This is a genomic window from Amycolatopsis sp. NPDC051758, from assembly GCF_044453095.1.
In the GTDB taxonomy this organism is placed as follows: Bacteria; Actinomycetota; Actinomycetes; order Mycobacteriales; family Pseudonocardiaceae; genus Amycolatopsis.
Genome location: NZ_JBITCJ010000005.1, coordinates 393310 through 446456 on the forward strand (window position 1 = coordinate 393310; position 53147 = coordinate 446456).

General features: G+C 70.2%; 63 protein-coding genes and 1 pseudogene (2 of these 64 only partly in view). 35 read left to right on the forward strand and 29 right to left on the reverse strand.

Going from position 1 to position 53147, the window contains the following annotated elements:
* Together ACIA5G_RS25280 and ACIA5G_RS25285 are read left to right on the forward strand one after the other, a co-directional pair.
* Window positions 1-250 carry the end of an Acg family FMN-binding oxidoreductase gene (locus ACIA5G_RS25280; protein WP_395927265.1) on the forward strand. The gene continues 974 nt to the left of window position 1, outside the view, so 250 of the gene's 1224 nt are visible here — the last part of the coding sequence; its start codon lies beyond the left edge, outside the window; its stop codon occupies window positions 248-250.
* Window positions 247-972, forward strand: coding sequence for a hypothetical protein (locus ACIA5G_RS25285; RefSeq protein ID WP_395927267.1), 726 nt, complete (start codon window positions 247-249; stop codon window positions 970-972). The genes ACIA5G_RS25280 and ACIA5G_RS25285 overlap by 4 nt, the downstream gene beginning before the upstream one ends.
* Here the strand turns inward: ACIA5G_RS25285 and ACIA5G_RS25290 are convergent.
* Both ACIA5G_RS25290 and ACIA5G_RS25295 read right to left on the reverse strand, forming a co-directional pair.
* A complete protein-coding gene (locus tag ACIA5G_RS25290) occupies window positions 969-1598 on the reverse strand; it encodes a response regulator (RefSeq protein WP_395927269.1) in 630 nt (209 codons plus the stop codon). The two genes, ACIA5G_RS25285 and ACIA5G_RS25290, sit on opposite strands and share 4 nt — an antisense overlap.
* Window positions 1595-2776, reverse strand: a complete 1182-nt coding sequence (locus ACIA5G_RS25295) for a sensor histidine kinase (RefSeq protein WP_395927271.1) — start codon at window positions 2774-2776, stop codon at window positions 1595-1597. Before ACIA5G_RS25295 ends, ACIA5G_RS25290 begins: the two co-directional genes overlap by 4 nt.
* A gap of 210 nt (window positions 2777-2986) precedes the next feature.
* On the opposite strand from ACIA5G_RS25295, the gene ACIA5G_RS25300 reads away from it, so the two are divergent.
* Together ACIA5G_RS25300 and ACIA5G_RS25305 are read left to right on the forward strand one after the other, a co-directional pair.
* Window positions 2987-5923 carry a hypothetical protein gene (locus ACIA5G_RS25300; RefSeq protein WP_395927273.1) on the forward strand — a complete coding sequence of 979 codons (2937 nt, stop codon included), beginning with the start codon at window positions 2987-2989 and terminating at the stop codon, window positions 5921-5923.
* Complete coding sequence (locus ACIA5G_RS25305) at window positions 5862-6515, forward strand: hypothetical protein (RefSeq protein WP_395927275.1); 654 nt, start codon at window positions 5862-5864, stop codon at window positions 6513-6515. The genes ACIA5G_RS25300 and ACIA5G_RS25305 overlap by 62 nt, the downstream gene beginning before the upstream one ends.
* A 141-nt stretch (window positions 6516-6656) precedes the next feature.
* On the opposite strand, the gene ACIA5G_RS25310 is transcribed toward ACIA5G_RS25305, so the two are convergent.
* The 3 genes from ACIA5G_RS25310 to ACIA5G_RS25320 are packed head-to-tail and all read right to left on the reverse strand — an operon-like array spanning window position 6657 to window position 10266.
* Window positions 6657-7835 carry a cytochrome P450 gene (locus tag ACIA5G_RS25310; RefSeq protein WP_395928000.1) on the reverse strand — a complete coding sequence of 393 codons (1179 nt, stop codon included), beginning with the start codon at window positions 7833-7835 and terminating at the stop codon, window positions 6657-6659.
* Window positions 7835-8542, reverse strand: coding sequence for a thioesterase II family protein (locus tag ACIA5G_RS25315; protein WP_395927277.1), 708 nt, complete (start codon window positions 8540-8542; stop codon window positions 7835-7837). The genes ACIA5G_RS25310 and ACIA5G_RS25315 overlap by 1 nt, the downstream gene beginning before the upstream one ends.
* The gene (locus ACIA5G_RS25320) at window positions 8539-10266 is read right to left on the reverse strand and encodes a non-ribosomal peptide synthetase (RefSeq protein WP_395927279.1); all 1728 of its coding nucleotides are present in this window, start codon (window positions 10264-10266) and stop codon (window positions 8539-8541) included. The genes ACIA5G_RS25315 and ACIA5G_RS25320 overlap by 4 nt, the downstream gene beginning before the upstream one ends.
* A gap of 504 nt (window positions 10267-10770) precedes the next feature.
* On the opposite strand from ACIA5G_RS25320, the gene ACIA5G_RS25325 reads away from it, so the two are divergent.
* Window positions 10771-10893, forward strand: a complete 123-nt coding sequence (locus tag ACIA5G_RS25325; RefSeq protein ID WP_395927281.1) for a hypothetical protein — start codon at window positions 10771-10773, stop codon at window positions 10891-10893.
* Window positions 10894-10904: 11 nt separating this feature from the next.
* Window positions 10905-11684, forward strand: a complete 780-nt coding sequence (locus tag ACIA5G_RS25330; protein WP_395927282.1) for a class I SAM-dependent methyltransferase — start codon at window positions 10905-10907, stop codon at window positions 11682-11684.
* A 252-nt stretch (window positions 11685-11936) separates the two neighbouring features.
* Here ACIA5G_RS25330 and ACIA5G_RS25335 read toward each other — a convergent pair whose 3' ends face one another.
* Together ACIA5G_RS25335 and ACIA5G_RS25340 are read right to left on the reverse strand one after the other, a co-directional pair.
* On the reverse strand, window positions 11937-12131 hold the full coding sequence (locus tag ACIA5G_RS25335) for a hypothetical protein (RefSeq protein WP_395927284.1): 195 nt from the start codon (window positions 12129-12131) through the stop codon (window positions 11937-11939).
* 21 nt (window positions 12132-12152) lie between these two features.
* Window positions 12153-13085, reverse strand: coding sequence for an alpha/beta fold hydrolase (locus ACIA5G_RS25340; RefSeq protein WP_395927286.1), 933 nt, complete (start codon window positions 13083-13085; stop codon window positions 12153-12155).
* Window positions 13086-13589: 504 nt separating this feature from the next.
* Here ACIA5G_RS25340 and ACIA5G_RS25345 point away from each other — a divergent pair.
* From ACIA5G_RS25345 to ACIA5G_RS25380, 8 genes are all read left to right on the forward strand, one after another.
* Window positions 13590-13844, forward strand: a complete 255-nt coding sequence (locus ACIA5G_RS25345; protein WP_395927288.1) for a gas vesicle protein — start codon at window positions 13590-13592, stop codon at window positions 13842-13844.
* Window positions 13845-13866: 22 nt separating this feature from the next.
* Window positions 13867-14217 (forward strand): gas vesicle protein, encoded by a 351-nt coding sequence (locus ACIA5G_RS25350; RefSeq protein WP_395927290.1) that lies wholly within the window; start codon window positions 13867-13869, stop codon window positions 14215-14217.
* Complete coding sequence (locus ACIA5G_RS25355) at window positions 14214-15158, forward strand: GvpL/GvpF family gas vesicle protein (RefSeq protein ID WP_395927292.1); 945 nt, start codon at window positions 14214-14216, stop codon at window positions 15156-15158. Before ACIA5G_RS25350 ends, ACIA5G_RS25355 begins: the two co-directional genes overlap by 4 nt.
* On the forward strand, window positions 15155-15340 hold the full coding sequence (gvpJ, locus tag ACIA5G_RS25360) for a gas vesicle protein GvpJ (protein WP_395927294.1): 186 nt from the start codon (window positions 15155-15157) through the stop codon (window positions 15338-15340). The genes ACIA5G_RS25355 and gvpJ (ACIA5G_RS25360) overlap by 4 nt, the downstream gene beginning before the upstream one ends.
* 13 nt (window positions 15341-15353) lie before the next feature.
* Window positions 15354-15623, forward strand: a complete 270-nt coding sequence (gene gvpK / locus ACIA5G_RS25365) for a gas vesicle protein GvpK (RefSeq protein ID WP_395927296.1) — start codon at window positions 15354-15356, stop codon at window positions 15621-15623.
* Window positions 15620-16000 (forward strand): gas vesicle protein GvpJ, encoded by a 381-nt coding sequence (gene gvpJ, locus ACIA5G_RS25370; RefSeq protein WP_395927298.1) that lies wholly within the window; start codon window positions 15620-15622, stop codon window positions 15998-16000. Before gvpK ends, gvpJ (ACIA5G_RS25370) begins: the two co-directional genes overlap by 4 nt.
* Window positions 15997-16722: a GvpL/GvpF family gas vesicle protein gene (locus ACIA5G_RS25375; RefSeq protein ID WP_395927300.1), complete on the forward strand. Its 726-nt coding sequence runs from the start codon at window positions 15997-15999 to the stop codon at window positions 16720-16722. Before gvpJ (ACIA5G_RS25370) ends, ACIA5G_RS25375 begins: the two co-directional genes overlap by 4 nt.
* A 567-nt stretch (window positions 16723-17289) precedes the next feature.
* Window positions 17290-17451, forward strand: coding sequence for an FAD-dependent monooxygenase (locus ACIA5G_RS25380; protein WP_395927302.1), 162 nt, complete (start codon window positions 17290-17292; stop codon window positions 17449-17451).
* A gap of 302 nt (window positions 17452-17753) precedes the next feature.
* Here the strand turns inward: ACIA5G_RS25380 and ACIA5G_RS25385 are convergent, their stop codons facing one another.
* Complete coding sequence (locus ACIA5G_RS25385) at window positions 17754-18359, reverse strand: TetR/AcrR family transcriptional regulator (protein ID WP_395927304.1); 606 nt, start codon at window positions 18357-18359, stop codon at window positions 17754-17756.
* Between the two features lie 106 nt (window positions 18360-18465).
* On the opposite strand from ACIA5G_RS25385, the gene ACIA5G_RS25390 reads away from it, so the two are divergent.
* From ACIA5G_RS25390 to ACIA5G_RS25400, 3 genes are read left to right on the forward strand one after another with little or no spacing between them, the layout of a single operon-like run.
* The gene (locus ACIA5G_RS25390) at window positions 18466-19416 is read left to right on the forward strand and encodes an alpha/beta hydrolase (protein WP_395927306.1); all 951 of its coding nucleotides are present in this window, start codon (window positions 18466-18468) and stop codon (window positions 19414-19416) included.
* Window positions 19417-19442: 26 nt separating this feature from the next.
* On the forward strand, window positions 19443-19586 hold the full coding sequence (locus ACIA5G_RS25395) for a hypothetical protein (protein WP_395927308.1): 144 nt from the start codon (window positions 19443-19445) through the stop codon (window positions 19584-19586).
* Complete coding sequence (locus tag ACIA5G_RS25400) at window positions 19580-19864, forward strand: cupin domain-containing protein (protein WP_395927310.1); 285 nt, start codon at window positions 19580-19582, stop codon at window positions 19862-19864. Before ACIA5G_RS25395 ends, ACIA5G_RS25400 begins: the two co-directional genes overlap by 7 nt.
* Window positions 19865-19999: 135 nt before the next feature.
* Here the strand turns inward: ACIA5G_RS25400 and ACIA5G_RS25405 are convergent.
* Both ACIA5G_RS25405 and ACIA5G_RS25410 read right to left on the reverse strand, forming a co-directional pair.
* Window positions 20000-20182: pseudogene (locus tag ACIA5G_RS25405) on the reverse strand (transposase); the annotation flags it as partial.
* A gap of 152 nt (window positions 20183-20334) precedes the next feature.
* Window positions 20335-20910, reverse strand: coding sequence for a TetR/AcrR family transcriptional regulator (locus ACIA5G_RS25410; protein WP_395927312.1), 576 nt, complete (start codon window positions 20908-20910; stop codon window positions 20335-20337).
* A 70-nt stretch (window positions 20911-20980) separates the two neighbouring features.
* Between ACIA5G_RS25410 and ACIA5G_RS25415 the strand changes: the two genes are divergently transcribed.
* Together ACIA5G_RS25415 and ACIA5G_RS25420 are read left to right on the forward strand one after the other, a co-directional pair.
* The gene (locus ACIA5G_RS25415) at window positions 20981-22525 is read left to right on the forward strand and encodes an FAD-dependent monooxygenase (protein WP_395927314.1); all 1545 of its coding nucleotides are present in this window, start codon (window positions 20981-20983) and stop codon (window positions 22523-22525) included.
* Window positions 22526-22802: 277 nt separating this feature from the next.
* Window positions 22803-23024: a hypothetical protein gene (locus ACIA5G_RS25420; protein ID WP_395927316.1), complete on the forward strand. Its 222-nt coding sequence runs from the start codon at window positions 22803-22805 to the stop codon at window positions 23022-23024.
* Between the two features lie 64 nt (window positions 23025-23088).
* Here ACIA5G_RS25420 and ACIA5G_RS25425 read toward each other — a convergent pair whose 3' ends face one another.
* The gene (locus ACIA5G_RS25425; RefSeq protein WP_395928004.1) at window positions 23089-23778 is read right to left on the reverse strand and encodes a TetR family transcriptional regulator C-terminal domain-containing protein; all 690 of its coding nucleotides are present in this window, start codon (window positions 23776-23778) and stop codon (window positions 23089-23091) included.
* A gap of 140 nt (window positions 23779-23918) precedes the next feature.
* Between ACIA5G_RS25425 and ACIA5G_RS25430 the strand changes: the two genes are divergently transcribed.
* From ACIA5G_RS25430 to ACIA5G_RS25450, 5 genes are all read left to right on the forward strand, one after another.
* Complete coding sequence (locus tag ACIA5G_RS25430; protein WP_395927318.1) at window positions 23919-24077, forward strand: hypothetical protein; 159 nt, start codon at window positions 23919-23921, stop codon at window positions 24075-24077.
* 144 nt (window positions 24078-24221) lie between these two features.
* Window positions 24222-25166 (forward strand): sigma factor-like helix-turn-helix DNA-binding protein, encoded by a 945-nt coding sequence (locus ACIA5G_RS25435; protein WP_395927320.1) that lies wholly within the window; start codon window positions 24222-24224, stop codon window positions 25164-25166.
* A 394-nt stretch (window positions 25167-25560) separates the two neighbouring features.
* Window positions 25561-25731: a hypothetical protein gene (locus tag ACIA5G_RS25440; RefSeq protein ID WP_395927322.1), complete on the forward strand. Its 171-nt coding sequence runs from the start codon at window positions 25561-25563 to the stop codon at window positions 25729-25731.
* Complete coding sequence (locus ACIA5G_RS25445) at window positions 25728-26357, forward strand: hypothetical protein (RefSeq protein ID WP_395927324.1); 630 nt, start codon at window positions 25728-25730, stop codon at window positions 26355-26357. Before ACIA5G_RS25440 ends, ACIA5G_RS25445 begins: the two co-directional genes overlap by 4 nt.
* Window positions 26358-26687: 330 nt before the next feature.
* Complete coding sequence (locus tag ACIA5G_RS25450; protein ID WP_395927326.1) at window positions 26688-27719, forward strand: hypothetical protein; 1032 nt, start codon at window positions 26688-26690, stop codon at window positions 27717-27719.
* Between the two features lie 130 nt (window positions 27720-27849).
* Here ACIA5G_RS25450 and ACIA5G_RS25455 read toward each other — a convergent pair whose 3' ends face one another.
* Both ACIA5G_RS25455 and ACIA5G_RS25460 read right to left on the reverse strand, forming a co-directional pair.
* Window positions 27850-29163, reverse strand: coding sequence for a replication-associated recombination protein A (locus ACIA5G_RS25455; protein WP_395927328.1), 1314 nt, complete (start codon window positions 29161-29163; stop codon window positions 27850-27852).
* A gap of 163 nt (window positions 29164-29326) precedes the next feature.
* Window positions 29327-29719 carry an MmcQ/YjbR family DNA-binding protein gene (locus ACIA5G_RS25460; RefSeq protein WP_395927330.1) on the reverse strand — a complete coding sequence of 131 codons (393 nt, stop codon included), beginning with the start codon at window positions 29717-29719 and terminating at the stop codon, window positions 29327-29329.
* Between the two features lie 92 nt (window positions 29720-29811).
* Between ACIA5G_RS25460 and ACIA5G_RS25465 the strand changes: the two genes are divergently transcribed.
* Window positions 29812-30735 (forward strand): helix-turn-helix domain-containing protein, encoded by a 924-nt coding sequence (locus ACIA5G_RS25465; protein WP_395927332.1) that lies wholly within the window; start codon window positions 29812-29814, stop codon window positions 30733-30735.
* 6 nt (window positions 30736-30741) lie between these two features.
* Here the strand turns inward: ACIA5G_RS25465 and ACIA5G_RS25470 are convergent, their stop codons facing one another.
* A complete protein-coding gene (locus tag ACIA5G_RS25470; protein ID WP_395927334.1) occupies window positions 30742-31764 on the reverse strand; it encodes an alcohol dehydrogenase catalytic domain-containing protein in 1023 nt (340 codons plus the stop codon).
* A gap of 21 nt (window positions 31765-31785) precedes the next feature.
* A complete protein-coding gene (locus ACIA5G_RS25475) occupies window positions 31786-33222 on the reverse strand; it encodes a carboxylesterase family protein (RefSeq protein WP_395927336.1) in 1437 nt (478 codons plus the stop codon).
* On the opposite strand from ACIA5G_RS25475, the gene ACIA5G_RS25480 reads away from it, so the two are divergent.
* Complete coding sequence (locus tag ACIA5G_RS25480; RefSeq protein ID WP_395927338.1) at window positions 33203-33562, forward strand: hypothetical protein; 360 nt, start codon at window positions 33203-33205, stop codon at window positions 33560-33562. The genes ACIA5G_RS25475 and ACIA5G_RS25480 overlap by 20 nt on opposite strands.
* 58 nt (window positions 33563-33620) lie before the next feature.
* Here ACIA5G_RS25480 and ACIA5G_RS25485 read toward each other — a convergent pair whose 3' ends face one another.
* From ACIA5G_RS25485 to ACIA5G_RS25510, 6 genes are all read right to left on the reverse strand, one after another.
* Window positions 33621-35012 carry a M1 family metallopeptidase gene (locus ACIA5G_RS25485; RefSeq protein WP_395927340.1) on the reverse strand — a complete coding sequence of 464 codons (1392 nt, stop codon included), beginning with the start codon at window positions 35010-35012 and terminating at the stop codon, window positions 33621-33623.
* Window positions 35006-35290, reverse strand: a complete 285-nt coding sequence (locus ACIA5G_RS25490) for a hypothetical protein (RefSeq protein ID WP_395927342.1) — start codon at window positions 35288-35290, stop codon at window positions 35006-35008. The genes ACIA5G_RS25485 and ACIA5G_RS25490 overlap by 7 nt, the downstream gene beginning before the upstream one ends.
* 76 nt (window positions 35291-35366) lie before the next feature.
* A complete protein-coding gene (locus ACIA5G_RS25495) occupies window positions 35367-36578 on the reverse strand; it encodes a hypothetical protein (protein WP_395927344.1) in 1212 nt (403 codons plus the stop codon).
* A gap of 8 nt (window positions 36579-36586) precedes the next feature.
* Complete coding sequence (locus ACIA5G_RS25500) at window positions 36587-37606, reverse strand: hypothetical protein (RefSeq protein WP_395927346.1); 1020 nt, start codon at window positions 37604-37606, stop codon at window positions 36587-36589.
* A gap of 206 nt (window positions 37607-37812) precedes the next feature.
* The gene (locus ACIA5G_RS25505; RefSeq protein WP_395927348.1) at window positions 37813-38265 is read right to left on the reverse strand and encodes a hypothetical protein; all 453 of its coding nucleotides are present in this window, start codon (window positions 38263-38265) and stop codon (window positions 37813-37815) included.
* An 85-nt stretch (window positions 38266-38350) separates the two neighbouring features.
* Window positions 38351-38923, reverse strand: a complete 573-nt coding sequence (locus tag ACIA5G_RS25510) for a TetR/AcrR family transcriptional regulator (protein ID WP_395927350.1) — start codon at window positions 38921-38923, stop codon at window positions 38351-38353.
* 57 nt (window positions 38924-38980) lie between these two features.
* Here ACIA5G_RS25510 and ACIA5G_RS25515 point away from each other — a divergent pair, with 57 nt between their 5' ends.
* The 3 genes from ACIA5G_RS25515 to ACIA5G_RS25525 all read left to right on the forward strand — a co-directional run bounded on the left by ACIA5G_RS25515 (window position 38981) and on the right by ACIA5G_RS25525 (window position 41182).
* On the forward strand, window positions 38981-39622 hold the full coding sequence (locus ACIA5G_RS25515) for an NAD(P)-dependent oxidoreductase (protein WP_395927352.1): 642 nt from the start codon (window positions 38981-38983) through the stop codon (window positions 39620-39622).
* Window positions 39619-40545, forward strand: a complete 927-nt coding sequence (locus tag ACIA5G_RS25520) for an SDR family NAD(P)-dependent oxidoreductase (protein ID WP_395927354.1) — start codon at window positions 39619-39621, stop codon at window positions 40543-40545. The genes ACIA5G_RS25515 and ACIA5G_RS25520 overlap by 4 nt, the downstream gene beginning before the upstream one ends.
* A 73-nt stretch (window positions 40546-40618) precedes the next feature.
* Window positions 40619-41182 (forward strand): dihydrofolate reductase family protein, encoded by a 564-nt coding sequence (locus ACIA5G_RS25525; RefSeq protein WP_395927356.1) that lies wholly within the window; start codon window positions 40619-40621, stop codon window positions 41180-41182.
* Between the two features lie 14 nt (window positions 41183-41196).
* On the opposite strand, the gene ACIA5G_RS25530 is transcribed toward ACIA5G_RS25525, so the two are convergent.
* On the reverse strand, window positions 41197-42198 hold the full coding sequence (locus ACIA5G_RS25530; protein ID WP_395927358.1) for an RNA polymerase subunit sigma-70: 1002 nt from the start codon (window positions 42196-42198) through the stop codon (window positions 41197-41199).
* A 166-nt stretch (window positions 42199-42364) separates the two neighbouring features.
* Between ACIA5G_RS25530 and ACIA5G_RS25535 the strand changes: the two genes are divergently transcribed.
* The gene (locus ACIA5G_RS25535; RefSeq protein ID WP_395927360.1) at window positions 42365-43912 is read left to right on the forward strand and encodes an alkaline phosphatase D family protein; all 1548 of its coding nucleotides are present in this window, start codon (window positions 42365-42367) and stop codon (window positions 43910-43912) included.
* 62 nt (window positions 43913-43974) lie between these two features.
* On the opposite strand, the gene ACIA5G_RS25540 is transcribed toward ACIA5G_RS25535, so the two are convergent.
* Together ACIA5G_RS25540 and ACIA5G_RS25545 are read right to left on the reverse strand one after the other, a co-directional pair.
* Entirely contained in the window at window positions 43975-45192 is a 1218-nt protein-coding gene (locus tag ACIA5G_RS25540; protein WP_395927362.1) for an RNA polymerase sigma factor, read from the reverse strand.
* Between the two features lie 31 nt (window positions 45193-45223).
* Window positions 45224-45595, reverse strand: a complete 372-nt coding sequence (locus tag ACIA5G_RS25545) for a YciI family protein (protein WP_395927364.1) — start codon at window positions 45593-45595, stop codon at window positions 45224-45226.
* A 267-nt stretch (window positions 45596-45862) separates the two neighbouring features.
* Between ACIA5G_RS25545 and ACIA5G_RS25550 the strand changes: the two genes are divergently transcribed.
* Window positions 45863-46045: a zinc-binding dehydrogenase gene (locus tag ACIA5G_RS25550; protein ID WP_395927366.1), complete on the forward strand. Its 183-nt coding sequence runs from the start codon at window positions 45863-45865 to the stop codon at window positions 46043-46045.
* Here the strand turns inward: ACIA5G_RS25550 and ACIA5G_RS25555 are convergent.
* Window positions 46015-46650, reverse strand: a complete 636-nt coding sequence (locus tag ACIA5G_RS25555) for a TetR/AcrR family transcriptional regulator (protein WP_395927368.1) — start codon at window positions 46648-46650, stop codon at window positions 46015-46017. The genes ACIA5G_RS25550 and ACIA5G_RS25555 overlap by 31 nt on opposite strands.
* A gap of 42 nt (window positions 46651-46692) precedes the next feature.
* Here ACIA5G_RS25555 and ACIA5G_RS25560 point away from each other — a divergent pair, with 42 nt between their 5' ends.
* Window positions 46693-48132, forward strand: coding sequence for an FAD-dependent monooxygenase (locus tag ACIA5G_RS25560; RefSeq protein ID WP_395927370.1), 1440 nt, complete (start codon window positions 46693-46695; stop codon window positions 48130-48132).
* A gap of 4 nt (window positions 48133-48136) precedes the next feature.
* Here ACIA5G_RS25560 and ACIA5G_RS25565 read toward each other — a convergent pair whose 3' ends face one another.
* From ACIA5G_RS25565 to ACIA5G_RS25580, 4 genes are all read right to left on the reverse strand, one after another.
* A complete protein-coding gene (locus ACIA5G_RS25565; protein WP_395927372.1) occupies window positions 48137-48823 on the reverse strand; it encodes an SDR family NAD(P)-dependent oxidoreductase in 687 nt (228 codons plus the stop codon).
* Window positions 48820-49224 (reverse strand): ester cyclase, encoded by a 405-nt coding sequence (locus tag ACIA5G_RS25570; protein WP_395927374.1) that lies wholly within the window; start codon window positions 49222-49224, stop codon window positions 48820-48822. The genes ACIA5G_RS25565 and ACIA5G_RS25570 overlap by 4 nt, the downstream gene beginning before the upstream one ends.
* Window positions 49225-49303: 79 nt before the next feature.
* Window positions 49304-49912 carry a TetR/AcrR family transcriptional regulator gene (locus ACIA5G_RS25575; RefSeq protein WP_395927376.1) on the reverse strand — a complete coding sequence of 203 codons (609 nt, stop codon included), beginning with the start codon at window positions 49910-49912 and terminating at the stop codon, window positions 49304-49306.
* A gap of 47 nt (window positions 49913-49959) precedes the next feature.
* The gene (locus ACIA5G_RS25580; RefSeq protein ID WP_395927378.1) at window positions 49960-50448 is read right to left on the reverse strand and encodes a M15 family metallopeptidase; all 489 of its coding nucleotides are present in this window, start codon (window positions 50446-50448) and stop codon (window positions 49960-49962) included.
* An 87-nt stretch (window positions 50449-50535) separates the two neighbouring features.
* Here ACIA5G_RS25580 and ACIA5G_RS25585 point away from each other — a divergent pair, with 87 nt between their 5' ends.
* From ACIA5G_RS25585 to ACIA5G_RS25595, 3 genes are all read left to right on the forward strand, one after another.
* The gene (locus ACIA5G_RS25585; RefSeq protein ID WP_395927380.1) at window positions 50536-51207 is read left to right on the forward strand and encodes a response regulator transcription factor; all 672 of its coding nucleotides are present in this window, start codon (window positions 50536-50538) and stop codon (window positions 51205-51207) included.
* A 29-nt stretch (window positions 51208-51236) separates the two neighbouring features.
* The gene (locus tag ACIA5G_RS25590; protein ID WP_395927382.1) at window positions 51237-52328 is read left to right on the forward strand and encodes a sensor histidine kinase; all 1092 of its coding nucleotides are present in this window, start codon (window positions 51237-51239) and stop codon (window positions 52326-52328) included.
* Window positions 52329-52488: 160 nt separating this feature from the next.
* Window positions 52489-53147, forward strand: partial view of a DUF222 domain-containing protein gene (locus ACIA5G_RS25595; protein WP_395927384.1) — the 5' portion only. Its footprint extends 571 nt past the window's final position; 659 of the gene's 1230 nt are visible here — the first part of the coding sequence; the start codon lies at window positions 52489-52491; its stop codon lies beyond the right edge, outside the window.

Sequence of the window (53147 nt, forward strand, 5' to 3'; positions counted from 1 at the left end):
CGCCGGACGGGCACTGCAACGCATCCACCTCGCGGCCACGAGTCTCGGTCTCGGCTTGCAGCACATGAACCAGATCACCGAACGCATCGACCGCGAACGCCGGCAAGGCGTGCCCGCGACGTTCGAGCCACGGTTGCGGAATCTGCTCGCCCAGCCCGGCAGACAGCCTTTGGTGACCTTCCGCCTCGGCTACCCGGTCCGCGCTGCACGGCCGAGCCCTCGCCGTCCTCTCGCCGCGGTGATCCGATGACCACGCGCACTCACCTGCTACCGGCGGCGGCAACGCTGGGACTCGTCGGTGGATCCCTGGGTGTGCTCGCGGGTGTTCTCCAGGCGACCGCCGGTGCGCACGTCCCGGAGTGGACCGGGAACAAGGCCGACCCGCTCGCGCTCGGCGTACTGACTGTCCTGCTCAGCGGCCTCGGTGTGGTCTGCGCCGCCGGACTTCGCGGCCCGCGATCGCCGTCACCGGCGCGCCGCGTGGCTGTGGGGGTCGGCCTGCTCGTACCTGGCGGTCTGTGTTTCAGCACCGTCGGTGCCCTGTGGTACCTGCCCGGCACCCTGCTGCTCGCGGCGGCTGTGCTCGTGCTCGGCAGCGGACCCGGGCGAGAAACCCGGCAAGTCGTCGCGGACAACTGGTTGCGCGGTCTGCTCAGTGTGTCGGGCGGCTTCGAATTGCTGATGGCGGTCAGTGCCGGCGAACCGGCGATCGTCGCCGTAGGTGTCCTCGGCGGCCTCGCGCTGCTCATTGCTCCCTGGACTCCGGCGGTTCGCCTTCGTGCGGTGCTCTTGCTGATCGGGACGCTGCCGTTCGCCGTCTTGACCTGGTGGAGCCTGGTGAGCCCGCTGCCGGCGGTGGTGGCGCTCGTCCTCGGAGTCATCACCCTGGGTCGCCACTGGCGACATCCTTCAGCGCACGCCGCGCCGGACCTCTCTCGGGATGCGCGCCGACTCGTCCCTCCAGGAACTTAAGCCTGCCAAGGGAATTCGCCGCCGGGGTGGGGGTACTCGTGGACGAGGCTGCGGATGTCCTCCACCGGCTCGTCGGTCGCCGCCCACTTGGCGCGGATGCGGTCGAGGTAGGAACGGACGGTGGGGATGGCGATGCCGAGTCGCCGGGCGGTGGCGGCGAGGGTGCTGCCCGTGCCGTAGAGGTAGAGGACCTGGAGCTCCTGCGGAGACAGCTCGGGCGGGTCGTCGTTGATGAGGGTCATGAGTTCGGCGGTGAGCGCCAGCTGTCCGGTGTGGACGGTGCGGATGGCCTCGGTGAGCTTGTCGGCGTCGTCGTTCTTGATGAGGTAGCCGGAAGCGCCCGCGTGGATGGTGGCGCGGACGTGGCGGCGGTCGCCGTGCACGGAGATCACCAGAACGGCGGCGCCGGTGGCGTGCAGGACGGCGACGTTGGCAGCGGGGTCGCTGCCGTCCTCCAGTCTCAGGTCCAGCAGCACCACATCGGCCGCGGTGCCGGTCTGAGCGGCCAGGTAGCCGGCGACCGTGGTGGCGGTGTGGACGACGACGATGTCGGTGGTGTCGGCGAGCAGTGCCCGCAGGCCCGCGGGGACGAGCTTGTCGTTGTCGATGACGGCGATGCGGATCATGCGGGCCACCGCAGGTCGATCCGGGTCCCCTCGCCGACATGACTGTCCACTGTGGCCTTCCCGTCGACCTCGGCCATGCGCTCGACGATCGAATGCCGGATGCCGTAACCGAACTCGGTGGTGTCCGGGTCGAATCCGCCGCCCTGGTCGACGACAGCCACGTTCACCGCCTCTCCGACGGCCGATGCGGTGAGGCGCGCACGGGTGGTCCCCGCGTGCGCGGCGACGTTGCCGAGTGCCTCCGCGCTCGCCCGGCACAGTGCGTCGACCACGTCGTTGGGGAGCGAGTCGGGCAGGTTGGCGAAGTGGTACTCCACTCGTAACCCGAGCGCGGCACTGGCACCGCCGGCCTCCAGCAGCGCCAGGGACAGGTCGGTGAGGTTGCCCGCGGGGTCGTCCGGTGCCGCACCGCGCAGGACGTCGACGCTGACCGCGCACTGCCTGCGCACGACGGGGTCGGGATGGGCGGCGGGGCCGGGGCCGGCGATCGCGGTCAAGATCCGCAGCGGGCCGTCGTGCAGGGCGCGGTACCGGCGGATCTGCTCGCGGAAGTGCCGGGTGCGCTCCTCGGTGTGCGCGCGCTGGGTGGCAAGCCGTTCCCGCGCGGAGATCACCTGCTGGGTCGCGACGTTCAGGTGGTGGACCACCCGCCGCAACTGCCGGATGAACACCAGGCAGCAGATGGCGGCACCGACCTGCCAGCCGATCGTGTTGACGAGCGAGGCGAAGTCCGCGCCCCGGTCCAGCAGCGGCAGCTGTCCCACCACGTTCGCCACGGCGAGCACCGCGCAGCCGGCCACGGTGGCCCGAGGGGAACCGCTGACCAGCGCGACAGCCACCGCGACGCTGACCGTGACCGGCTCCAGGTACGGGTTGGCCAGCGTGTCGAAAAGCTCGTTGGACACCGCCAGCGGCAGCACGACCACGCCGGTGGCGGTGACCGCGACGTCGATCGCCAGCACCCAGCCGGGAAGCGCGTCGCGGCGCAGCACCAGCGTGATCAGCACCGCGCTCCACCCGGCCAGCGCCGCGTACACGGACGCCGCCAGCGCAACCCTGGTGTAGGCGTGGATCTGCACGCCGCCGACCACGCTCAGGGCGACCATGGCCAGGGTGGCCAGCCGGAAGAACACCACCGATGCCGCCACGATCCCGCGCACCTGGCGATGCAGACCCATCACTGCGGCCACCTCGGTCTTTCCATCCTGCGGCTGCACCCGGCCCCAAGCCTGGCACCGAATCCTGCCCGGGTCCACGCCGCACCTGTGCGGCATGGACCGCAGCGAACGGCCCGCGCCACGATCGATCCGAAACCGACGCCCCCGCAACCGCTCGGAGAGCCGGGCGGTCGTGACCGAGAACAAGCCTGGCACACAGGAGGAATAGCGATGTTCATCCCGGCACGCAAGGCGCGTGGTGCCGTCCCGGCGTGCACGCGGCTGCCGCGACTGCTTTCGGTCGCCACCACCGGGGCCGTCTTCATCGGCGCCAGTCTCGGTGCGCCGCCCGCGTCCGCGGACACCCGGCCCGCCCACGAGCAGTCCGTGACCGTGGACGTCGTCGGCGATTCGTCCATGGCGGGCGACGGCCTCTCCGGGACCTACTCCGATCCGGCGGACCCGAGACACCGATCCGCGATCGCACCGGCTCTGCAAGCGCTGGCCCGCGTCCGGAGCGACGACTCGGGGCTGCGGGTGGACGCGAACCTCGTCGCCGCCGCCGGCGCGCGGACCGCGGACTTCTTCGCTGCCCAGACCGGGCCGGACCACAGCGTCGTCAACCCGCCGCAACGTGACCAGGTCCGCCCGGACGCCCAACTGGTCGTCGTCGGCTTCGGCGGTGACGACGCCCGGCTCGCAACGGTGCTCGCCGAAGCCAAGCGGACCACCGGCGGGCCGAACACGGCCCTGGACAAAGAGATCAAGGCACTCGGCCCGCTGCTGGACTGGACCGCGTCGGACGAGGAGTACCTCGACCAGGCCAAGTCGTCGCCTCCCGGCCAGGCACCCACGCTGGTCGCGCGGATGCTCCAGGTGCTGGCCGGGATCGCCACCCGCGCACCGCACGCCGGGATCGTGGTCACCACCTACCCGCTGGCCGCGGACCCGAAGAACGCGCACGCCGCGAGCCTGGTCGGCGAGGACGATCTGACCAGCGTGCGAAAGTTCGGCTACGACCTGAACAAGGCGATCGAGCGCGCTGTGACGCTCTGCGGTTGCGGCTCCCTCGCCGACCTCGCCGAAGCGATCGCGGGCCACGAGATCTACACCCCCGACTCGGTCTTCGCCGAGCAGGGCGACCGGCAAGAACCGTTCCGGCCCGACGACAAAGGTGCGTCGCTGATCGCCAACCCGATCGCCGACAGCATCGCGAAGGTCCTCCGGATCCCTCCGCCCAAGCACAGCGACGGGCAGGTCACCACCGCGGAGAACATCCACGTCCGTTACGGCGTGTCGGATCGCGACGGCGACACGGTCGCCGACTTCCAGGACTTCGCGCCCGACGATCCCGCCCGCTCGACCGACACACGCACGCCGTCGAGCGGGTTGCGCCCGGTCATCCAGGTGGCCGACGGCCTGGCACCGGGCGTGCGCCTGATCGGCCCGCACGACCGCCCGCCCGCGGAACCGCCGGGCGAGCAGCACGGGAGCCGACCTCCCGGACGCGAGCAGGCCGTCCCGGTGGACCACGCGGCCCCGGCAGCCGAACCCGCCGCCGCGCCACCGGTGCCCGGCAAGGACACCCCTGCGTTGTCGCAGGCGCAGATCGACGCGATGCGGGACGTGGTCTCCAAGGCGGAGCCCGCGGGCTACGTCAGCCGGTACTCGGCGCAGGCCTTGCGCGCCTCGACCGTCCCCGCGGACGTGCGCGGCTCGCTGGACATGCGGGCGGTCGACCGGCAGATGAGCGGTTCGGTGCTGAGCGACCTGCCCGACCCGAACGTGAAGAACGGTTTCCGCGACCGGTTCGGCGAAGACATCGGCGCCATCCACAGCGCGACCACGGTCGCTGAACAGGACGCCGCGATCGCGCGGTTCAACGAGACCGCCACGCAGTACAACGCCACCGAGCTGGCCGCACGGGACGCCTACGACGCCCACCCCGTCGACGCGCTGGGGGACACCGTCCGGGTGGCTCCGAGCTCCTTGGCGGAGGTGACTTCGGAGACCGCCCAGTCCGACACCACGGACTTCGGCTCGAACCTGCCCACGGCGGCCACCGGCGTCAAAGTGGGGCCCGCGGCCGAGGTGGGCGTGGAGGGGCGGACCGAGATCGGCGGTGTCACGGTCTCCGGTGACGCGGACGCCAAGGCACTCGGTGGAGAGGCCAACGCGAGCGCGGGCGCCTCGAAGGACGGCGTCAACGCGAAGGTCGGCGCGTCCGGCTACCTCGGCGAGGCGACCGCCGAGGGCTCGGCGAGTTACGGCCCCGCCGAGGTGGGCGTCAAGGGCAAAGCCAACCTCGGCGCCGAAGCCGGGGCGAATGCCACCCTCGGGGCCGAAGGCGTCGACGTCGGCGCGAAGGGGTTCGTCGGTGCGAAGGCCGGCGTCGACGGACACGCCGACGTGGCGGGGCTGCGGGTCGGTGGCACGGCCGAGGGCTGGTACGGCCTCGGCGCGGAAGGCCGCGCGCGGTTCGGCTGGGGCCCGGACGGCTCGTTCACCATCGGCGCCGACGCCGGAGTGGCCGTCGGTGTCGGCGGCAAGGTCGGCTTCAACGTGACGGTGACCCCGGGCAAGCCCCAGAAGGCGGTGCCGGGCGACATGGACGCCCCGAACCCGGGGGATCCCGCGGAGGACACCCAGCAGCCGAAGAGCCCGACCAGCGAGCTGGAGTCCGCCCAACCCGACCCGGCGGCCGAGGCCGAGCAGCCGGCTTCACTGAATCAGGCTCCGCCGTCGGATTTCGACGCGGACTACTCCGGCCCCACCCCCGGAACGACGGGTGAGAACGACGATCCCGGCGATGGTCCTGCTCCGGCGGCCGGCGAGGTCGCCGCTCCCACGGACAACGACGCGGACGCGTCCGGTTCCCCGGTGAACTCGGACGCCCCGATCAGCAGCAACGCGAGCGAGACTCCTGGCGACGTCGGTGATGCTTCCGGCACCGACTCCGCGGACGGTTCAGGCGACAGTGGCTCCGAGGGAGGAATCGGCAGCGGCGACGCGGGCGGAACAGGCGAATCCGCGACGGGGGATTCCGGCAGTGGGGACTCCTCCGGCGGTGACTCCGGCAGTGGCGACTCCGGCGGAGGAACGGGTGGTGGAGACTCCAGTGGTGGCATGGGCGGCGCGTCCGGCGGCGGCGACGGTGGCGGCTTCTGACCGCGGCTGTTCCGGACGCGACGCGAACACCCGGACCGGCACCATGCTGCGGCGCCAAGGTGGCCTGCGTGCTGATCCGTCAACCGAGGACTGCCGACAGGAGCACGGTTCGATGGTCACAGAGCTGCCCGTACGCATCGAATTCGCGCTGCCGGATGGCTGGCAGGCGGCTCCACCGGACGAGGTCGGCGCACCCGAAGTCGCGTTCGTCGCGGTGCGTCCGGTCTCTCCCGGCGGATTCGTCACCAACCTGACGATCGCGGGAGAGATCCGCGACCCGGCGGTGCGGATGGCGACGATCGCCGACGAGTCGGTGCACCGCGTCGAGAACGTCGCCGAGTCGGTGCGCGTTCGCGATCGTGCGGATCTCGGCCAAGGCGACGCGCCCGGCCTGACCCAGTTGCTGGACATCGAACTGGCCGAGGGCAAGCGGCTCGTGCAGTGCCAGGTCTACCTGCCCATCGACGACGCCCACGACCAGCACACGGTGCTCGAACTGGTACTCACCTGCACACCCGAACAGTTCGATGACGTCGCGTCCGACTTCCAGCGGTTCGTGGGAACCGTGCGACCCACACCGGCGCGCTCGTAGCGACTGGTTGCGTCGGCGACGAGGGCCAGGCTCGATGCGGGAGGCAGGGGTCCTCCAAGACAACGGAGACGATCACGACGTGTTCGTGCACGACGCCGTTGAACGATTCGGTCCGGCACCGATGGCAATCTCCTCGGACAGTCAGGCGGCGTGCAGGCGCACCGGCAGTTCGCGCACGCCCCAGGTGAAGTTCGACGCCGTGTAGCGGGGCTTACCCACGATGTCCACCGCCGCGACCCGGTCCAGCAGCTGTTCCAGGAACACCGTCAGCTCCAGGCGGGCCAAGCGCGCCCCCAAGCACTGGTGGCGGCCGCCGCCGAAGGCGAGGTGGCGGTTGGGTGTGCGGTCCACGCGGAAAATTCCCGCGTCGCCGAACTCGGCGTCGTCGCGGTTGGCCGAGACGTTCCACAGGGTCACCCGGTCGCCCTCGGCAATGTCGACGCCGCCGATGGTGGTGGGCGCGGTCGCGGTGCGCAGCACGTGCACGCCGGGGGTCGTCCAGCGCAGGACCTCCTCGACCGCGCCCGGCAGCAGTGCGCGGTCGGCGCGCAGCGCGGCCCACTGGTCCGGGTGCTCGATCAGGGCGAGCACGGCGCCGGCCGCGGAGTAGCGCGTGGTCTCGTTGCCACCCGCGAGGACCCCGTTGCAGTTCACCACTATCTCGGTGTCGGTCAGCGGCCGCTTCGTACCGTCCGCTGTGGACCGCCGGTCGGCGGCGATGCGGCTGACGAAGTCCTCGCCCGGTTTGTCCCGGCGGTCGAGTACCAGTTCCGAGAAGTACAGGAAGATCTCCGCGTGCGCGGCGAGCCTGCTCTGCTCGTCCTCGCCTTCGAAGGCGTCGTTCATCGTGCCGCCGAGCCAGTCCCATTCCTCCGGCGGCACGCCCATCAGCGCGCACACCACGCGCGTCGGCAGCCGGCGCGCGGTCTCGACGACGTCGACCTCGCCCGCGGCGACGGCTTCGTCGAGCAGGCCGCGTACCACAGTGCGCACCAGGTCCTCCGCGTGCGGGATCGCGGCGGGCGAGAAACCCTTGGCCAGCACCGTTTTCAGCTGCGCGTGGTCCGGCTGGTCGGAGACGATCAGCATCTGCCCGGTCACGGCGTCCACCGCGGTCGGGTTGGTGCCCAGCCGCATCCCGTGCCGGGAGCTGAACCCGGTCGCGTCGCGGTAGACCGACAGCACGTCGGCATAGCGCGTGACCACCCAGAAGCCGCCGTGTTCGTCGGGGTGCCGGCTGACCGGGTCGTGCTCGCGCAGCCACGCGAAGTGCGGCCAGAAATCGGTGCCGGCGAAGCTCAGGTCGTCGGTCAGGTCCATCAGCACAGCAGGCTCCCCAGCGCGGGCACGGTATCGTCGGCGAGGTCGGTCAGGAAGGTGTGGCCCCCGGCGAAGGACCGCCGGGTGGTGCCGGCGGTGCTGTAGCCGGCCCAGCCGTCGAGCAGGTGCGCGGGCACCACCGCGTCCAGGTCGCCGGACCACGCGTGGATCGGGCAGTTCACCCGGAACCGGTCGGCGAGCACGTGGGTGTCGGCGAGCTTGTCGTCCCGGCGCAGCACGTCGAGCAGGAACTCCTGGCTGTCCTCGTCGAGATCGCGGAGCTCGGGCGGGCCGGAGACGAACAGATCGCGCAGGATCCGCTCGTCGATGACCAGGTGCTCGGCGGCGGAGCGGTTGCCAGGGGGTTCGGTCGCGGCGAGGACCAGAGCGTCCGGGCCGGTCGCCCGCGCGAGCTCGTAGGCGAGCAGACCGCCGAAGCTCTCGCCGACGATGACGAGCGGCGCGCCCGCCCGGAGCTCGGCGAGGTCCGCGGCGACGGCGGTCACGGCCTCGGCGAACGTGGCTGGGTGCTCTTCGGCGAACCGGTTCTCCCGCCCGGGCAGTTGCACGCCGACCACCGAAACGGCCAGTCCGAGCCGGGCCTGCCAGCCGCGGAACCGGCTGCAGCCGGCGCCGCCGGGTGGCGCGCAGACCAGGGTCGGGCGGCCGGCGGGGGAGGGGTGCCACGGCACCACCCAGCCGGTCACGCGGACACCTCCGCGAGCCGGTCCAGCTGCGCGGCCAGCGCGGCCGGGTTGGGGTTGCCCAGTAGCAACGGGATCGACGCCCGCAGCCCGGTCCGCTTGCGCAGCGCGGCCACCATCCGGGCGGCGAGCAGCGAGTGCCCGCCGAGCTCGAAGAAGTCGGCGGCCACGTCGGTCACCGGCTGGTCCAGCACCTCGGCGAAGACGGCGCAGACCTCGTGTTCGCGGTCGGTGGCCGGTGCCCGGCCCGCGGGCCGGGCCGCGTCGGCGGCCAGCGCGAGCGCCGCCCGGTCGACCTTTCCGCGGTCGTCGTAGGGCAGTGCGGGCACGAAGTCCACTGTGGACGGGAGCAGGTGCTCGGGCAGGAACGTCCGGCAGTGCTCGCGCACGAGCAGGGCGCCGGCGACCGGGTCGTGCCCGTCGGCGAGCACGGCGGCGACGCCGAGGGTGCCGCCCGCGGTCCGCACGAACGCCGTCGCCGCGAGCACGGCCGGCAGCTGCTCCACGACCCGCTCGAGCTCGCCGAGCTCGATCCGGAACCCGCGCACCTTGACCTGGGTGTCGAGCCGGCCGAGGAACTCGAGCTGCCCGTCGGGGCGGGCGAGCACCTGGTCGCCGGTGCGGAACAGCCGCTCCCCGTCCACGGTGACGAACCGGCGCGCGGTGAGCTCCGGGTCGCCGCGGTAGCCCCTGGCGAGCGCGGTCCCGCCGAGGCACAGCTCGCCGCCGGTGCCCGCGGGCACCGGCCGCAGGTCGTCGTCGAGCACCCGGGCCAGGTAACCGGGCAGCGGACGCCCGATGGTCGTGACGTCGTCGCCGCGGGCGCTGTCGGCGCAGGTCGCGGCGATCGTGGCCTCGGTGGGGCCGTAGACGTTCAGCACCCGGTGCCGGGCCAGCAGCACCTCGAGCAGCCCGCGCGGGCAGTGTTCGCCGGCGACCACCACGACCTCGGCACCGGCGAGCGCGTCGGCGCAGGAAGCCAGCAGTGAGGGAGTGAGGCTGGCCGTGCGCGGCGCGACCGCGGCGATCCGGCCGGCGAGGTCGACGTGCTCGCCGTCGTCGGCGAGGTCGAGGATCGCCGTGCCGATGCCGTTCAGCAGATGCAGCAGCACGCACCAGAGCCAGCCGTCGAACGCGGGTGAGAGCGGGTTGATCCCGAGGCCGCCTGGGCCGATGTGGATGGTGCTCATGGCGCCCAGCGCGGTTTCCAGGCCCGCGTAGGTGACCTCGACGGCCTTCGGTCGCCCCGCGCTGCCCGAAGTGTGGATCAGGTAGGCGATCTTGCCCCCGGCCGCGGCGAACGGCCCGCCCCGGGCACGCTCCGGGTCGAGTACGGGCAGGTCGTTCGGCGCGCCGGGAGGCCGCGGTCCGAGGATCAGGGACACGCCGGCGCCCTCGAGCACCTCGGCGGTCCGGGCGGCCGGGTGCCGCTCGTCCATCGGCACCGCCGTCGCGCCGAGGCGCCACACGGCGAGCAGGCTCGCCACGGCCAGCCGGGATCGTCCGGTGGTCAGCGCGACCGTGGTGCCCGGTCCCGCTCCGGCGGCAGCCAGCGCTCCGGCGATCGCCGTCGTCCGCTCGGCCAGGCCGGTGAAGTCGAGCACGCCGTCCGGCGCGGAGCACGCCGTGGCTGTGGGCTGCTCGGCCGCCCACCGCTCGACGGCGAGCTCCAGCGACCCGATGCCCCTGCTTCGGGCGGCGTTCACCGGCAACGCGAGATCCGTCATCGTGCTGGAATCCATTCTTTTGGACGCGACAATGAAACCGGCAAGGGTTGCCCGGCGCGTTCGTCGACAGGGCGTGACCGTCAGACCGGGAAGGGCGACTGATCGCTGGAGAAGTTACGGCGAGATCGTGTTCGAAGCAATACCACTCGAAGGTGGTCGACCCTCTTCGCCTAGTCGGGCTGTACGCAGCGCAACTGCTCCGAATGCGTCCTCCGACCTCGGCATACGACCGTTCGTGGCAGGGTGGATAACCCGATCAGCGTAGGTATCCGACAGATTCACCAATGATTTGACAGTGTTGCGAATAGTGGCTAACCCCAACGCAAGCACCGGGCCATTGTGACTGCTCGTGACAGGAACCGGCTGACGGGCTTTTCCCGGCCGCATTTCCGGCGCGGGCAGCGCGGTGGCCGGCCGCGCAGTGACGCCCGTCACGCCCGGCCGCGATGACTACGCCAGTCGGTCCAATTTGGAGAACCGTCATCGGACGCGACTAGGGCTTTCGTGATCGTCGCCGCGTTCGTCGAGCCGGTTTTGGTTGAGGCGTGGAAAAAAGTGTGGTTTGGACCCTGTCGGACGCGGCGCCGCGAGCCGTACGATGCGTCGTCGCCCGATCTGATCGAATGAGGAAGCACCGGATGTCACAGACCATCGGCTGGAACAACTTCGTCGACACCCAGGCGCGGGCCGAGCAGCGCCGGCTCCGCCTGCTGGAGGAGAGCTTCGATCCGTTCAGCTTCCGGCAGCTCGAAAACCTCGGGGTGCGGACGGGGTGGCACTGCCTGGAGATCGGTGCCGGAGCCGGCTCGGTGGCGGCCAGGATGGCCGAGCTGGCCGGCCCGGAGAACGTGGTGGCGACGGACCTCAGCCTCGCCTTCCTCGGCCCGCTCGCCGACCTCGGGGTGACCGTGCTGCACCACGACGTCACCACGGACGACGCGCCCGGGGAGTTCGACGTGATCCACACCCGGTTCGTGCTGGAGCACCTGCCCGAGCGTGACGCCGTGATCAAACGACTGTCGTCCTGGCTCAAGCCCGGCGGATGGCTGCTCATCGAGGTCGGCACCACGCTGCCCGAGCTGTCCTCGCACTCGGCGACCCGCCAGACCATGGCGGCACTCGCGCGGGTCATGACGGACCGGGTCGGCACCGACCCGGAGTGGGCCCGCACCCTGCCGGTCCCGCTGGAGGCGGCCGGCCTGGTCGACTGCGCCGCGGAGGGCGTGGTCCTGCCGGCGCGAGGCGGACAGCCGCTGGCGGGCTGGCTCGAGAACACGACGAAGCTCGTCGAGGAACACGCGCTCGCCACCGGCCTGGTCACCCGGGAGGTGCTCGACGAGGCGTACACGAAGTACCAGACGTCGTCCTTTGTGGACTACAGCTGGATGACCGTCGGGGCGCGTGGCCGGCGAAGCTGAGCGCTCCGCCTCACCCACGGACAACGTAGCGTGGCTCGGTCGCCGCGCTGCGGAGTTCCTGGGGTTCCGGGTGCCGACCCCGGCCTACCGGCCGCTCAGGCGCGCCGGGAGGGACGGACAGGCGTAGAGGGTGGCGAACCGGGTGCCGGTGAAGGCGCGTTCGCACTCGCCGACCACGATCGCATCGATCGCAGGCGGTCAGGCAGAACGGCTGTCCGGAGCGTGTTCAACTCGTCGCTCGAGCCGTTGACGTCAGTTGCCGGGACGCACCTGAGCCCTCGCGCACGGGGGCAGGGCCGGGTCCTCCTCGACGATCGGTCGTCCGAGGTTGCCGGGTGATCCGATGCTCCCGGCCACGACCAGCGGCTTGCCGGTGCCCGCGAGCGCCTCCGGGGCGGCCGAGGCCGCGTCGGCGCGGCCGGGTTCTCCGAAAGTGGTGGCGACCACCAGAGCACCGTGCCCACGGGGTCATTTCGATGAGAGCGACCGGACGTGGGCGATCCCGGCCAGGAGAGCGGCGGTGAACTCCGCGGGCCGGACGACCGGCGCGTCGTGGTCGGCCGGCAGTGCGAACGACCGGGCTTCGAGCTGGCCGGCGAGCTGCCGCTGGGTGCCGGGGTGGCAGACCGTGTCGTGGGTCGTGATCACGACGGCCGCGGGTATCCGGCGGAGCCCGGCCACCCGGTGGCGCAGGTCGTATCGGCTGACCGCGCGTCCAGTCGCGAAGACTCCGCTCACCGAGGTGCGAGCCAGTTCGCTGAGCAGCCACGGCCACATCGCGGCGAGCTCCGGTGACGTCCGCCGACTCAAGCCGAAGTAGCGGGCGGAAATCGAGGAGCCGATACCGAGCCGGGCCAGTGGAGTCGCGGCGGTGAGGACGCGCCACACGGTCCGGTCGCGGAGGGTCTGACGGTAGTTCAACGCGGTCGCGGCCAGGACCAGGCCGGCGACCCGGTCCGGACGGGCGAGCGCGAGGTGAAGGCCGACCGGGCCGCCCAGCGAGTACCCGCACACGAGGACCTTGCCGACGCCGAGCAGATCGAGCAGGGCCAGGGCGTCCGCGGCGAGGTCTTCGATTTCGAACGGGCGGTCGGCGGGCAGCCCCCGGCCGTGCCCCCGCTGGTCGTAGCCCACGAAGCCGACTCGGTCCGCGACGAGACCGGGCATCACGCCGAAGTAGTTGACGTCCAGTGACCAGGACCAGCCGTGCAGCAGGAGCACCGGCGGATCGATCGCACCGGCGGGCCGGTGATCGCGCACGAACACCTCGCCGCGTCCCGGCAAGGTGACCAGCCGGCCGACCGGAAGCGACGGCACCGAGCTTCGGCCGCTCATCGGGGCACGGGTCGGTCCCAGGGCGGCGAAGAGCCGTCGTCGCATCGCACGGACTGCTTCGTCCATGACGGCATGGTTACTGGCACAGCGTCAATAGTCAACCTTGCTCGGCCGGATGCGGCCCGCCTGCCCGCCGGGTCCCGAGTGGAGCGATGAGCCACCAGGCGGGGCGGCGAAGGGGCGTGGTCGACCCGGGTCCACTGTGGTGGGTGCCAAGTCGTTGGTGTGACGGATTGATCGTGAGCGTCGCTCGGCGGGCGCCGTCCGGGGACCACGAGTCCAAGCGTTACCTTTTTGTTGCTTTTGGCGTTTCAGTAGTACGGGCATCTTGTTGGCCCATCGCCAACTGGGCCGGGTGGCGCTCTGTGCTGATCCGAACACACCAGGGATTCGTGAACACCTGTAACGGCGAGCCGGGTCGGTGTCCGATGATCGGCGGGTCCGCTGTAACGCCGGCGCGATCGCCTCGGATGCCTACCAGCGATGACTGTGCCATCATCGGGAACCTCGGATTTCCCGCATAACCCACCCGTAAATCCCCCGCCCGCTGTCCCCCCGACGACGTCAGCGTTGTCGGCTTCACACGCGATTCGTGCTGCCACAGAGGTTTTCGCGGCGATCACCGGCCGGCAGCCGGATGGCGTGTCGGGCGCGCGTCCCACTGCCGACCGGGGCTGGTCCGTGCTCATCGACGTCGTCGAGCTCGAACGAATACCCGCCACCACGAGCGTCATCGGCACCTATCGGGTCGATGTCGACAGCGCCGGTGAACTCGTCTCCTACGAGCGAATTCGCCGGTTTACCCGCGGTACCACCGATCTGTAGCGAAGAGCAGGAGTTGTTCCGAGTGGACAGTCAGTCGAGTTCGCTTGCCGATGTGCTGGAACGTGTGCTGGACAAGGGTGTGGTCATCGTCGGGGACATCGCGGTGAACGTCGTCGACATCGAACTCCTCACCTTGCGGCTCAGGCTCTTCATCGCCTCCGCGCAGACGGCCCGCGAGATGGGGATGGACTGGTGGACGAACGATCCCTTCTTCTCGCCCGGCGCGGCTCGCGCGAAGAGCCTGCAGGCCGACGCTCAGCCGGCCGGTGAGCTGGATGAACTCCGGTCCCGGGTGAGGCAGCTCGAGACGGCGCTGCAGACGAGCACCTCGGTCGCGACGAGTGAACCGACCAGCCGGGGGGAGGGCTTGTGACTGCCGCAGAGGAGGTCGATCCGGAAGTGACGGCATTGGCTCGGCGCCACGCCCCGGAGGTGTGGGAAGCTGCCTTGCAGGCAGCCAAGAGTGCGGCTGCCGAAGTGCTCACGCGTCGGCTGACCGACGCGATTTTGACCAGTGCGACCGGTCCGCGGTCCACTGCTGCTCCCGAGCCGGCCATCCCGGAACCCGATCCGGGGCTCTGCGCTTATGCCATTACCTGGTCTCACGCCGAAGTGCCGGAAACCCTCGCCGAGGTCGACGCCGCACCGGCAGTGCGCCTGCTCCCGCACGAAGACCTCGCCGTCGTGGTCGCCCGCGTCGACGTCGGGATGTTCGCCGATCTGGACAAGGAGGCCGGTCCGCCGGACGGCCTCGATCCCGGCAGCCGGCTCGCTGTGCTCGCCCGGCAGCACGACGCCGTGGTCCGTGCGGTGTTCGAGGGTTACCCGGTGCTGCCCCTCAGGTTCGGCACCGTCGTTCGCGACGACCGGGCGGCCGCGCTTCTGCTCGAAGAGCACCGGGCCGACGTGTCGGAATGGCTCTCGAAGGTCGACGGCCACCGCGAGTGGGGAGTGCGGGTCGCCCTGCCGGCGCCGGCAGGGAAGCCTCCGCTGGACGGAATCTCGGGTACCGACTACCTGACCGCACGAGCTCGGCAGCTGAACGGCGACCAGCAGGTGCAAACGCTTGCGCGCAGTGTGGTGAGCACCCTGCACGAGTCGCTCAGCCGCTGCTCGGCCGACGCCGCACAACGGGAGCAGCCGCCGGCCTTTTTTGATGCCTCCTACCTGGTCCGGCAGGACCGGGAAGAGACGTTCCATGACCTGGCCCGGCGCGTCGAAGACGACCTCGCGGCCGTCGGCGCGACCCTGCGAAGCACCGGCCCCTGGCCGCCTTATTCGTTCACCCCGTCGCAACTGGTGATCGGGTCGTGAACGATCTTCCCGCGCTCGCCCCCGATGATGCCGCGCTGACGAGCCTCGTGGATTTGCTGGACCGCGTGGTGACCCGCGGCGCCGTGGTGAACGGAGACGTCATCATCACGTTGGCCGGCATCGACCTGATCCGGCTCGATCTACGCCTGTTGCTCGCCGCCGTCGACGAGCTCGCGGAGTAGGAGCCGGACCGCCGTGGACACACCGAGACGGATAAGTGCCGACACCGGGCAAGGACTCGGACGGGTCGTTCTCGCGGTCCTCGAGGTCGTCGCAGAACTGCTCGAGCGGCAAGCACTGCGGAGGATGGCGGCCGGAAGCCTGTCCGCCGCCGAGGTCGAGCGGCTGGGACAGGGACTGCTGTCCCTGCGGCGACAGTTCGAAGAACTCCGCGCGGTCCTGGACGTACCGGGGCGCACAGCAGACGCGACACGATCCAACCAACCCGAGAGGATTCAGCCATGAGCGCTCCCGCGCCCGCCGCCGGTGGTCTTGCCGAGGCCCTGAACATCCTGCTGGACAAGGGACTCGTCATCGAAGCGACGATCCGGGTCTCCGTGATCGGCATCGAGATCCTGACCATCGAGGCCAAGATCGTCGTCGCCAGTGTCGATACGTACATCCGGTACCTCGAGGCGATGCAGCGCATCGAGGCTCAACGGCAGGCCCTTCCGCCGGGCACCGTGCCCGCGCCGGGCACTCAGGGGATCGCCGGTACCTACGGCCTGCTCCCGGTGGCGGCCCCCATTCCGGCCGGTTACGTCGCCCAGCCGGCGGTCGTCGCGCCGGGATTCGCCCAGGCCGCCTCGGCGCCCTCGGGTGCCGGTGAAGGCGAGCGATGAGGCTGAACCTGCACGGCGTCGTCCGGGCCGGGCACCCGCTGCCCGGCCCGGCTCGGTCCGACGCCGCCAGGCTGGTCGTCTGGGAAGATCTCGCGCTGGCGGTCAGCCCGCGGCCGGCGGACCGGGACGTGACTCCGCACGACGCCACGCAGCATCTCCTGACGCTGTCCGCACTGGTGCGGCAGGGGCCGGTGGTCCCGTTGCGCTGGGGGACGGTCGCCGAGGACGACGAGTCGGCCCGGACCGAGGTCATCCGTCCCCTCGCGCACCACCTGCGGGCCGAACTCGACCGGTTGGAGGAATTCGTCGAAGCGCACGTGTACCTGCGGTTCGACGAGGAGACGGCCTTGCAGGCCGTTGCGGATGATCCGGCGAGGTGGAGGAGCCGCGGCGGCCGCGGCCTGACCGATCGGATCAAAGCCGGCGAAGCGATCGCGCGAGATGTCGTGGCCTGGCGGCAAGCTCGGGCCGATGAGCTGCTGGGGCCGGTCATGCGGTACGCGGCAGAGGTCCAAGCTCTGGAAGAGCAGGAGCACCTCGAAGAACGCCGGGCTCTTCTGGTGCGACGGGAAGATTTACCCGTCGTGCAGGAGGTGATCGGCTCGATCGCGGTGGCCGGCGTGGACTGCAGGTTGGTCGGTCCGCTCCCGGCGTTCACTTTCTTGCGAGCTGTGTCGAAGGGGGTGAACGATCGCGGTCAAGAGTCGCGGTGGGGCTGGTAGGCGCCGTCTTCACGCGTCGATGTCCTTGCCGTGATCGCCGCGGAGCAAGGATCTTGATCGTGAGCCAGCTCTTGACGTCTCTTCGGTGACCGTCCTCGGGTAAACATCCGGTGTATGTGAAACCGGTCATGACGCCAAGGGGAATCATGGCGGGGGTGGGCTTTTCCTGCAGGACCACGGACGAGTGGGTCGCGATGACGGCGACGCCGTTGCGGTCGGCGAGGAGGTCGGAGACGGCCCGGATGAAGGCGGCCGGCAGTGGCGGGCGGAGATGGGTCTCGGGTTCGTCGCCAGTTCGCCGAACACCGGCGTCAGGAAGGCCAGCACGGCCGTGACCATGGCGGTTGCCGCGGCTTCGGCGGCGCGGCCGAGGAAACCCAGCGGCGGTACCAATGGCTGGGCCAGGGACACCGCCGCGGTGGCGGACGCCAGGAAGCCGGACGGGGTGATGTCGAGCTGGATGGTCGCGAGGATCCGGGTTGCCGGTGGCGAACAGGATGAGCACGGTCAAGCTGATCCGGTCCGACAAAGCCCGCCGACCGCGCTGTCCCGGTCACCCTGGCCGAGTTGCGGGACGCACTGCGCCGCGTCAGTGGCACGGACGTGATCGTCACCGAAGTCGAAGCCGCGGCCAGGTTGCACCCGCCTTTCGATGGCCAAGGCCTGAACACCGGCCTGCAGGACGTGGCGAACCTCGGGTGGAAACTGGCCGCGACCGTGCACGGGTGAGCGCCGAGCGGGCTGCTGGACAGCTACGCCACCGAACGTCACCCGGTGGCCAGGCGGGTGCTGGAGAACACCCGCGCGCAGATCGCGCTCATGCGACCGGACCCCGCACAGCCGCGCGGTGCGAGCTCTGTTCGAGGACGACATAACTCTGACCCGCCTGCTGGGCGCACGGCTGCAGGTTTGGACGCTGTCGCCAATGGCTGGAGCGACCGGGTCGACCTGCGCCGCCTACCCCGCGGCGCCCGGTGTGACCGCGTTGCACTGATCACGTGGTTCGGCGAACCACGGTGACCCCCGCCGGTTCAGTGGTCGGGATCCGGTCGGCCGGTGCGGTTTACGAGGCCGGCGAGGTAGATGTCGGCTTGACGGCGAGCCGTGGGTTTCCACTCCGGGACGTGGGGGAGACCCTGGGCCAGCAACGCGCCGAAGCTGACGATGTCGGCTCTGGTCACGTCGGCCCGGATCGTGCCGTCGTCTCGTCCTTGTTCCAGGATCGAGGCCAGGGTCCGGTGGGCCTCGTCCCGGAGGTCGACGGTGGCCTGGTCGACGGGCGCTGGGCCACCGTGCATCGGGAGCACGAGGTCCGGTCCGTGCTCGATGGTTCGTTCGAGGAAGAAGCGGATCCGCTCGATCGGTGGTCCGTCGAGGGCCGCGGCGCGGCGGGCGGTCTCGAGCACCAGCCGGAAGGACCGGTGCGTCAACGCGCCGAGCAGCGCGTCCCGCGAGGGGTAGTGGCGGTACACGGTTCCGACGCCGACCCCGGCGTCCGCCGCGATGGTGGCCATCGGGACCGCCGTCCCTTCCCGGCGGACCGCGACGGCGGCGGCCGCCAGGACCCGGTCGCGGTTGTCGGCCGCGTCCTTCCGTGGTCCGCGTCGCCGGACGACCTTGTCCTGTTCGTCGGTCACGGCACCGATCATCGCAGCTCGATGGCCCGCGGGCGTCGTTGACAGCCTCGTTAGCCGGACGATATCGTCCGTTTAAGGCGCACGAGTGCCGGGAAGAAGGACCTTCGTGACATTCACCGTCGACCCTCAGGTCGTCGCGATCCTGGCGCCGATGGCCGAAGCCATGGCCGACGCACCGCACCCCGCCGTGGGCGACGTCGCGACCCGCCGTATCGCGCTCGAAGCGATGATGGCCGAGACTGCGGCGCTGCAGCCCACCCCGGCCGACGTGACGACCACCGACTTCCACGCGGTCGCCAGGGATGGCACGAAGGTGCTGCTGCGCTGGTACGCCAAGGACGGCGCCACCCCCGGTCCGGCCGCGCTGTACCTGCACGGCGGCGGGATGATCCTGGGCAGCGTCGCGCTTTACGACGCGCCGATCGCCCGGTACGTGTCCGCGAGCGGGGTGCCGATGCTGGCCGTCGACTACCGGCTCGCACCCGAGCACCCCGACCCCACGCCGGTCGAGGACGTCTACGCCGGCCTGCGGTGGCTGCACGACCACGCCGCCGAACTCGGCGTCGACCCGGCCCGGATCGCCGTGATGGGCGACAGCGCCGGAGGCGGCCTGGCTGCCGGGGTGACGCTGCTGGCCCGTGACCGCGGCGGGCCGCCGGTGGCGCGCCAGATCCTCGTCTTCCCGATGCTCGACGACCGCACGACGACGCCGGATCCGGAGCTGGCCCCGTTCGCGACGTGGAACTACGAGGACAACGCCACCGGGTGGGCGGCGCTGCTGGGTGAGCGGGCCGGCGGCCCGGACGTCTCGCCGTACGCGGCCGCGGCGCGGGCGGCCGACCTTTCGGGCCTGCCGCCGACGTACCTCGAGGTCGGCCAGCTCGACATCTTCCGCGACGAGGACCTCAACTACGCCCGGCGGCTCGGCGCTGCGGGCGTCGACGTGGAGTTCCACCTGCATCCCGGTGTGCCGCACGAGTTCGAAACGTTCGCCTGGGACACCGACGTCGCCCGCCGCGCGGTCGCCGATCGCCTGCGTGTCCTCGGCTCCCTCTGACCGTCCACTTCGAACGGAGCCGCTCGATGAGCATGGCCTATCTCGCTCAACCGGACCAGCAACAGAAGCTCGAGTGGCTCGACGGCGGCACGCTGTCGATCCTGCTCGACAGCGCGGCGAGGCGCCGCCGTTTCACCTGCACACCAGGGAAGACGAAGTCTTCATGCTGATCAAGGGCACCGCACTGGTCTGGGTGGGGGAGGAGGAGATGGAGCTGGCGGAGGGCGGCATCGTCTTCCTGCCCAAGAACATCCCGCACGCCTACCGCATCACGTCCGCGAAGGCCGACCTGCTGATGATCAACACCCCGGCGGGGATCGAGGGCATGTTCCGTCACGCCGGCCGCGACCGGGCCGAACCTCGCCCGGACGGTTTCGAGATTTCCCCGGACCGGATGGCCGAGGCTGCGGAGATGTTCGGGAACGTCATCCTCGGGCCGCCACGCTGACGGCTGGTTTCAGCCCGTGATCGAGGGATGGATGAGCCGTGGGAGCTTGTCCGGCGGTGTGGTCGGCGCGGGCGGAACCGGTCATGGCGGGGATGGGCCGGCTGCGGGGAACGGCGAGGACATCACCGATCCGGTGTCGTTGGGAACGGCGGCGTCTCGGCACCGGGCACGATCGGCGATCCAGGACTTCGGAAGGTGCAGCTCCCGGTCAATCAGCGTCCGGCCTCGTTCGGTGGCATTGGCCAGAAATACCCCCAGCTGGCAGTTCTCGGCCCGACCAGCCGTGCCGGAATACTGCCGCTGCACACCCGCGTACTTTGCCGCCGCGTTCAGCAGTCGCGCTGCCCGGGCCGACAACACGATGATCGCTGCCTGATGGCTGATCCGACGAATGCTCGCGCCGCCTCTCTGCGGGCACCGGGCACGGCAGCCGGTGGCGGCGGGCATCGAAGTAGGTCGTCGGTGGCAGCTCAGCGGGGTGAGGCGCGCCAGCCGTGTTCGAGGATGGCGAATGCGGCCTCGATGGTGCGGGCCGGGTCGTCGGAGCGGATGGCGAGTGCCGAGGTTTCCAGGGCGAAGTGGGCCAGTGCGGCGCATCCGGGATCGCCTTCGGGCATGCCGGTCTCGGCGGCGAGGGCGCGGCTGAGTGTGTCCTCGTGCCGCACCCACATCCGGCGCCAGTAGTCACTCAGCGCCGGAGTGCCGCGCACGAGGACCATGAACTCCGACGCCCGGTCCGCGGTGGCCCCGCGCACGCGGGCCAGCGCGTGGTCCCGCAGCGCGTCCAGCACCGACGTGCCCGGCGCGCGGTCGCGCACGGCCGCGATCAGGGACTCCTCGATGTCGGCGTCGCGGTCGAAGACAAGGGATTCCTTGCTGGGGAAGTGTTTCTGCAGAGTCGTGGTGGACACGTCGGCGGCGTCGGCGATCTCGCGAACGCCCACGTCGTCGTATCCGCGCTCGAGGAACAGTCGCAGAGCCGCGTCGGCCAGGGCTTGGTGGGTGGCTGCCTTCTTGCGCTCCCGCCTGCCCATCCCGGTAGTCATGGCTTGACGATATCACTAGTTGTACGGTGTACTCAGTTGTACCGTGCCACTTTTACTTCGAGGAGTCCCCATGACCACCCGCGTTCCGGTCCTGATCAGCGGTGGCGGCATCGCCGGACTGACCGCCGCCCTGCTGCTGCGCCGCGAAGGGGTGCATCCGGTGCTGGTCGAGAAGCACACCGGTGTATCGCCGCAGCCGAAGGCGCGCCGGTTCAACCCGCGCAGCACCGAGGTGTTCCGCCTGCTCGGCCTCGCGGCCGAGGTCGCCGAGGCGAGTGCGCCTTTGGCGTCGTTCACCGAGGTGCTGGCCGGGCCGACGCTGGCCGCGGCCCAGGTCCGGCACCTGGGCGGCACCATGCGGCAACGGCGGCTGCAGCAAGCGAGGATTCCCGAGCTGAGCCCGGGACCGAACGTCCTGTGCCCCCAGGTCGTACTGGAACCGATCCTGCGCCGGGCCGCCCAAGAACGGGGCGTGTCCGTGCGGCTGGGCACCGAACTGGTGTCCTTCGCCCAGGACGACGAGGGGGTGACCGCCCTGCTGAAGCCCTCGGACGGCGCACCGTACGAGCTGACCGCGGACTACCTGATCGCAGCCGACGGCGCACGCAGCCTCGTCCGCACTGCCCTGGGCATACTGCGCAGCGGGCACGGCCATCTCGCCGACAACCTCGACCTCTACTTCCGCGCCGATCTCACCGAGTTGGTGCGGGACAAGCCGTTCAACCTGTGCGAGATCGACAACCCGGTGGCCTCGGGTGCCTTCCTCTCGGTCAACGGCACGGACCGGTGGCTGTTCTCGACGGCCGACTTCCCCGAGGCGCACACGCTCGGCGACGGCGACTGGCACGACCTCCTGCGGATAGTGATCGGCGTGCCCGATCTCGACGTGGAACTGCTCAGCCGGTCGCCCTGGGAGTCGGCGATGCGGGTGGCCGACCGGTTCCGCGACGGCCGCGTCTTCCTGACGGGCGACGCCGCGCACATGATGCCCCCGATGGCCGCGGCCGGGGCCAACACCGCCATCGCCGACGCGGCCAACCTCGCCTGGAAGCTCGCCGCCGTACTGGCCGGGCAGGCGGCGCCCGCCCTCCTCGACACCTACGAGGCCGAACGCCGTCCGGCCGGCTACGCGATCGCCGAAGCCTCCAGCACCGTGCGCGGGCACGTCGGCGACATGCTCGCCGCCTACACCAGGCCCGACAGCCGGCACGACGACCTGCTGGCGACGATGTTCGGCACCCAGTACACCGACGGCGCGTTCGTACCCGACGGCCGCGATCCCGCGCCCGTCGATCACTACGCCCCGGCGGGCCGTCCCGGAACGCGCGTGCCCCACGCCTGGCTCGACGAGGAAACGTCCACTGTGGACTTCGCCGGCCCGGGTCTGACCTTGCTCACCGGCCCGGATGACGGACGCTGGATCGCTGAGGCGGATCGCCTCGGACTGCGTCAGGCCGGCGTGTCACACCCTGGCTGGCTCGCCGAGGTCTGCCTGCCCCCCGACGGCGCTCTGCTGCTGCGCCCGGACGTCATCGTCGCCTGGAATTCGGCATCCGGCACACCGCTCGCCGAAGCGGTGACGCGAGTCCTCGGCACCGCGGCCGTCCCCGCGTAGCGGGCAAATCGGCTCCAGCGGAACGCCGTCGGCTTCGACGTGCTGTGCGGTCACGATCCAGTCGTGCAGGTAGCGCCGTCTCGATGGCCGAGAGCGCGAATAGCCCCTGGCGGCCGAGCCCGAGGAACTGGGGCAGCGCTCATGACCCTCGAACGGGAAACCACGTTCGTGCGGTCCGAAGAGATGTTGTTCGTCGTCGGCGGGTCCCGGTGTGCCGCCGTCCTCTACTGGCCTTCGGCCACCGGGCGGCCGGTGCCGTGCGTGGTCATGGGGGACGGTGGCAGTGGCACGAAACGGCTGGGGCTGCCGGACTACGCCCGGCGTCGCCGCTCGGGGCATGGCGGTCCTGGCCTTCGACTTCCGGCACTTCGGCGCCAGCGAAGGCAGCCCGCGCCAAGTGATCGACGTCCGTGAGCAACGGGAGGACTACCGCGCCGCCGCAGATGCCCGCGCCGTGCCCGGGATCGACCCGGCGTCGCAGCTGCTCTGGTTGCCATGACGGGTGAGCCTCGTCCGCTCGCAGACCGCCGGAAGCGGGACCTGGCCAGTGGGCGGCATCATGATCAGGCCGCATAGTTCTGGCGAGTCGATCCCGCCGCTGCGAGCCGGCCGGCGAGTGACGTTCCGGCCATCGGCTGGTTGACCCGTGGCGAACTTGCACTCCGGTTACACCGACTCCCATGCGTTCCAGAACCGGACGTGGTCATCGTCCGGACGCCCGGCTGGGTCCTTGAACGCTCCGGATGGTCCGCTGCCAGGAGGTCGCGGCCCATGAATGTCGACCGCCGGCCGCGGCGGCTACCGATCTTGGGGTGCGTCGGCAGCGGTGAGCGTCGTGAATGTCTGTACGTGGTCGATGGCCTGCAGGCGTCTTTCAGCGGCGCGATGTCGCGGGCGACCTGGGCGAGGAGCATGCCACCCTGGAAGGCGGAGAGCAGGAGATGAGCCAGCCGGGTGGGATCCGCCTCGGCGCCCAGGCGGTCGAGCCCCTGCATCCGTTCGAGCCCATTTCGGAAGATGTCTCGCCACTGCTGGAACGCGTTCGCGAGTTCCGTGCGGACGTCCAGGTCGGTCTTGATGATCTCGCCGGCCAGCGAGCCGAGACTGCAGCCTGCCTGGTAGGAGCGCTCGTAGGCGATGTAGTGGTCCGCCCATTCCCGAAGCGAGTCGAGGCTGCCGAAGTGGGTGAACCGCTCGCTGCGGTGGAAGGTGAGGACACGCTCGGCCTGCCACTCGATGACCGCCAGGAGCAGGCTCTCCTTGGTCGGGAAGTAGTGGTTGAGCTGTGAGCCGTTGACCCCCGGCTGCGTGGCGGAGCTGCTCGTTGTTCGTCGCGTGGACGCCGTTGGCGTGGATGAGCTCCGCGGCGTGCTCGAGGATGCGGGCCCCGGTCATGAGGTATGCGGAGGCCCGCCCTGCCGACGGCCTCGCGATCGACTTCGTCGTCGAGTCCGTCCCGAACCAGCTGACAGAGATCGTCGACCGGGTGCGGGATGGACGCCTTCGCACATCGGCACCGTCACGACTCTCGACGACGCCGTCCCCGCGCTGAACCCGACCGACCGGCGCCAAGGCAAGACCGTCATTCGCGTGCGCCCCTGAGCGCGTCGGGACAAGCCAACGGGGTGTTCGGTCCTGCTTGGTGTCGGCGAGGAAGGCCGGCCTGCCGCAGTCCAAAGTGCGGCATACTCAGCGGGTGATCCCGGCGGCGGAGTTCGACACAGGACGACAGCGGCTGTTCGGACTGGCCTATCGGCTGCTGGGAGTCGCGGGCGAGGCCGAAGACGTCGTTGAGGACGCCTACCTGAGCTGGGAACGAGCGGACCGTGAGGCGACCACGCACCCCGAAGCCTGGTTGACAAAAGCCGTCACCCGCCTCTGCGTCGATCGGCTCGGCGCGGTGCGCGCGACTCGTGCGCACAACCTCGGCCCGTGGCTGCCGGCGCCGGTCCTGACCGCCGCGCTCGGCTCACTGGCAACGGCTGAACAGCGCGACTCGGTTTCTCTTGCCCTGCTGGTCCTGCTTGAACATCGAACGCCGCACGAGCGGGCAGTGTTCGTGCTGCGCACCGCCTTCGGGTGCAGGTACCGCGCCATCGCGGAGATCCTGGAGCTGTCTCCGGGCAACTGCCGACAGCTCTACCACCGCACGACACGGCATCTCGCGAACCGGAGTTCGTCTTGCCCGCCGGTCCGCGCTGAGCGTGTCCGTCTCGCCGAGCAGTTCCTCGTGGCGATCAAGAGCGGTGACCTGGTGGGTCTCGAAGCGATCTTGGCCGAGGATGTGACGGTCTGGGCCGATGGTGTCCGCCGTGTTGCCACCGCACGTCACCCCGTCGTCGGCCGGGACCGTGTTGCCCGCTACCTCGTCGCAGCGTTCCGGAAGATCGCGGTACCCGTCAGGTTCGGGCTCGCCGAGGTCAACGCGAGCACAGCGATACTTGCGGCAACCGGAGGGACGCTGCTGGCCGTGGTGGCGCCAGAGATCGACGGCGGCCGTATCGTCGGCCTGCGTATCGTCGCCAGCCCGGACAAGTTGTTGTCCGTTGCCAATGGGTTGTCAGCCCGTATACCTCGCCAGGCTGCCTCCGGCCGCGACGTTCGCTGCAACCCCTCGCAAGCGTCGGATTCCAGTGTATGAACCCGGCGCCGCTCGTACAGAAGAACGACTTGGGGCGTAACAGGTCGGGTCGCCGGTCGCACTGAAGCCGATGGGGGTGCGGCGTCGCAGGACGGGGCTCGAACACCTGGCGGCGAGCGGAATCTCGAACCAGGGATCGCTGCACAATTCCGGGTCGCAAGGTCCGAGGCGGTTCGTGGCTTGCTCGGGTGCACCTATAAGGCTGGAGTCCGGGTTGCCGAGGCCTTCGCGCCTTCCGCGACTGCCATGCAACGGCTCACCCACCGGGGAGCACTTCGACGACGTTCGAGAAAGAACCGCGCACTCGACAAGCCGCCCCGCGAGGGAGACACGCCGTAAGCTTGACCGGACATGAGACTTGAGACATAGAGTCCAAAGTAACCAAGGAGCAGACGTGTCCGACCGCGCGCCGACGGGCCTGGGGCGCCGCCGCAGCCGCCTGTCGGAGCACGAGACCGCCGAGCGGATGCTGGAGGCGGCGATGGCGATGGTCGGCCGCACCGGTCTGACGGTGAGCCTGGATCACCTCCGCTTCGAGGACATCATCCGCGAGGCGAGCTGGTGACCGAGCTGGCCAAGGCCGCCGTCCCGAGCGCGGCCGACACCGATGCGATCATCGGTCTGATCCAGCACGTCGTCAGTGAGCACCGGGACCGGCTCGGCACCGCCGAGGGGCGGCACGCGCTGCTGGTGGAGCTGTTCCGGCAGGCGGCGCTGCAGGACTTCCAGTCGCTCTACGGGTCCGCCGAGTGGCGCACCTACCTGGCGCTGCACGCCACGTTCCTCAGTCTTGCGGAAGGTGAACTGCGGCAACGGATCCAGGAGATCCTCGCTCGTTCGGAGCACGGTTTCATCACCCGGGTCGCCGCGGCCTGGCAGCACATCGCCGAATTGTTCGGCTACCGGCTGCGCCCCGAGTTGGGGTCCACGTTCGAGACGGTGGCGACGCTGGTCAGTGCGACCGCCCGCGGCTTGATCCTGATGGCACTGTCCACACCGGACCTCGCCGGCCGGCGCATCCCGGCCCGGCCGTTCGGCGCAGCGGCGACCGAGGACTGGTCGCTGCCGGCGCTCGGCATCGCAGGCACCGCCTTGGCCTTCCTGGAGCCGGACCCCGAAGTCAGCTGGGATGACGACCGGATCGAAGCTGTGCGCGCTGCGGTGAACTCCCTTTCCATGCCGAGGCCGTGACGGGCGCCGTGCGCGACGGTGGTGAACTGCAAGCCGGTCGACGCGAGAAGCGGCGGCGGCCGGGCCGCCACCACCGTTCTCGGTGAGGGGATCCGCTGCCGGTTCGTCCGGGGTGGTGGCGGGTGCTCCCTCAGGCACCAGGCTTCTCCTTCCGACGGCGTGAGTGCAGGGAGCAAGGTCCTCTTCGGCGAGGACGAAAGACCGCACCCGCCTCGGTGACGAGACCCGGTGGGCGCTGGGCGGCTGATCCGGTCCGGAGCCGCCGAAAGTCCTCGTGGTCGTGGTCGTTCGCCTCTGCGGGACGCAGGCGGCCCGAGGTTGTCTGAGGGCATGGCCACGGTGAACGAAGAACGCATCCGGGCGAAGCCGGGTGTCGCGAACAGGCTGCTGGTGCGACTGCTCGGCTCCGGGCTCTCTCGTTTCGTGGACGGCAGGCTGTGCGTGCTGCGGTACCGGTCCGCCGGCTCGGCCAATCCGGTGACGTTCCCGGTCCAGTACGCGCGCTCGGGCGACCAGGTGGTTGTCGTGGCCGCGAACCCGGAGCGCAAGCGCTGGTGGCGGCACTTCCGCACCGGCGCCGACGCCGAAGTGCTGCTCGACGGCCACTGGAGGCCTGCCGAAGGGCGGCTGCTCGACGGACCCGCCCGGACCACCGCCGCCGAGGACTACGCCCGAGCCTTCCCACGCGTCACGGTGCCGCCGGAGACCCCCGTCGTGGTATTCACCACCGCCCCACGACCCCGCGTTCCGCTGCGGAGACGCACCTTGGCCTGGTTGTGGTTCTTCGTCGTGACAATCGCAGAGTTCGTCGGCTTCGCCATCCCGGCGACGGCCGGAGCGCTCACCGCGGACCGGCCCGTCGCACTCACGGTGCCGGTGATGCTGCTGGCCGGCGCCTTGGAAGGCGCCGCGCTCGGCAGTGGCCAGGCGTGGGTGCTCCGTCGGGCGATTCCTGCCCTGAACCGCGGGCACTGGGTCACGGCGACGGCCGTCGCGGCCGCATTCGCCTACCTGATCGGACTGGCTCCGAGCACGTGGGCCTCCTCGCTGACCGGCTGGCCGCCGCTACTGCTCTGGCCGACGGTGGCTGCCATGGGAATCGCGTTGTTGCTGTCCATCGGCTTCGCCCAATGGCTGGTCCTGCGGCAGCATGTCGCCGGTTCCGTCTTCTGGATCGCCACCACAGCCGGTGCGTGGTTGCTCGGGCTGGCGGTGTTCCTCGGTGTGGCGATGCCGCTGTGGCAGCCGGGACAAGCCGTGTCCACGATTGTCCTCATCGGTGCTTTCGGCGGCTTCCTGATGGCGGCGACCACGTCGGCGGTGACGGCGGTCGCCGTCCGCCGCCTTCCCGGTCTTCGCTGAGCCGCCTTGCCCGCTGGCGGATCCGCGACGCCTTCAGCCCCGGGCCTTGGCGGACGAAGCTCTCGAACGGCCACGACGTCTGAGTAGAGGCAAGAATCAGCGGCCCGGTGATGTCGAGGTGGTCGGCTGGTCATCCGTGTTGTCGGCGAGCACGCGAGGCGGCCCAGTGGCGCAGGCGTTCGGTGATTGGGGCTTCGTAGCCGTTTTGGGTGGGCTGGTAGTACGTTTCGCGATCCATGTCTTCGGGGAAGTAGTCGGCGCCGGAGAAGCCGTCGGCGGTCTCGGGGTCGTATTGGTAGTCCTTGCCGTAGCCGAGGTCCTTCATCAGCCGGGTCGGGGCGTTGAGGATGTGGGCGGGCGGCATGAGGGAGCCGGTGCGCCGGGCGGCGCGATGTGCCGCGTTGAAGCCGCGGTAGACGGCGATGGACTTCGGCGCGGTGGCGAGGTAGACGACGGCCTGGGCGATCGCCAGCTCGCCCTCGGGGGAGCCGAGTCGTTCGTAGACGTCCCAGGCGGCGAGCGTCTGCTGAACGGCGTGCGGGTCGGCCATGCCGATGTCCTCGCTGGCGAAGCGGACCAGTCGGCGGGCCACGTACAGCGGGTCTTCGCCACCGTCGAGCATGCGGGCGAGCCAGTACAGCGCCGCGTCCGGGTCGGAGCCGCGCATCGACTTGTGCAGCGCGGAGATCAGGTTGTAGTGGCTCTCCTGCGCCTTGTCGTACAGCGGGGCGCGCTGCTGGATGTGGTGGGCGAGCGCGGTGGTGTCCAGGGGCGTCTCGGTGTCCGGGAGGGCCTGGAGCTGTTCGGCCATGTTGAGGAGGTAGCGGCCGTCGCCGTCGGCCATGGCGATCAGGGCGTGGCGGGCGTCGTCGTCCAGGGGCAGCCGGTGGCCGGTGAGCTGCTCGGCGCGGTCGAGCAGGGTGGTCAGCGCGGTTTCGTCGAGGCGTTTGAGGACGAGGACCTGGGTGCGGGAGAGGAGGGCGCCGTTGAGCTCGAAGCTCGGGTTCTCGGTGGTGGCGCCGATCAGGGTGATCGTGCCGTCCTCGACGTAGGGAAGGAAGCTGTCTTGCTGGGCGCGATTGAAGCGGTGGATCTCGTCGACGAACAGCAGGTTGCCCTGTCCGACCTGGCGCCGGTTTCGTGCGGTGGTGAAGACTTTCCGCAGATCGGCCACTCCGGAGAAGGTGGCCGATACCGATTCGAAGGTCAGGTTGCTGCCGTCGGCGAGGAGCCGGGCGATGGTCGTTTTCCCGACGCCGGGTGGCCCCCACAGGATGGCGGAGCCGAGGCGCTGCTGGGCGACCATGCGGCCGAGCGGGGCGTCCGGGGCCAGGAGGTGTTCCTGCCCGACGACCTCGTCCAGGTGTGTGGGGCGCAGGCGGTCGGCGAGTGGCCGGGCGGGCTCCTGGTCGAAGAGCGGCAGGGTCGGTTCGGTCGGTTCCATCGGACTCTCGGGTCGGAGGCGGGGCGTGTGCGGGCTCAGCCGGCGGGGAGGCTCGTGGTGTTCATCGTGCACCTGGGCGGTCGCGTCGCGGTAGCCGTTCGACGACCAGGTCGTAGGAATTCGTGACCGCGCGCGGCGTCTTGGGGCCGGTCGCCGGCCGCGCTCACCTGGCTGCCCGCGTGCCGCCGTAGGTGTGCGGGTCGATGGGCTGCTCGGCCCTGGGCAGGCGAGTGACCACGAGCAGGTAGGAGTCGGTGACGAGTTCCTCGACCAGCGTCTTGTCCACGCCTTTCCCGGCCTCCAGCGTGATCCAGTGCTTTCTGTTCATGTGGTAGCCGGGGGCGATGTGGCTGTTGTGCTCCCGCAGGGCGAGGGCCTCGCCGGGGTCCGCCTTGAGGATCACGACGGGACGTCCCGGAACCTCGGTCATCAGCATGAACACCTTGCCGCGGACCTTGAAGACCTTCCAGTCGGGGCCGAAGGGATGCTCAAGCCGAGCTCCGGGAAGTTCCTCCGCGCGGTCGGCGGCGGTCTTCTGCAGGGTCGATCCGTTCATGGGTAGCGGGCTTCCTCGGGTGGTGACGGGCTGCGGCACATCTCATCCTTCCCGCCAATCCGATCAAGACAGCGGTAGACTGCGGACACGTGATGGTCGACAAGCGACACCTCAGGCCGGGCGAACCGGCCGCGGTTCCGTTGTACGGTTTCCAGCCCCCGGTGGGCACGCCGTACGGCCTCGAAGTGATCACTGTCGAGGACTTCTTCGCCCAGCACGACGACTGGCCGTGGAATCCGCCGCTTCCGGGCCGCGCCACCTTCCACTACCTGATCCTGGTCACCGAGGGCGAGTTGCGGCACGACGTCGACCACGTCACGCGCATCATCGCGCCCGGCCAGTGGCTGTGGGTGCGTCCCGGGCACACGCAGTGCTGGCATCCGCCCGGCACCGCCCGCGGGCCGTTCATCCTGTTCGAGCCGGACGTGCTGACGCCCGGCACCGCCGGCCTCCTGGCCCCGCTCACCGCGCACGAGGCCCCCGCCGTGCTGAGCCCGCACGCCGATGACGCCCCCTGGCTCCAGCAGACGGCCCTCCAGCTGCTGGACGAACACCGCGCGCTCGGGCGCCGCCCGCTCGACGTCCACCACGCCCTGCGCCGCAGCCTGCTCGAATCACTGCTGCTGCGCCTGGCCAACGCCCCCGGCATCCCACCCGCCGGCGCGGCGAGGACCGGTAGGGGCCGAAGTGACACGTACGGACGGTTCCTGGACGCCCTGGAGCTGCAGTTCCGCGAGCTGCACCGGGCCGCGGACTACGCCGAACTGCTCGGCTGCTCGGTCCGCACCCTCAGCCGCGCCGCCCAGGACGCCACCGGCAAAGGGGTGCGTGAGCTCATCAACGAGCGTCTGCTGCTCGAAGCCCGGCGCCTGCTGGGAGTCGCCCGGTGGGACGCCCGGACGGTGGCCCTCCATCTCGGCTTCACCGATCCCGCGAACTTCGGCCGCTTCTTCCGCAGTCACGCCGGCCTCACCCCGGCCGCCTTCGCAGCCCCCGCAACAACAACCGACACCTGACGATTCTCAGTTGCCCAGGACGACGACGTGTTTGCCCGGCGTGGTGCCGGACTCGACGTCGGCTTGGGCGTCACGGATCTGCTCCAGACCGTGGTAGACCTTCGCGACCGGGACTGTGAGGCGCCCTGCGGCGATGGCCTGGAGCTGGTGGGCGAAGACGTCGGCCGGGAGGTCGGCGGCCTGCCCGCCGTAGGAGGTCAGCCGCACCCCGGTGGGGATCATGAACGGGCTGAAATCGGGGATCGTCCATTGGCCCGCCAGGGCTCCGGTGAAGCAGACCGTGCCATCGCGACGGACGGTGCGGAGGGTGTCGGCGAGGACCGAGCAGCCCACCAGCTCCAGTGCAGCGTCGACGCCGTCCGGCACCAGCTCGCGCACCTGGCCGGCGATGGTGCCGTCGTCGATGAGGGGATGGTCGACGCCCGCGGCCCGCAGTTCCCCGGCCCTCTCCAGGCTGCGGGTGGTGGACAGCACGGTGGCGCCGAGGTCCTTGGCGATCGTGGCCGCGCTCAGCCCGACTGTGGAGGTGCCGCCGCGGATCAGCAGCGTCTGCCCCGCCTGCAGGCCGAGGCCGACGGCGAGCGAGCCGTAGGCGGTCTGGAACATCTCCGGCAGTGCGCCGACGACCTCCCACGGCAGGCCGGTCTCGAACGGGATGACCTGCTGCGCGGGGACGGTCACGTACTGGGCGTACGCGCCGTCGTACGAGCGGCCCATGCCGCCCATCATCGTGGCCACCTGCTGTCCCGGCCGCAGCCCGCTGTCCTCGTCGGCCTCATCGACCACGCCGACGCCCTCGATGCCGGGCACGCGCGGGTAGGTGACCTCTGCGTCCGACTCGCCCTTGCGGGTGCTGACCTCGGACTCGTTGACCCCGAACGCCTTCACCTCGATCCGCACCCAGCCGGGCTTGCGTACGGGCACCGGCACGTCCTTGATTTCCAGTGCGTCGAGGCCGCCGGGCCGGGTGACGACGATGGCCCGCATCGTCGCCGGTGTGGCGTCGCCGGCTGCTGTCGGTTGGCTCATGCCGAGTTCCTTGTCGTGTTCTCAGGGGCGGGCGATGTCCTGCCAGAGGTCGAGGGCTGCCTGGTAGTGAGTGTCGGCCTCGAAGGGCGGGTTGCCGACGCTTTCCGAGGTGGGCCGGTCGGTGATGGCGGGCCACAGCCGGGTCTGCTCGCCGGTGACGAAGTCGAGCACGATGTCGCGGATACGCGTGTCACGCTCGGCCTGTTCGGGGCTGCGGCCCGGCTTTTCCTGGCCGACCAGGGCGTACATCTCGGTGCCGTGCACGGCGGGCGCGCCCTCGGCGGGCCCGATCATCAGGAGGCGGGCGTTGCCGCCCGTGGCGGCGTGGGCCAGGGCGGCGCGGGCCGCGGGGAGCCCGAAGATGTAGTCCGTCAGGAGCGCGGCACGGACCTCGGCCAGGGTACGCCCGTCTTGGTCGTAGGCATCGACGATCTTCTTGGCGCGGGAGCGGGGAACGCGCCACCCCGCGACTTCGTCGGTGATGCGGTCGACGGTGCGCGGGTCGAACCGGTCGAGGTCGTTCGCCACCCACCAGCCCATGTCGTCGCTGGCGAAGCTCAGGAGTACGTCGATGTCCCGGCGCGAGCCCGAGGCCAGGACGTCCATGGGGTGGGCGTGCAGCACTGCGCCGGGCTGGCCGGTGTCCAGGACGACGCCGAGGCTCTGGCAGTCCATCCCGCCCCGCACGCCGAGGTCGGTCGGGGTGACCTTGTGCAGCGCGGTCACGAGGGAGGTCGTGTCGAGGTCGATCAGCTTCTCGGGGTTGCTCGCGACGCCGAGTTCGGCGACGAACCGCTCCGCGAGTTCTTCTGCCCACCAGGCGGGCTGGAGCCGGGAGGGTCCGGCGGAGAACCCGGCGAGCCGCCGGTACAGCCCGTCCGCGGAGGACGCGCCGAGCAGCCCGAAGGTGGAATAGGCGCCGGCGCTGTGGCCGAAGACGGTGACCTGGCCGGGGTCGCCGCCGAAGTGGGCGATGTTCTGCTGGATCCAGGTGAGCGCGGCGATGATGTCCTGCAGACCGAGGTTGCTGGCCTCGGCAAGCCGCCCGCCGTACTGCGAGAGCGAGACCGCACCCAGCGCACCGAGCCGGTAGTTGACCGACACGCCCACGACGCGTCCCGTCGCGGCGAGACCGGCGGCGTTCGAGGTGGTCTGCGTGTTCGCGCCGAACTCGAATCCGCCGCCGTGGATGTACACGGCCACCGGCAGCGCCTTCTCGGCCGGCTGCGCGGGAGCCCACACGTTCAGGTTCAGGCAGTCCTCACCGGTCCCGCTGTCCGCTTCGAGCCAGTCGCCGGTGTCGGGCTGCACAGAGGCGACGCCCTTACGGTCGTAGGGGCGTTCCGGGTCGAAGGCCGCGAGCGCGGGGCTGCGGTACCGCTCCGCGGTGGCGAACGGGATTCCCCACCAGGACCGCACCCCGGGTGCAGTCGGGGCCGTGGGTGCGGAGGCGGTCATGACGTGTCCTTCCGGCGCGGTTCAGGTGTCCGCGCGGTGCGTCGGCGGCTGGCTGCTTGTGCTCGATCCTTTCCTGGAATTCGGCAACTGGCCCTGTGCACAGCGGTCACCTGATGGTCACCAGGTGACACTTCTTGCGCCGATCCGGATCGGCGACACCATCCGGATGCAGGAGGAAGTGACCGAGGTTCGACCGTCGAAGTCCAAACCGGACCGTGGGACGGTCACCACCCGGGTTCAGCGCCGCAACCAGGAAGGCGTCGTGTGTCACGAAGGCCTGTGGACGATGCTTTTCACCCGGCGCACCAGTGGGCCGGGCTCCGCGAGCCAAGGCGTGTGACGAGTACCTGGAAGAGATCGTCTACTTCTGCCTCGGTGGCGCATTTCCACGATCTGGATCAGAGTGCCGGCTTGCCCGGCTGGTAGAGCCAGGTGTGGAAGAACGAGTCGAGGTTGCGGTTGGTCAGCCGCTCGACGAACTGGATGAATTGGCGCGTCGAGACATTGCCGTATCGGTGAGCCGTCGGCCACTGCGTGAGCACCTTGAAGAAGGCGCGGTCGCCGATCTTCGTGCGCAGCGCCTGCAGTGTCATCGCGCCGCGGTTGTAGACCAGGTCGTCGAAGATGTGATCGCGTCCCGGGTCGGCGACCTTGCCGGTCCAGTCCTTCTCGTCGGCGTATGTCTTCGCGAAGGTCTGCTGCACGGGGATGTTGTTGTACTTCTCCTGATAGAGCCACTCCGAGTAGGTCGCGAAGCCTTCGTTGAGCCAGATGTCGGACCAGCGCACCGGAGTGAGGCTGTCGCCGAACCACTGGTGGCCGAGTTCGTGGGCGAGCAGGTCGCCGTCGACATCGCTGGTGCTCTGGTCGTAGACCGGCCGGCTCTGTGTCTCGAGGGCGTAGTCGACGCCGACGTCGGCGAGGATGCCGCCGGTCGAGTCGAACGGGTACTGCCCGTACAGCGAGGATTCCCATTGGATGACCTGTGCCGTGGTCTGGTTGAACACCTTGCCCTGACCGGGCTTGGTGTCGATCGACTTGCCGATCGCGGTGATGTTCGGCAGGCCGCCGGCCGTCACGCCGCGGGTGACGTTGTAGTCGCCGATCGCGAGCATGCTCAGCTCGCTGGACATCGGCCGCTTCATGTCCCAGCGGAAGGTGGTCTGGTGGTCGTGCGTGGTGGTGGGCCCGGGTTCGCCGTTGGCCAGCACGGTGAGTCCGGTGGGCACGGTGATGGTCTGGGTGTAGGTCGCCTTGTCGTTGGTGGTGTCGTTCACCGGGTAGTAGGTCGCCGCGCCGATCGGCTGGTTGAGCGCGACCGCGCCGTCCTTGGTGGCGACCCAGCCGGAGAGGCCCAGCGCGGGGTCGTCGATCTTCTGCGGGACGCCGGCGTAGGTCACCGAGACGACGAACGCGCTGCCCTTCCGCAGACCGTGCGGCGGGGTGATCACCAGCTCCTGGGCGCCGCTGCGGGTGAAGGTGGCGTTCAGGCCGTTCACCGAGAGCCTGCTGATCTTCAGCGGTCCCTGGAAATCCAGGTCGAAGCGGGAGAGATCCTGGGTGGCCGTGGCGAGAATCGTCGTGGTCGCACTGATCGCTTGGGTTTCGGGGCTGAACGCCAGCCGGATGTCGTAGTGGCCGACGTCGTAACCGCCGTTGCCCATGTCGGGGAAGTACGGGTCCCCGGCGCTCGGTGCACCCGGGGAGTACCGCGGCGCCGGCGCCGCACCTGCTGCCGGGCTCGTCGCGGCCAGCAGCCCGGCGGACAGTGCACACGAGATGATCAACAAGTGGCCACGGCTACGGTTGGCGCCTCGCATGGGTCCTCCTCGGCAATCATCGACGCTGAAGAGTAGGTCCGATCCGACACGCGGATCAAGCCTGGTGCGACGGCCTCGAAGTCTGGTTTGGGCGGTTCCTGGCCGGTCGTGCCACCGAGGTCCTCGATGCCGGAATGTCTCGCAGCCTGCTCGGAACTGGGATCGAGCACGAAGCGGGTCAACGCGGCTTTGCGGGCGGTGGCGAGCGTGCCGGGCAACCGTTCGGATTCCCTGACGGAGCCCGGCACACCCACCGCACCCTGTCGGGTCCGCCCGAGTCTCGGTAGCCAACGGCATGTCCGCTGACTACTGTTCATCCATCGCTTAGCGCACGACGACGTAGAACCCGTCGCCGTCCAGCATGTGTTCTCGGCCGTACCAGCTGGACAGTAGGCGGCCGCTCGCTTCGTTGTGGGGCCCCGCGATCGCTTTGGCCGCGTAGCTCCACTTCGTGCTCTCGTCGACTCTCGCGGCATTCTGGTAGGTGCTGGCGAACGGGTATTCGTCGCACTGCCGGGCGTTGCCGTTCGCGTCCTTCGTGTACTTGGCGCCCCATTCGGCCTTGCACACTCGCCGGACCTTGTTCCTGGAGCCGTTCTTCGTGTTGCCGACGTCGTAGCCGGGGTAGAGGTAGGTGAGCGTGGTCTCCCGGAAGCGGCCGGGCACCTCCTTGCCGATGAGGCCGGGCTTGGTCCTGGTGATGTCCTCCTGGGCGTCCTTGATGAACGCGGCCGACTCCCCGTAGCCCGGGTCGTGGAGGTCGAACACCAGCGTGGGCGTGACCGTCGTGAAGACGCAGCGGCTGCCGCGCGTCGCGTAGGTCGCCGAGTCGCAGCGGAAGAACTCCTGGGGATCCGGGTCCACGTCCGGTGGTCCGATGGTCCCGGTGAACGTTTCGACCAGGTTGAAGGCGAAGAACCCGCGGTTTTCGGCCTTGTACTTCTCGGTCGGCACCGAAGTGGTGGACGCGACGGCGGGCCAGTAGATCGGTTCGTCGCCGCCGGGTGCCCGCCATTCGGCGACCGTCCGGTCGACGGGAAGCCGTGGTGAGTAGTCACACGTGCTCGTCCGTTCCGGATCGTTGTTGCCGCACTCGAGTGCGAACGAAATCCGGCTCTCCGGGATCTCTTCGCCGTCTCCGGCGAGATAACGCATGCGGAGCCCGAAGCGGACCTTGTTCTCCTTGTCCTGCGCCACACCGATGAACGCGGTGCGGAAGTAGCTGTGCCCGACCACCTCGGGCTTCCCGTCCTTCAGGCGTTTGTAGGTGACCATGAGGACGGCGTTGCGGCAGATGTTGAACCTGTTCTTGAACCAGTACGGGTCCGTGGTGGTGTGCTTCTGCTCGCATTCGTCGAAGGTGACGGGGTCGACCGGGAGCTCGGCGTCGTTGAGCCGGGATTCGGCGGTGTAGGGCACCGCGGCCGCCTGCGCCGAACTGCCCGGGACGGTGCCGGCGGACACGGCCTGCGGGGTGACCAGCAACGCGGTGACCAGCGTCAGCACACCGGCCAGCTTCAGGGAACGTGACTTCATCGCCGCCCTCACGTGATCAGATCCATGCTGTTCCAGCCCGAGCCGACCACAACCGGGCTGCCCAGCACGGGGTTGTGGTTCCAGCCGAGGAACGGGTACACCGTGAGCTGTCCGTTGGGCAGCCGCTTGATCACGTCGTCGGTGCCACTACCGTCGGCGTCTGCCAGCGAGATCCACGAGGTGGTGGGCTGGGCGAACGTCCCGACCGGGGCCAGCGTCTTGCAGTCGGTGTGGAACGTGTTCAGGCCGTTGAACTTGTTCGTGTGCGCGCAGCCGATCATTTCGCCGGTGGCCGTCGAGGCGCCGACCATGTCCGCGTTCTCGCGGCTCCACGTCGGCATCAGGTTCCACAGCGGTCGTCCTTTCCGGACCTGGACGCGCGCTTTGAAGGTGGAGGTGCCGTTGAAGGTGCCGCTGTGCGGGTAGACCCACATGTTGTCCTGGGCGTCGATGCTGATGATGTCGTCGAACCCGTCGGTGGTCACGTCCGCGAGGGTCATCCACACCATGCTGTTCCAGCCGGTGCCCACCTGGACTGCAGGCTTGAACGTGCTGCCGCCGTTGAACGTCCCGCTGTGCGGGTATACGAAGAGCGCGCCGTCGGACTCCCTGCGTCCGATCAGGTCTGCCGGCGGCTCGGCCACCTTCTCGAACTCGTCGCTGTCGCCGTTGGGAGTGACCTCGGCGGTTCCGACCCAGTTGAAGCTGTTCATGCCGGTCCGCACCAGCGTTTTGGCGGTAAAGGTGGACGTGCCCTGGAGTTTGCCGGAGCCCGTGTACACCCACAGGGACCCGTTGCTCAGATCTGGCTGACGGGCGAGCAGGTCCGGCACCCCGTCCCCGGTGAGGTCGTGGGAATGGGTGCCCGATCGCTGCACCCGGTCTCCGGCGGCAGCCGGGCCGAAGTCGCCGCTGGTGGCGGCGGCCGAGGCGCCGGTGTCCGCGGATGCGGACACCGGCAGCAGGCAGGCTACGGTCGCCGTCGCGGTGAGCGCGATCGCTCGGAACAGTCTCGAGCGCGCTTTCATGCCCGTCTCCAGCGGGAACCGGACGCCTTGGCGCCGCGGACGTCTTGTCGTGTGAGCCTCACGAGATCTCCTTCGTGCCGTCGGGTCCGGCGGATTCCGGACCTGCGACCGACGCCACGCTCAGCCCGCCCGTTCCGTTGATTCCCGACGTGTCACATCACCCGAATGACCCAGCCGGCCGACCGGTGGTTCCGTGCACGAACGCGTCAGCGGGTGTGGCCGTGCTTCACCTGGGTGACGTAAGCGTTTGAGGGCGGCAGGTAGGACAACACAAGCGCCAGTACCGAGATTGCGGTGCTGACGTAGTTGACGGCGGTTCCCGACGTTGCCGCGAGAGAGGCCACCTGCAGCAGTGTGACGATCGTGAGGACGATCCTCGCCCAGTTCCGGCCGGCCTTCAGTTTGAAGCTCAGGAACAGGTACAGCAGCGCCAGGACCACCAGGACGGCGATGCCGAAGGCTTGTCCGAGCGTCGCCGAATGCTGGATCTGGTCCTCGGTGAGACGCGGGCTGGCCGTGCGCAGCGCTCCGGCCAGTTCGTCGCGGTAGCCGAGCAAGAGCCCGGCGCCCACCAGGGCCGAGATGGTGGAGACGAGGTAGCCGAAGAAGGCCGCGACCATCGTTCCGGGGGGATTTCCTTGCACCGTTGGCGTTTCCATGTTGCGACGGTAAGCCGGGCCGGGTTGGTGCCACCGGCTGAGTGAACGGATTTCGGACCGGGGCATGAGGGGAACGCGGTGGCTCTCATACCGGGGTATGAGCGGGGCCGGTCCAGGTGCCCAGGGTGTCCACCAGGCGGTCGATCATCGCCTCGGAAACCGGGCCGAGTTCCAGCATCGAGCGGTAGAACAGCGGTCCGATGACCAGTGCGGCCGCGTCCCGGGGATCGATGGCGAGCCGCAGTTCGCCCGTCTCCTGCGCTTTTGCCAGTGCGGCGCCGAGCCGGTTGCCGATGGCTTCGGCGAGCTGCTCTCGGCGGCCGGCGTCCGCCACTCCCTGGACAAGCGCCGCGGTCACCGCGCGGACGTCGGGCAGGTCCAGTTCGTCGGCGAGCGATCGCAGCTGCTGCTTCAGCCACGGTCGCATGGGTGGGACGGGCTCTCGGAAGAACGGCATCCGGACGCCGGCCATCGCGTCGCCGAGCAGTGTGCCCGGCTGCGGCCAGTGGCGGTACACGGTGGCTCGTCCGACTCCGGCCCGCGCGGCGACGTGCTGGTGGGTGACGGCGGCCGGTCCCTCCTGCACGAGGAGTTCGCGGGCCGCGGTGAGGATCGCCTCGCGGCTGCGGGTCACGCGGGGGTCCGGGGTGTCGGCCATGCGGACATCTTATGAGACAACTTGACTCAGAAGTGGCCGAGGGTGCACAGTCGCACTGTGAGACAAAGTGACTCAAAACTTTTCAGGCTGGTCGTCCTCGGCGCCACGGGCGGAACGGGTCGGGCCGCGGTCGACGTGGCGTTGCGGGCCGGGCACGAGGTGACCGCGGTCGTTCGCCGGGAAGACGCGTTACCGCCGGCTCCCGGCCTGACCGTCGCCGTGATCCCCGACTTGACCGACGCCGACCGGCTCGCCGCCGCCGTCGCCGGGCACGACGCGGTCATCAGCACGCTGGGGAGCAACGCGCGGGGAGCGGTCACGGTGTGCACCGACGGTGTCCGCGCGGCCCTGCTCGCGATGAGCCGGACCGGCGTGCGGCGGCTCGTGGCCGTCAGCGCCCACGGCGCCGCCGAGAGCCGGGATCGCTCGCTGTATTCGCTGATCCTGTGGGCGAGCGTCGGGCACAAGATGCGGGACAAGGAGTCCATGGAGGCGCTGATCCGGGCTTCCGACAGCGACTGGACCATCGTCCGGCCGCCCGCGTTGAAGGACACGGCGCCGACCGGCCGCTACCGAACCGGCTCGGCTCCCGCCGTCCGGCTGACTTCGGCCGTGTCCCGCGCCGACCTCGCCGACTTCCTCGTGCGCGAGGCCGTCGACCCGGCGTACCTCCACCAGACCCCGCGGATCCTCGCGTGAGCGCCGCATCGGTCCAGGCGGACCTGCGTGGCCGGGTCGCACTTGTCACCGGCGGCACCGGCGGAATGGGCCGGGTCATCACCGCCGAACTGGCCCGGGCCGGCGCCCACGTCGTCACCACCAGCCGGGATCCCCGGCGCGGAGAAGTCCTGCGGCAGCAGGTCGCGACCGAGGTCGGCGCCGACCGGGTGGAAGTCCTCACCGGGGACCTCGCCAGCCGTCGTGATCTTCACCGGCTCGCCGCCGAGTTCGCGGAGCGCCACAAGATCCTGCACCTGCTGGTCAACAACGCCGGCGCGCACTACCGGCACCGGTGGCTGACCGCCGACGGTGTCGAGGCACACCTGGCGGTCAACCACCTCACCGCGTTCGGCCTCACCTACCTCCTGCGCGACCAGTTGTTCGCGGGAGCGCCTGCACGCGTGGTCAACGTCGTCTCGGCGACGATGTCCGACGTGCGCCCGATCCCGCTGCCCGGCAGGCCACGCCCGGTCTCCCTCGACCTCTCGGCCGTCACCGACGTCCGGCAGCTCAACCCGGCGGCCGGGTTCGCGCCGTTCGCCGCGTACGCCCGGGCCAAGCTGCTCACCACGATCTGCGGGTACGCGTTCGCCGACCGGTGGCGCGAGAAGGGCGTGAGCGTCAACGCCGTGCACCCCGGCATCGTCAGCACGGGCATCGTCGACGACATCACCCCCGCCGTCCTCGCGCCGTTCCGGTCGCTGATCCACCGGCGGTTGCTGACCCCCGAGCAAGGCGCGTCGGCGGCGCTGCGCCTCGCTGTCGACCCCGGCCTCGCCGCGACGACCGGTCAGTACTACGTGCGTGAGACGCCGGCGCGCTCACCGGAAATCTCCTACGACGCCGCCACTCGTGCCGCGGCTTGGCGGCTCAGCGAGAACTGGGTGACCTCGCCGGCCTGAGCAGGAGCACCGATCAGGTTTTCGCGCCGCGCCCGTCTATACGGGGGAAATCGACTCACGAGAGGCCGGCACGATGCGGAAACTGATCTTCGGCATGAACCTGACCCTGGACGGCTACATCGCCGCGACCGGCGACGTCATCGACTGGAGCGGGCCGCCGAGCGACGAGCTGTTCCAGTGGTGGCTCGGCCAGGAGCAGGCGAGCGGTTTGACGCTGTACGGGCGCAAGCTGTGGGAGACGATGAGCTCGTACTGGCCGACCGGCGACCAGCAGCCGGACGCCACCCCGGCGCGGATCGAGTACGCGCGGAACTGGCGGGACACGCCGAAGGTGGTGTTCTCCTCGACGATCGACAAGGTCGACTGGAACACCCGCCTGGTCACCGGCGACGCGGTCGCCGAGATCACCCGGCTCAAGGCCGGGGACGGCGGCCCGATGCGGATCGCCGGCGCAACGCTCGCCGGGGCGGCCATGCGGGCCGGGCTGATCGACGAGTACGCCCTGGTCACCTTCCCGGTCCTGGTGGGTGGCGGCACGCCGTTCTTCACCGCGCTGGACGGCTGGGTGGACCTGAACCTCGTGGAGACGCGGACGTTTCCCGGTGGTGTCGTGCTGACCCGGTACGAGACGAGGTGATGAGCCCGGGGTGATCACGGTGCCGGGGGCAGGTCCAGCCAGGGTTTGCCGGTGACGTCGAATCCGGTGAGCTCGGCGATCTTCCCGTCGACGATGTGCAGGACCGCGAGGGCGAACGGCCGGTGCTCCGGGTCGCCGGGGGTGCGCAGGTACAGCACGGCGGCCGGCATGCGGTTGACCGTCGTGGTGACACCGCGCCAGTCGTCGTGGCCGTGCTGGAAGAGCCCGCCGGAGACCCAGCCGTCCACCGCGTCCCCGGCCGTCGTGGTCACGGTGCCCGGATCGGGCAGCATCGCGAAGCGCAGGTCGTCGCGCAGCAAAGACGTCAGCCCGTCGAGGTCGTTGCGCTGATGGGCGTCGATGTAGGACTTGACCACGCCGCGCTCGTCGTCCGACAGCTTGTGGGTGGCGGGGCTGCGCCAGTCGAGGCGGCGGCCGGGCAGCTGCGCGCGCATCGTCACGCGTGCCCGCTGCAGTGCGCTGGTCACCGATGCGACGGTCAGCTCGAGGGTGTCGGCGGCCTTCGGCGCCGGCCAGCCGAGGACGTCGCGCAGGATGAGCACCGCCCGCTGCCGCGGCGGCAGGTGCTGGACGGCGACGATGAACGCCAGCTCGATCGTCTCCCGTGCCACCACCGATTCCTGCGGGTCCTCGGGGAGCATCCGGTCGGGGTAGGGCTGCAGGTGCGGAACCTCGGAGTCCGGCAGCCCGGCCGGTACGGGTGTGCGGTCGGTGCGCCTGTCCAGGAAGTCGAGGCAGACGTTCGTCGCGATCCGGTACAGCCAGGTCCGCAGTGCGGCGTGGCCCTTGAACGTCTCCCGCTTGTGCCACGCTCGCAGGAACGTCTCCTGCGTCATGTCCTGGGCGTCCTCGTAGTTCGCGAGCATCCGGTAGCAGTGCACCTGCAGCTCACGCCGGTGGCGTTCGGTGATGTGCGCGAACCGTGCCGGATCGCCTGAGCGGACCGCCGTGATGAACGTGGCCTCGTCGGCGTCCAGCGGTCTGGCGTCGGTCATGGTCGTCGATCCTTCCACCGGTGTGAGGGGGCTGCCAGAACTGACGACGCGGCGGCGGATTTCTGATCGGTGAGGCAGGTCACGGAAGCACGGACCCGGAGAAACCCGGGGACGTCGTTCATCCGCGCGCAAACCGGCGTTGGCCGGGGCGGGATAGAAACCGCGCATGACCGAACCGACCCACCACTCCCGCCGCTCGCTGCTCAAGGCCGGTCTCACCGGCGCCGCCGCCACGCTCGTGCTGCCTTCGACGGCCTTCGCCGCGACACCGCTGGTGCGTCGTGACCGGCCGGTGCTCACCCACGGCGTCCAGTCCGGCGACGTCACGCCCGGCTCGGCGATCGTCTGGTCGCGCGCCGACCGGCCGTCGCGGCTGGTTGTCGAGGTTGCGCGCGATCCCTCCTTCCGGCACGCCCGGCGGGTGCCGGGACCGCTCGCCGGGCCCGCCACCGGTGGGACCGGGCAGGTCCGGGTTGCCGGCCTCGCGCCCGGCACCGAGTACCACTACCGCGTCACGGCGGAGTCGCTCGACGGGCGCGCGACGAGCGAGCCGCTGACCGGCCGGTTCGCCACCGCGCCGGTGGGCCGCCGCGACACCCGGATCCTGTGGTCGGGTGACGTCGTCGGCCAGAACTGGGGGATCAACCCCGCGCTGGGCGGCATGACGATCTTCTCCGCGATGGCCGCGCGCCGGCCCGACATCTTCCTGCACAGCGGCGACACGGTGTACGCCGACGGCCCGCTGACCGAGACGGTCGCGCTGCCCGGCGGCCGGACGTGGCGCAACGTCGTCACGGCGGAGAAGTCGAAGGTCGCCGAGACCCTCGACGAATACCGCGGCCAGCACGCGTACAACCGCCTCGACGCCAACTTCAAGCGCTTCGCCGCGCAGGTGCCGGTTTATGCCCAGTGGGACGACCACGAGGTCTTGAACAACTGGTACCCGGGCAAGATCCTCGACAACCCGGCCTACACCGAGAAGCGTGTCGACGTGCTCGCGCCGCGGGCGTACCAGGCGTTCCACGAGTGGCACCCGATCGACTCGCGCCAGGCCGTCGACGGCCGTGTCTACCGCAGTTTCTCCTACGGCTCGCGCGCCGAGATCTTCGTGCTGGACATGCGGACCTACCGCAACGCGAACACCGCGGACCAGACGAAGCCGGGCTACATCCTGGGTGACCGGCAGGCCCGCTGGCTGGCCGACGCGCTCGGCCGCAGCACGGCGACGTGGAAGATCGTCCAGGCGGACATGCCGCTGGGCCTGGTCGTCCCGGACGGCACCGCGATCGAAGCGGTGGCGAACAACCTGCCGGGCGCGCCGGGCGGGCGGGAGACGGAGCTGGCGTGGGTGCTGCGCGAGATCCAGCGCCGCCGCGTCCGCAACGTGGTGTGGCTGACCGCGGACGTCCACTACACCGCGGCGCACCACTATTCGCCGGACCGTGCGGCCTTCCAGGACTTCGACCCGTTCTGGGAGTTCGTGTCCGGGCCGCTGAACGCGGGCGCGTTCGGCCCGAACCAGCTGGACCCGACGTTCGGCCCGGAGGCGGTGTTCGTGCACGCCCCGCCGGTGGCGAACACGGCTCCGATCGACGGTTTCCAGCACTTCGGCGAGCTGAACATCGACGGCGGCAGCGGCGACCTGACGGTGGACCTGCGTGATGCCACCGGGGCGTCGCTGTGGTCGAAGAAGCTGCACCCGCAGGGCCGCTGAGCCGGTCAGCATCGGCTCAGCGGCCGAGGACCGCTTGCCGCGTTCCCGCGAGACGAAGCAAGTCAGTCCAGCGCGGCCGCCTTCCGCAGCAGCACCGAGCGTTCACGGTTGTTGGTGCACAACCGGGCCGCCAGCTCCAGTTCGGCGCGGGCCTCCGGGCGACGGCCGAGGCGGGAAAGCAGTTCGCCGCGGACGGTCGGGACCAGGTGGGAACCCGGGAGCCGGTTCGAGGCGACCAGCTCGTCCACGATGGCCAGGGCGTGCTCCGGGCCCGAGGCCATGGCCACGGCGACCGCCCGGTTGAGCTCGACCACCGGTGAGGGCGCGACGCGGCCGAGTGCCTCGTAGAGCACCACGATCCGGTCCCAGTCGGTCGCCTCGACCGAGGGCGCCGACGCGTGGGCGGCGGCGATCGCGGCCTGCAGACCGTAGGGGCCGAGGCCGCGGGCCGACGCCTTGGCCAGCGCGGCCAGCCCGCAGTGGATCGCCGAGAGGTCCCACCGGCACCGGTCCTGGTCTTCGAGCAGGACCGGCGAGCCGTCGGGAGCGGTCCGGGCCGGGAAGCGCGCGGCCGTCAGCTCGCACAACGCGAGCAGGCCGTGCACCTCCGGCTCGTCCGGCTGCAGTGCGGCCAAGGTGCGGGCCAGCCGGATCGCTTCGTACGCGACGTCGGGACGCAGCAGCCGGTCACCCGACGTGGCCGTCGACCCCTCGGTGAAGATCACGTAGAGGACGCTGAGCACACCGCTCAGCCGCTCCCGGCGCTCGCCGGCCGGCGGCAGCTCGAACGGCACCCCGGCCGCCGCGATCGTCTTCTTGCCCCGGGTGATGCGGGCCTGCACGGTCGGCACCGGCACCAGGAACGCCCGGGCGATCTCTTCGCTGGACAGGCCGCCGACCACCCGCAGGGTCAGCGCCACCCGGGCCTCGGGGGAAAGCACCGGGTGGCAGTTGATGAACATCAGCGCCAGCACGTCGTCGTCGATCCGGTCGGGGTCGGTCTCTTCGGCGGCGACTTCTTCGTCGTCCGCCAGCAGGGCGTAGCGGTCCCGGAGGGCGGCCCGGCGGCGGATCGTGTCGATCGCCCGCCGCCGGGCGGTGGCCATCAGCCAGCCGGCCGGGCTGGCCGGGGCAGCCAGCGGCCACGCCACCAGCGCCTCGGCCACCGCCTCCTGGGCCGCGTCCTCGGCCAGCCCGAAGTCGCCGGTGAACCGGGTCAGCGTCGCGACGATCCGCGCCGACTCGATCCGCCAGACCGCCTCGACGTCGGCTGCGTCCATCAGCTCCGGCCCCCGCTCGCGAGGCCGGCGATCACTTGCCGGCCTCGGGCACCTCGTCGCTCCCGGGCACCCGGCGGACCTCGATCTTGGCCCCGGGGGCCACCGGGACCCGCTTGGCCCACTCGACCGCCTCCTGCTTCGAGGCGACGTCGACCAGGAAGAAGCCCCCGAAGAGCTCCTTGGTCTCCCCGTACGGCCCGTCCGTGACGACCGGCGTCTCACCGCTGAAGTCGACCACAACACCCAGGCCCGGATCGTCGAGCCCTTCGGCCGCGACGTAGACGCCGGCCTTGAACAGGTCCTCGATGAACTGGCGGGTGGTGGTCATCATTTCGTCGATGTTGGCCATCATGGCCGCGTTCGACTCGTCGGTGCCGCGCATGATCAGCATGTACTTCGGCAAGACATTCTCCTTGTCCGGTGAGGCCGCCTCTCGGCTCTCGCACCCCCTGGTCGAACGGGCGGCGGGTGGATCGACACGGCTCCCGAAGATCTTTTTGCCGCCTGGTCAGCGTGGTGCCGGAACCAGCGTGCCGCGCTCGTCCGCGTGGGGTTCTCCCGTGGTCACGGTCGCCCACCGTACTCATTGCGACGGCTCGATCTACCGTCGGTCGCTTGAGTTGCCGTTGATAAGGGCGCGTCCAACTTCGAGGGCGCGGAGAAGCACGGGGTGCACTTCAGCAACGGATTTGCCGACGGGCACAGGTTCCACGCCCTCGCCGAGGTGGGCGCGCTGATCGAGGCCAGGCGATTCTGGCGGCCGATCGACCGGACTTTCCCGCCGGCCGAGATCGCCGAAGCCCACCGCACCAGCGAACGCGGTCAGGTCCGCGGCCTGCTGGTGGTGGGCTGAAGCAGCGCCGATTCCGCTTGCCCGGCCAGCCAGGACGCCGCTTCCGCCAGGGGCCACCCGAAGCTCCACATGGTGCGCCAGGACTCGAACCCGAAGTAGAACCACAGGATCTGGGCCACCCGGGCGTGCTCCAGCCCGGCGCGCAGGCCGCCGAGTTCGACGAGTCGCTTCGCGGCGATGTCGAGGCGGGCCCGGGTGGCGCTGATCGCCAGCTCGGCCGCGGCGGCGACGTCCTGGTCGGCGGTGCGGTTGTCCATCACGATCGAGATGATCCGCTGCCGGCGGTGCTGGACCGCGCCCGTGCGCTCGGCCACCAGCCGCAGGACTTCACGGGCGTCGGTGAGCTCGGGGACCGCTAGGGCCGCTTCCACGGCCAGCTCGTCCTGGGCGCCGTCTTCGGTCAAGGCGGTGACCAGGGCGGGTTTCCCGCCCACGCTGGTGTAGACGGTGTTCACCGCGACGCCGGCGGCCTCGGCGACGGCGGCGACGCTCGTCCGGGCGTAACCGCGCTCGGCGAACAGCGCGGCGGCCGCGTCGAGGATGGTCCGGCGGGTGTCCTGGGCGTGCCTCTCCCGCACCGTCGACCGGTAGTCACGTGCAGCCATGCCTCGATGGTACCTCTCTACATTGAGAGTATGGTCATTACTATGAATGTAGTCGAAGCGCACTCAAATGAACCTGTGGTGGTCGTCGGCGCCGGTCCGGTGGGGCTGTGGACGGCGGCGGAGCTGGCCCTGGGCGGCGTCCAGGTGGTGGTGCTGGAGCGGGCGGCCGAACGCAGCCCGCACTCCAAGGCGCTGGGTGTCCACCCGCGCACCCTCGAGGTGCTGGCGATGCGCGGGCTGGAGCAGCAGTTCCTCGCCGAAGGCGTCCCGATGCCGAGGTGGCACTTCGGCATGCTGGAGACCCCGATCGACCTTGGTGTGCTCGACACGCCCTACCCGTTCATGCTGGCCATCCCGCAGAAGCGCACGGAAGAGCTGATCGAAGAACACGCCCTCAAGGCGGGGGTCCGGATTCTCCGCGGCCACACCGTCACCGACCTGACGCAGGACGAGGACGGCGTCCGGCTGCAGGTGTCCGGACCGGACGGTCCCTACACCCGCGTCGCGCGCTACGTCGTCGGAGCCGACGGTGTCGGCAGCGTGGTGCGCACGGCGGCCGGGATCCCGTTTTCCGGCACTGAAACGACGTTCTACAGCTACCTCGGCGAGGCGCGGGTGACCTCGGAGCCGGTGCGCGGCGCCCACAACGAGCACGGCGCCATGCTGTCGGTGCCGCTGCGCGACGGCCGGTACCGGTTCGCCGGAGTGGACAAGCAAACTGCCCATCAGCCCGGCCCGCTCACCCTGGAAGGCCTGCGGGAAGCCACGATCCGTGTCGCCGGGAGCGACTTCGGGATGCACGATCCCAGCTGGCTAACCCGCTTCGGTGACGCCGCGAAGCTCGCGGAAAACTACCGCCGCGGCCGGGTCCTGCTCGCCGGTGACGCGGCCCACCGGCACCTCCCGGCCGGCGGTGTCGGCCTCAACGTCGGTGTCCAGGACGCGATGAACCTCGGCTGGCGTCTGGCGGCGGTCGCCCGGGGTGACGCGGACCCGGCGCTGCTCGACGGTTACCACGACGAACGCCACCCGGTCGGCGAGCAGCTCGTCGAGCACACGCTGGGCCAGTCGGCGCTCATCACCGCGACCGCCCCCGACGGGATGGCGCTGCGGGCGGTGCTGAGCCGGCTGATCGGCGACGTGCCCGAGCTCTCGCTTTCCCTCGCCCGCAAGCTTTCCGCGCTGGACGTCAGTTACCCGGTGGGAGGCCATCCGCTGGCCGGCACGAGGGTGTCGGCGCAGCTGGAGCTGCTGCGCGACGCACGGCCCGTTCTCCTGGTCGCCCCGGCGGCCTCGATCCCGGCCACCACGGCCGCCGCTGCGGAGCGGGGGATCGACGTCGTCACGAGGTCGCTGCCGGGGACAACCGCGGCCGCCGTGCTCGTGCGCCCGGACGGGCACGTCTGGTGGGCCGCCGACGAAGCCGACGATCAGTTGATCGCCGCGGCGCTGGGCGATCTTGGCGTCCGGTTTCCCGCCTGAGTGCTCACCAGGGCAGCTCCCCGGTTTCGTCGCGGAAGGTTCCGGTCGGACCGTCGGCGTCGAGGGTGGCCAGGCGCACGACGGTCCGGGCGCTCTCGGCCGGGGAGCGCCCGATCCCGAAGGCCGCGGTCATGTCGGTGGCGGTGGTGCCGGGCTCGACCGCGTTGAACTTGATGCCCGGCTGGGTCTTGGCGTACTGGACGGTCAGCATGGTGGCGGCGGCCTTGGACGCGGAGTAGAGCGCGAGCGGCAGCCGGAACTCCGGCCGGTCGGGGTTGTTCACCGCCCAGAACGAGCCGGCGCTGCTGGAAACGGTGACCACGGTCGGGTTGGAAGACTTGTGAAGCAAGGGAAGTGCGGCTTCCGTGACGCGCACGATCCCCACCGCGTTGGTGTCGAAGACGCGAAGGGCCGTCGGGCCGTCGAGGGCTTCACTCCCGAGGACGCCCGCGTTGTGCACCAGCACGTCGAGCTTGCCTTCGGCCGCGCCGATCGTGGCCAGGGCTTCGCTCACCGAGGCGTCGTCGGTCACGTCGAGCTGCACGAACCGCGCACCGAGCTCCGCGGCGGCCTTCTCGCCTCGCTCGGCGTCACGCGCGCCGACGTAGACGGTGTGGCCCTGCGCCAGGAGCTGTTTTGCGGTCTCGAACCCGATGCCCTTGTTGGCTCCGGTGATCAGGGTGACGGTCATGGGTTTCCTCCCGAAGTCAGCTGCCGGCGCAGTTCACCGGCGTCGTGCAGGGCGGTCATGTGCACGAACCGTCCGTTGTGGACCTGGTAGATGGCGTATTCGGTGATCTCGAACGACGCGCCGGTGGGGGCGACACCGAGCCACTCCCGCACCGGCGTGCCGGTGTTGACCAGGCGGGCCGCCAGCCGGTCACCGTCGAAGAGCAGCTCTTCGAGCTCCCAGTGGAGGTCCGGAACCGCGGCCACGTCGGCCTTCTGGACGGTGATGAGGTCGTCGCGGGTGGCCGGCTCGCCGTTCAGCGTGGTGCGGTCGTTGATGAACTCGGCCATCCGATCGAACTCGTGGGCGTTGAGCTCCCCGAGGTAACGCAGGTAGAACTCGCGCAGATCACTGCCGGACATCACCCGCTCCTTTCCGCATCGATCACTGCAGAACTCGACCGTAGCACGTTTTGCATCGATCGATGCGGAAAGGCGGCTCTCAGGCGGGCGGCCAGGCGCGCAGGGCGGCGTCGGCCATTTCCTGGAGTTCGTCGCGGCCGACGCCGGAGGCGGCTTGCACGGCGATGCCGTAGGCCAGGGCGGTGAGGTAACGGGCGAGGAGCGCCGGGTCGGTCTCCGGGGGCAGGTCACCGTCGTCGACGGCGCGCGCGAAGCGGTCCCGGACGTCGGCGTAGCCGTTGTCGCGCCAAGCGACGAGCAGTTTGCGGGCTTCGGCGCCGGGGTCGCCGGTGGCCAGGGCGCCCTGGACGCCCAGGCACCCGTTCGGGCCGGTCGGGCGGGTGGTGGTCCGGACGGTGCCGGCCAGGATCGCGGTGGCGACGTCGAGCGCGGTGGGCTCTTCCAGGGCTTGGGCCAGGTACGCGCTCGGGCCCTCGGTGTAGCGCTCCAGAGCCTTGCGGAACAGCTCTTCCTTGTTGCCGAACGTCGCGTACATGCTGGTGGTGGAGATGCCCATCGCGCCGGTCAGGGTGGCCAGGCTGGCCCCCTCGTAACCCTGCTCCCAGAACACCAGCAGGGCACGCTCGAGCGCTTCGTCCGCGTCGAATCCCCGCGGCCGGCCGGTGGGGCGGCGCCGTTCGGTCTTCACCTGCGCAGTCTACCTGTTTTGCAGTGATCGATGCGGAACGTGCCTGGTCACCGCCGCATCCTCGGATCGTGCGAAGGGTCGGCGTACATGGGCGGGCAGCCGTGTTCGACGGCGTCGGGACGCAGTTCGTAGTGCCAGGGCTCGTTGCGGTAGATCTGGCACAGCCCGTACCCGGCGCCGTGCTCGGACAGCCACGCCCGGGCCGCGGGAGGCCAGATGTCCACCGCGTCGCCCGACACGTGCGCGGACCTGTCCGCGGTGGTCACCCAGCGGGCGGCTTCCGCTTTCGAGCCGTACTTCGAGACGGCCTCGCGGAGCAGCTGGTCCTGGTACTCCGGGGACCGCCACCCGCCGTTGACGAAGATCTCGACGCCGTCGTGCGTGGCGTCCGCCGCGGCTCGGCGCAGGGCGCCAAGGAGCGCGGGATCGAGGTTGGCCACGGCGGGCGTCTTGTCGTCGAAGACCGGGACGGGGGCAGGGACGGCGCCGTGTGCCTTGCCGAGGGCGCGCCGGACGGCCGATTCGCTGGAGGGCATGCCGCCAGCCAAGGCGGCGCCGTGTTGCCGGCTCGTATGAGGTTTTTGATATGGCGACGATATGCGCGGGCTCGTAGCGTCGGGGGCATGCGTGTGCTGGTCGTCGAGGACGAGCCCTACATGGCCGAAGCCATCCGCGACGGGCTGCGCCTGGAAGCCATCGCGGCCGACATCGCCGGCGACGGCGACACCGCGTTGGAGCTGCTGAGCATCAACGCCTACGACATCGCGGTCCTCGACCGCGACATCCCCGGGCCCTCCGGGGACGAGGTCGCCGAAAGCATCGTCGCGTCCGGCAGCGGGATGCCGATCCTGATGCTCACCGCGGCCGACCGGCTCGACGACAAGGCGTCCGGGTTCGAGCTCGGCGCCGACGACTACCTCACGAAGCCGTTCGCCCTCCGGGAACTGGTGCTCCGCCTCCGGGCCCTCGACCGCCGGCGCGCCCACAGCAGGCCGCCGGTTCGGGAGATCGCGGGGCTGCGGCTGGATCCGTTCCGCCGCGAGGTCTACCGCGACGGCCGTTACGTCGCGCTGACGCGGAAGCAGTTCGCCGTGCTCGAAGTGCTCGTCGCCGCCGAAGGTGGTGTGGTCAGCGCCGAAGATCTCCTGGAGCGGGCGTGGGACGAGAACGCCGACCCCTTCACCAACGCCGTGCGCATCACCGTCTCGGCGCTGCGCAAACGGCTGGGTGAACCCTGGATCATCACCACCACCGCCGGTGTCGGCTACCGCATCAACACGGCGCCCGGCACATGACGGCGGGCGTCGTGGACCGGGAACCCGGGATGAGCGTCCGCCTCAAGCTCACCCTCAGTTATGCCGGGCTCCTCATGGTCGCGGGCATCCTGCTGCTCGCGGTCGTGTGGGTGTTCCTGCTGCGCTACGTGCCCGAGACGATCGCCGACGGGCCGCCCGGGCCACGCGGAGGGCCGGGCGCCATGATCGTCCCCGACCGCTCGGACCTGCTGCGGGCCTTCGCCCCGAAGGCGATCGCGATGCTGGCGGTCCTCCTGGTGTTCAGCCTGGTGGGCGGCTGGTTCCTCGCCGGCAGCATGCTCGCGCCGCTGACCCGCATCACCAACGCCACCCGCCTGACCGCCAACGGCTCACGCTCCCACCGGATCCAGCTCGAAGGCCGTCAGGACGAATTCCGCGAGCTCGCCGACGCCTTCGACGCCATGCTCGCGCGGCTCGAGGCGCACGACGCCGAACAGCAGCGGTTCGCCGCCAACGCGTCCCACGAGCTGCGCACCCCGCTGGCGATCACGCAGACCCTGCTCGACGTGGCCCGCACCGACCGCAACCGCGACATCGGCGAGCTCGTCGAGCGCCTCCAGCTGGTCAACACCCGGGCGATCGACCTCACCGAAGCCCTGCTCCTGCTCAGCCGTGCTAACCAACGGTCCTTCACCCGGGAGCCCGTCGACCTGTCGCTGGCCGCGGAGGAAGCGACCGAAACGCTCCTCCCGCTCGCGGAAAAACGGGGGGTCACCCTTGAGACCTCCGGTGACCTGGCTACCACCCACGGCTCCCACGCGCTCCTGCTGCAGATGACGACGAACCTGGTGCACAACGCGATCGTCCACAATCTGGCCGAGGAGGGCACCGTGTGGGTCACTACCAGCGTTCGCTCGATGACGGTGGCGCTGACGGTTGAGAACACCGGGCACAAGGTCACTCCGCGGGTGGCGGCCACGCTCGCGGAGCCGTTTCAACGTGGTACTGGCCGTACTCATACCGATCATGCGGGTGCTGGGCTTGGTCTGGCCATTGTCGAAAGCATTACCCGGGCTCATGGTGGGACGCTCATTCTGACGCCTCGGGACGGTGGGGGGCTTCGCGTTACTGTGCAGTTGCCTGCTACTCCCGGGTTTTAAAGATACGGCTTCGCCGGGGCGTAGGAAATCGGCGCTTGCTGTGGTTGCTTGCTGCTCGGTGCGGGAGCGCCGATTCCCCACGCAACGGTGTCCCTGCCGGGCCGCCGCTTCCACCTGATCGAGTGATGAACACTCGTTCGATCATCGGTAATCTTGGTGTGTGGACAGCGAAACGGTGTGGCAAGCAGATGCGGTGGCCTTGGCCGACCGTGTCTCCGCGCTGCTCACTGTCGTGCGGTCTGCCGAGGCCGAGATCGGTTCGCTGCTGGTGGAAATCGAGTCTCGCGGGGTTATGGAGTTGTTCGGGTATCGGTCTGTTGCGCGATTGTTCGAGCACCTGGCTGACGTTCCCAAGGCGGCCGCCGAACGCGTGGTGAAACGGGCGCGGGCGGTCAATCCCGGGCGCGCTCTCGATGGCAGTCCCGTGCCCGCTGTTGCTCCCGCCACCGGCGTCGCCGCCCTGGATGGCCGGTTGAGCACCCCGATGGTCGACACCATTGTCGAAGTCCTGACCCAGATTCCACCCGAACACCGCGACAACGCCGAACACGATCTGCTGTCCTTCGCCGCCGAGGCTGGGCACAAGCAGGTCGCCGCCTTGGGGGCACGGATCGTGGCGCACCTCGATCCCGACGGTGCCGAGCCGGTTGAGACCGAACCGTCTGTGCCCACCCGAGAGCTTTCCCTGCGCCGGAAGAGATCCGGGGTGTGGGAGCTCAACGGTCGCTTCGACGACGAGACCGGCACCCGCGCCAGCGCCCTCCTCGATGCGCTCGCCCAACGCCGCACCGCCGACGACGGTCCCGACTTCCGCTCCCC

What these genes read in the sequence shown, in the direction of transcription:
- ACIA5G_RS25285 (WP_395927267.1), top strand. Translation starts at nt 247, where the DNA reads ATGACCACGCGCACTCACCTGCTACCGGCGGCGGCAACGCTGGGACTC.
- ACIA5G_RS25290 (WP_395927269.1), bottom strand. Translation starts at nt 1,598, where the DNA reads ATGATCCGCATCGCCGTCATCGACAACGACAAGCTCGTCCCCGCGGGC.
- ACIA5G_RS25295 (WP_395927271.1), bottom strand. Translation starts at nt 2,776, where the DNA reads ATGGGTCTGCATCGCCAGGTGCGCGGGATCGTGGCGGCATCGGTGGTG.
- ACIA5G_RS25300 (WP_395927273.1), top strand. Translation starts at nt 2,987, where the DNA reads ATGTTCATCCCGGCACGCAAGGCGCGTGGTGCCGTCCCGGCGTGCACG.
- ACIA5G_RS25310 (WP_395928000.1), bottom strand. Translation starts at nt 7,835, where the DNA reads ATGGACCTGACCGACGACCTGAGCTTCGCCGGCACCGATTTCTGGCCG.
- ACIA5G_RS25320 (WP_395927279.1), bottom strand. Translation starts at nt 10,266, where the DNA reads ATGACGGATCTCGCGTTGCCGGTGAACGCCGCCCGAAGCAGGGGCATC.
- ACIA5G_RS25330 (WP_395927282.1), top strand. Translation starts at nt 10,905, where the DNA reads ATGTCACAGACCATCGGCTGGAACAACTTCGTCGACACCCAGGCGCGG.
- ACIA5G_RS25340 (WP_395927286.1), bottom strand. Translation starts at nt 13,085, where the DNA reads ATGGACGAAGCAGTCCGTGCGATGCGACGACGGCTCTTCGCCGCCCTG.
- gvpJ (WP_395927298.1), top strand. Translation starts at nt 15,620, where the DNA reads ATGAGCGCTCCCGCGCCCGCCGCCGGTGGTCTTGCCGAGGCCCTGAAC.
- ACIA5G_RS25375 (WP_395927300.1), top strand. Translation starts at nt 15,997, where the DNA reads ATGAGGCTGAACCTGCACGGCGTCGTCCGGGCCGGGCACCCGCTGCCC.
- ACIA5G_RS25395 (WP_395927308.1), top strand. Translation starts at nt 19,443, where the DNA reads ATGAGCATGGCCTATCTCGCTCAACCGGACCAGCAACAGAAGCTCGAG.
- ACIA5G_RS25400 (WP_395927310.1), top strand. Translation starts at nt 19,580, where the DNA reads ATGCTGATCAAGGGCACCGCACTGGTCTGGGTGGGGGAGGAGGAGATG.
- ACIA5G_RS25410 (WP_395927312.1), bottom strand. Translation starts at nt 20,910, where the DNA reads ATGACTACCGGGATGGGCAGGCGGGAGCGCAAGAAGGCAGCCACCCAC.
- ACIA5G_RS25415 (WP_395927314.1), top strand. Translation starts at nt 20,981, where the DNA reads ATGACCACCCGCGTTCCGGTCCTGATCAGCGGTGGCGGCATCGCCGGA.
- ACIA5G_RS25430 (WP_395927318.1), top strand. Translation starts at nt 23,919, where the DNA reads ATGAGGTATGCGGAGGCCCGCCCTGCCGACGGCCTCGCGATCGACTTC.
- ACIA5G_RS25450 (WP_395927326.1), top strand. Translation starts at nt 26,688, where the DNA reads ATGGCCACGGTGAACGAAGAACGCATCCGGGCGAAGCCGGGTGTCGCG.
- ACIA5G_RS25455 (WP_395927328.1), bottom strand. Translation starts at nt 29,163, where the DNA reads ATGGAACCGACCGAACCGACCCTGCCGCTCTTCGACCAGGAGCCCGCC.
- ACIA5G_RS25460 (WP_395927330.1), bottom strand. Translation starts at nt 29,719, where the DNA reads ATGAACGGATCGACCCTGCAGAAGACCGCCGCCGACCGCGCGGAGGAA.
- ACIA5G_RS25465 (WP_395927332.1), top strand. Translation starts at nt 29,812, where the DNA reads ATGGTCGACAAGCGACACCTCAGGCCGGGCGAACCGGCCGCGGTTCCG.
- ACIA5G_RS25470 (WP_395927334.1), bottom strand. Translation starts at nt 31,764, where the DNA reads ATGAGCCAACCGACAGCAGCCGGCGACGCCACACCGGCGACGATGCGG.
- ACIA5G_RS25475 (WP_395927336.1), bottom strand. Translation starts at nt 33,222, where the DNA reads ATGACCGCCTCCGCACCCACGGCCCCGACTGCACCCGGGGTGCGGTCC.
- ACIA5G_RS25495 (WP_395927344.1), bottom strand. Translation starts at nt 36,578, where the DNA reads ATGAAGTCACGTTCCCTGAAGCTGGCCGGTGTGCTGACGCTGGTCACC.
- ACIA5G_RS25500 (WP_395927346.1), bottom strand. Translation starts at nt 37,606, where the DNA reads ATGAAAGCGCGCTCGAGACTGTTCCGAGCGATCGCGCTCACCGCGACG.
- ACIA5G_RS25505 (WP_395927348.1), bottom strand. Translation starts at nt 38,265, where the DNA reads ATGGAAACGCCAACGGTGCAAGGAAATCCCCCCGGAACGATGGTCGCG.
- ACIA5G_RS25510 (WP_395927350.1), bottom strand. Translation starts at nt 38,923, where the DNA reads ATGGCCGACACCCCGGACCCCCGCGTGACCCGCAGCCGCGAGGCGATC.
- ACIA5G_RS25525 (WP_395927356.1), top strand. Translation starts at nt 40,619, where the DNA reads ATGCGGAAACTGATCTTCGGCATGAACCTGACCCTGGACGGCTACATC.
- ACIA5G_RS25530 (WP_395927358.1), bottom strand. Translation starts at nt 42,198, where the DNA reads ATGACCGACGCCAGACCGCTGGACGCCGACGAGGCCACGTTCATCACG.
- ACIA5G_RS25535 (WP_395927360.1), top strand. Translation starts at nt 42,365, where the DNA reads ATGACCGAACCGACCCACCACTCCCGCCGCTCGCTGCTCAAGGCCGGT.
- ACIA5G_RS25540 (WP_395927362.1), bottom strand. Translation starts at nt 45,192, where the DNA reads ATGGACGCAGCCGACGTCGAGGCGGTCTGGCGGATCGAGTCGGCGCGG.
- ACIA5G_RS25555 (WP_395927368.1), bottom strand. Translation starts at nt 46,650, where the DNA reads ATGGCTGCACGTGACTACCGGTCGACGGTGCGGGAGAGGCACGCCCAG.
- ACIA5G_RS25560 (WP_395927370.1), top strand. Translation starts at nt 46,693, where the DNA reads ATGAATGTAGTCGAAGCGCACTCAAATGAACCTGTGGTGGTCGTCGGC.
- ACIA5G_RS25565 (WP_395927372.1), bottom strand. Translation starts at nt 48,823, where the DNA reads ATGACCGTCACCCTGATCACCGGAGCCAACAAGGGCATCGGGTTCGAG.
- ACIA5G_RS25570 (WP_395927374.1), bottom strand. Translation starts at nt 49,224, where the DNA reads ATGTCCGGCAGTGATCTGCGCGAGTTCTACCTGCGTTACCTCGGGGAG.
- ACIA5G_RS25580 (WP_395927378.1), bottom strand. Translation starts at nt 50,448, where the DNA reads ATGCCCTCCAGCGAATCGGCCGTCCGGCGCGCCCTCGGCAAGGCACAC.
- ACIA5G_RS25585 (WP_395927380.1), top strand. Translation starts at nt 50,536, where the DNA reads ATGCGTGTGCTGGTCGTCGAGGACGAGCCCTACATGGCCGAAGCCATC.
- ACIA5G_RS25590 (WP_395927382.1), top strand. Translation starts at nt 51,237, where the DNA reads ATGAGCGTCCGCCTCAAGCTCACCCTCAGTTATGCCGGGCTCCTCATG.